52 protein-coding genes and 1 other annotated feature (2 of these 53 running past the window's edge) are annotated in these 57,671 nt (G+C 28.1%); of the genes, 45 read left to right on the forward strand and 7 right to left on the reverse strand.

Going from position 1 to position 57,671, the window contains the following annotated elements:
* From IC218_RS00830 to IC218_RS00850, 5 genes are all read left to right on the forward strand, one after another.
* On the forward strand, positions 1–499 hold the final stretch of the coding sequence (locus tag IC218_RS00830; RefSeq protein WP_227482210.1) for a pyrimidine-nucleoside phosphorylase. It extends 827 nt beyond the left edge of the window; the window shows 499 of its 1,326 coding nt (coding positions 828–1,326); the start codon falls outside the window, past its left edge; its stop codon occupies positions 497–499.
* A 226-nt stretch (positions 500–725) separates the two neighbouring features.
* Entirely contained in the window at positions 726–1,805 is a 1,080-nt protein-coding gene (gene mltG / locus IC218_RS00835; RefSeq protein WP_227482211.1) for an endolytic transglycosylase MltG, read from the forward strand.
* Between the two features lie 172 nt (positions 1,806–1,977).
* Complete coding sequence (locus tag IC218_RS00840; protein ID WP_227434147.1) at positions 1,978–2,652, forward strand: O-methyltransferase; 675 nt, start codon at positions 1,978–1,980, stop codon at positions 2,650–2,652.
* The gene (locus IC218_RS00845) at positions 2,639–3,886 is read left to right on the forward strand and encodes a peptidase U32 family protein (protein WP_227823635.1); all 1,248 of its coding nucleotides are present in this window, start codon (positions 2,639–2,641) and stop codon (positions 3,884–3,886) included. The genes IC218_RS00840 and IC218_RS00845 overlap by 14 nt, the downstream gene beginning before the upstream one ends.
* 71 nt (positions 3,887–3,957) lie before the next feature.
* Positions 3,958–5,622, forward strand: coding sequence for a peptidoglycan D,D-transpeptidase FtsI family protein (locus tag IC218_RS00850; protein WP_227823636.1), 1,665 nt, complete (start codon positions 3,958–3,960; stop codon positions 5,620–5,622).
* Between the two features lie 99 nt (positions 5,623–5,721).
* On the opposite strand, the gene sigK is transcribed toward IC218_RS00850, so the two are convergent.
* Complete coding sequence (sigK, locus tag IC218_RS00855) at positions 5,722–6,363, reverse strand: RNA polymerase sporulation sigma factor SigK (RefSeq protein WP_227434150.1); 642 nt, start codon at positions 6,361–6,363, stop codon at positions 5,722–5,724.
* A gap of 258 nt (positions 6,364–6,621) precedes the next feature.
* On the opposite strand from sigK, the gene aroE reads away from it, so the two are divergent.
* The 25 genes from aroE to IC218_RS00980 all read left to right on the forward strand — a co-directional run bounded on the left by aroE (position 6,622) and on the right by IC218_RS00980 (position 32,508).
* Positions 6,622–7,473, forward strand: coding sequence for a shikimate dehydrogenase (gene aroE / locus IC218_RS00860; RefSeq protein ID WP_227434151.1), 852 nt, complete (start codon positions 6,622–6,624; stop codon positions 7,471–7,473).
* 57 nt (positions 7,474–7,530) lie between these two features.
* Positions 7,531–7,890 (forward strand): hypothetical protein, encoded by a 360-nt coding sequence (locus IC218_RS00865; RefSeq protein WP_227823637.1) that lies wholly within the window; start codon positions 7,531–7,533, stop codon positions 7,888–7,890.
* On the forward strand, positions 7,877–8,569 hold the full coding sequence (locus IC218_RS00870) for a hypothetical protein (protein ID WP_227823638.1): 693 nt from the start codon (positions 7,877–7,879) through the stop codon (positions 8,567–8,569). The genes IC218_RS00865 and IC218_RS00870 overlap by 14 nt, the downstream gene beginning before the upstream one ends.
* Before the next feature lie 19 nt (positions 8,570–8,588).
* Positions 8,589–9,008, forward strand: coding sequence for a hypothetical protein (locus IC218_RS00875; RefSeq protein WP_227434154.1), 420 nt, complete (start codon positions 8,589–8,591; stop codon positions 9,006–9,008).
* Positions 8,998–9,528 carry a hypothetical protein gene (locus IC218_RS00880; protein ID WP_227823639.1) on the forward strand — a complete coding sequence of 177 codons (531 nt, stop codon included), beginning with the start codon at positions 8,998–9,000 and terminating at the stop codon, positions 9,526–9,528. The genes IC218_RS00875 and IC218_RS00880 overlap by 11 nt, the downstream gene beginning before the upstream one ends.
* Before the next feature lie 398 nt (positions 9,529–9,926).
* Positions 9,927–10,484, forward strand: a complete 558-nt coding sequence (gene efp, locus IC218_RS00885) for an elongation factor P (protein WP_227434156.1) — start codon at positions 9,927–9,929, stop codon at positions 10,482–10,484.
* Between the two features lie 91 nt (positions 10,485–10,575).
* Positions 10,576–11,037 carry a CD1247 N-terminal domain-containing protein gene (locus tag IC218_RS00890; RefSeq protein WP_227823640.1) on the forward strand — a complete coding sequence of 154 codons (462 nt, stop codon included), beginning with the start codon at positions 10,576–10,578 and terminating at the stop codon, positions 11,035–11,037.
* Between the two features lie 162 nt (positions 11,038–11,199).
* Positions 11,200–11,910 carry a ribonuclease III gene (gene rnc / locus IC218_RS00895; protein ID WP_227434158.1) on the forward strand — a complete coding sequence of 237 codons (711 nt, stop codon included), beginning with the start codon at positions 11,200–11,202 and terminating at the stop codon, positions 11,908–11,910.
* Positions 11,911–11,963: 53 nt separating this feature from the next.
* Complete coding sequence (locus IC218_RS00900; RefSeq protein ID WP_227434159.1) at positions 11,964–13,034, forward strand: elongator complex protein 3; 1,071 nt, start codon at positions 11,964–11,966, stop codon at positions 13,032–13,034.
* Positions 13,035–13,061: 27 nt separating this feature from the next.
* A complete protein-coding gene (gene smc, locus IC218_RS00905) occupies positions 13,062–16,616 on the forward strand; it encodes a chromosome segregation protein SMC (RefSeq protein WP_227823641.1) in 3,555 nt (1,184 codons plus the stop codon).
* 26 nt (positions 16,617–16,642) lie between these two features.
* Positions 16,643–17,935 carry a signal recognition particle-docking protein FtsY gene (ftsY, locus tag IC218_RS00910; protein WP_227823642.1) on the forward strand — a complete coding sequence of 431 codons (1,293 nt, stop codon included), beginning with the start codon at positions 16,643–16,645 and terminating at the stop codon, positions 17,933–17,935.
* Between the two features lie 102 nt (positions 17,936–18,037).
* A complete protein-coding gene (gene ylxM / locus IC218_RS00915) occupies positions 18,038–18,406 on the forward strand; it encodes a YlxM family DNA-binding protein (protein WP_227482226.1) in 369 nt (122 codons plus the stop codon).
* The gene (gene ffh, locus IC218_RS00920) at positions 18,403–19,755 is read left to right on the forward strand and encodes a signal recognition particle protein (RefSeq protein ID WP_227434163.1); all 1,353 of its coding nucleotides are present in this window, start codon (positions 18,403–18,405) and stop codon (positions 19,753–19,755) included. The genes ylxM and ffh overlap by 4 nt, the downstream gene beginning before the upstream one ends.
* Positions 19,756–19,794: 39 nt before the next feature.
* Positions 19,795–20,067, forward strand: a complete 273-nt coding sequence (gene rpsP / locus IC218_RS00925; RefSeq protein ID WP_003419338.1) for a 30S ribosomal protein S16 — start codon at positions 19,795–19,797, stop codon at positions 20,065–20,067.
* A gap of 64 nt (positions 20,068–20,131) precedes the next feature.
* Positions 20,132–20,359, forward strand: coding sequence for a KH domain-containing protein (locus tag IC218_RS00930; protein WP_227434164.1), 228 nt, complete (start codon positions 20,132–20,134; stop codon positions 20,357–20,359).
* A gap of 110 nt (positions 20,360–20,469) precedes the next feature.
* The gene (gene rimM / locus IC218_RS00935) at positions 20,470–20,985 is read left to right on the forward strand and encodes a ribosome maturation factor RimM (RefSeq protein ID WP_227434165.1); all 516 of its coding nucleotides are present in this window, start codon (positions 20,470–20,472) and stop codon (positions 20,983–20,985) included.
* 8 nt (positions 20,986–20,993) lie between these two features.
* A complete protein-coding gene (trmD, locus tag IC218_RS00940) occupies positions 20,994–21,689 on the forward strand; it encodes a tRNA (guanosine(37)-N1)-methyltransferase TrmD (RefSeq protein WP_227434166.1) in 696 nt (231 codons plus the stop codon).
* Between the two features lie 187 nt (positions 21,690–21,876).
* Complete coding sequence (gene rplS, locus IC218_RS00945; RefSeq protein WP_227434167.1) at positions 21,877–22,227, forward strand: 50S ribosomal protein L19; 351 nt, start codon at positions 21,877–21,879, stop codon at positions 22,225–22,227.
* A gap of 317 nt (positions 22,228–22,544) precedes the next feature.
* Positions 22,545–23,441, forward strand: coding sequence for a ribosome biogenesis GTPase YlqF (ylqF, locus tag IC218_RS00950; RefSeq protein ID WP_227434168.1), 897 nt, complete (start codon positions 22,545–22,547; stop codon positions 23,439–23,441).
* A 389-nt stretch (positions 23,442–23,830) separates the two neighbouring features.
* Positions 23,831–25,123, forward strand: coding sequence for a branched-chain amino acid transport system II carrier protein (gene brnQ, locus IC218_RS00955; protein WP_227823643.1), 1,293 nt, complete (start codon positions 23,831–23,833; stop codon positions 25,121–25,123).
* 1,133 nt (positions 25,124–26,256) lie between these two features.
* Complete coding sequence (brnQ, locus tag IC218_RS00960) at positions 26,257–27,552, forward strand: branched-chain amino acid transport system II carrier protein (RefSeq protein ID WP_227823644.1); 1,296 nt, start codon at positions 26,257–26,259, stop codon at positions 27,550–27,552.
* Between the two features lie 536 nt (positions 27,553–28,088).
* On the forward strand, positions 28,089–30,281 hold the full coding sequence (locus tag IC218_RS00965) for an adenosylcobalamin-dependent ribonucleoside-diphosphate reductase (RefSeq protein ID WP_227823645.1): 2,193 nt from the start codon (positions 28,089–28,091) through the stop codon (positions 30,279–30,281).
* Between the two features lie 71 nt (positions 30,282–30,352).
* Positions 30,353–31,120, forward strand: a complete 768-nt coding sequence (locus tag IC218_RS00970; protein ID WP_227823646.1) for a ribonuclease HII — start codon at positions 30,353–30,355, stop codon at positions 31,118–31,120.
* 57 nt (positions 31,121–31,177) lie between these two features.
* Positions 31,178–32,194 (forward strand): alpha-hydroxy-acid oxidizing protein, encoded by a 1,017-nt coding sequence (locus IC218_RS00975; RefSeq protein ID WP_227823647.1) that lies wholly within the window; start codon positions 31,178–31,180, stop codon positions 32,192–32,194.
* Positions 32,195–32,259: 65 nt separating this feature from the next.
* A complete protein-coding gene (locus IC218_RS00980) occupies positions 32,260–32,508 on the forward strand; it encodes a hypothetical protein (protein ID WP_227434174.1) in 249 nt (82 codons plus the stop codon).
* A 183-nt stretch (positions 32,509–32,691) separates the two neighbouring features.
* On the opposite strand, the gene IC218_RS00985 is transcribed toward IC218_RS00980, so the two are convergent.
* The 6 genes from IC218_RS00985 to IC218_RS01010 all read right to left on the reverse strand — a co-directional run bounded on the left by IC218_RS00985 (position 32,692) and on the right by IC218_RS01010 (position 38,546).
* A complete protein-coding gene (locus IC218_RS00985) occupies positions 32,692–33,189 on the reverse strand; it encodes a CarD family transcriptional regulator (RefSeq protein WP_227434175.1) in 498 nt (165 codons plus the stop codon).
* A gap of 255 nt (positions 33,190–33,444) precedes the next feature.
* The gene (locus IC218_RS00990; protein WP_227823648.1) at positions 33,445–34,509 is read right to left on the reverse strand and encodes an ABC transporter permease; all 1,065 of its coding nucleotides are present in this window, start codon (positions 34,507–34,509) and stop codon (positions 33,445–33,447) included.
* A gap of 2 nt (positions 34,510–34,511) precedes the next feature.
* Positions 34,512–35,609: an ABC transporter permease gene (locus tag IC218_RS00995; RefSeq protein ID WP_227482233.1), complete on the reverse strand. Its 1,098-nt coding sequence runs from the start codon at positions 35,607–35,609 to the stop codon at positions 34,512–34,514.
* Positions 35,610–35,622: 13 nt separating this feature from the next.
* Positions 35,623–36,558, reverse strand: coding sequence for an ABC transporter ATP-binding protein (locus tag IC218_RS01000; protein WP_227434178.1), 936 nt, complete (start codon positions 36,556–36,558; stop codon positions 35,623–35,625).
* 187 nt (positions 36,559–36,745) lie between these two features.
* The gene (locus IC218_RS01005) at positions 36,746–37,390 is read right to left on the reverse strand and encodes a response regulator transcription factor (protein WP_227434179.1); all 645 of its coding nucleotides are present in this window, start codon (positions 37,388–37,390) and stop codon (positions 36,746–36,748) included.
* Complete coding sequence (locus IC218_RS01010) at positions 37,383–38,546, reverse strand: sensor histidine kinase (protein WP_227823649.1); 1,164 nt, start codon at positions 38,544–38,546, stop codon at positions 37,383–37,385. The genes IC218_RS01005 and IC218_RS01010 overlap by 8 nt, the downstream gene beginning before the upstream one ends.
* Before the next feature lie 184 nt (positions 38,547–38,730).
* Here IC218_RS01010 and IC218_RS01015 point away from each other — a divergent pair, with 184 nt between their 5' ends.
* From IC218_RS01015 to IC218_RS01085, 15 genes are all read left to right on the forward strand, one after another.
* Positions 38,731–39,075: a YraN family protein gene (locus tag IC218_RS01015; protein WP_227434181.1), complete on the forward strand. Its 345-nt coding sequence runs from the start codon at positions 38,731–38,733 to the stop codon at positions 39,073–39,075.
* A 30-nt stretch (positions 39,076–39,105) separates the two neighbouring features.
* Positions 39,106–40,689, forward strand: a complete 1,584-nt coding sequence (locus IC218_RS01020) for a YifB family Mg chelatase-like AAA ATPase (RefSeq protein WP_227434182.1) — start codon at positions 39,106–39,108, stop codon at positions 40,687–40,689.
* Between the two features lie 18 nt (positions 40,690–40,707).
* The gene (gene dprA, locus IC218_RS01025; RefSeq protein ID WP_227434183.1) at positions 40,708–41,808 is read left to right on the forward strand and encodes a DNA-processing protein DprA; all 1,101 of its coding nucleotides are present in this window, start codon (positions 40,708–40,710) and stop codon (positions 41,806–41,808) included.
* Between the two features lie 32 nt (positions 41,809–41,840).
* A complete protein-coding gene (gene topA / locus IC218_RS01030; protein WP_227823650.1) occupies positions 41,841–43,928 on the forward strand; it encodes a type I DNA topoisomerase in 2,088 nt (695 codons plus the stop codon).
* 163 nt (positions 43,929–44,091) lie between these two features.
* Positions 44,092–44,877: a GTP-sensing pleiotropic transcriptional regulator CodY gene (codY, locus tag IC218_RS01035; protein ID WP_227823651.1), complete on the forward strand. Its 786-nt coding sequence runs from the start codon at positions 44,092–44,094 to the stop codon at positions 44,875–44,877.
* A gap of 114 nt (positions 44,878–44,991) precedes the next feature.
* Positions 44,992–46,257, forward strand: a complete 1,266-nt coding sequence (locus IC218_RS01040; RefSeq protein ID WP_227823652.1) for a replication-associated recombination protein A — start codon at positions 44,992–44,994, stop codon at positions 46,255–46,257.
* Between the two features lie 30 nt (positions 46,258–46,287).
* Complete coding sequence (locus IC218_RS01045) at positions 46,288–47,058, forward strand: GNAT family N-acetyltransferase (protein ID WP_227823653.1); 771 nt, start codon at positions 46,288–46,290, stop codon at positions 47,056–47,058.
* A gap of 109 nt (positions 47,059–47,167) precedes the next feature.
* On the forward strand, positions 47,168–47,617 hold the full coding sequence (locus IC218_RS01050; protein ID WP_227434188.1) for an RrF2 family transcriptional regulator: 450 nt from the start codon (positions 47,168–47,170) through the stop codon (positions 47,615–47,617).
* Between the two features lie 17 nt (positions 47,618–47,634).
* On the forward strand, positions 47,635–48,828 hold the full coding sequence (gene nifS / locus IC218_RS01055; RefSeq protein ID WP_227434189.1) for a cysteine desulfurase NifS: 1,194 nt from the start codon (positions 47,635–47,637) through the stop codon (positions 48,826–48,828).
* Positions 48,829–48,883: 55 nt separating this feature from the next.
* On the forward strand, positions 48,884–49,324 hold the full coding sequence (gene nifU / locus IC218_RS01060) for a Fe-S cluster assembly scaffold protein NifU (protein ID WP_227434190.1): 441 nt from the start codon (positions 48,884–48,886) through the stop codon (positions 49,322–49,324).
* Between the two features lie 326 nt (positions 49,325–49,650).
* Positions 49,651–52,494, forward strand: coding sequence for a cell wall-binding repeat-containing protein (locus IC218_RS01065; protein WP_227823654.1), 2,844 nt, complete (start codon positions 49,651–49,653; stop codon positions 52,492–52,494).
* A gap of 142 nt (positions 52,495–52,636) precedes the next feature.
* Positions 52,637–53,716: a tRNA 2-thiouridine(34) synthase MnmA gene (gene mnmA / locus IC218_RS01070; protein WP_227482242.1), complete on the forward strand. Its 1,080-nt coding sequence runs from the start codon at positions 52,637–52,639 to the stop codon at positions 53,714–53,716.
* A 141-nt stretch (positions 53,717–53,857) separates the two neighbouring features.
* Positions 53,858–54,102, forward strand: a binding site (T-box leader).
* 67 nt (positions 54,103–54,169) lie between these two features.
* Positions 54,170–56,809: an alanine--tRNA ligase gene (gene alaS, locus IC218_RS01075; protein ID WP_227823655.1), complete on the forward strand. Its 2,640-nt coding sequence runs from the start codon at positions 54,170–54,172 to the stop codon at positions 56,807–56,809.
* A 24-nt stretch (positions 56,810–56,833) separates the two neighbouring features.
* Positions 56,834–57,091: an IreB family regulatory phosphoprotein gene (locus tag IC218_RS01080; protein ID WP_003419418.1), complete on the forward strand. Its 258-nt coding sequence runs from the start codon at positions 56,834–56,836 to the stop codon at positions 57,089–57,091.
* A gap of 9 nt (positions 57,092–57,100) precedes the next feature.
* A protein-coding gene (locus tag IC218_RS01085; protein ID WP_227482243.1) for a hypothetical protein crosses the window boundary here: on the forward strand, positions 57,101–57,671 show its start. It continues 1,601 nt past the right edge of the window; 571 of the gene's 2,172 nt are visible here — the first part of the coding sequence; its start codon is at positions 57,101–57,103; its stop codon lies beyond the right edge, outside the window.

The raw sequence follows: 57,671 nt of genomic DNA on the forward strand, positions 1-57,671 counted from the left end.
AGCATATATGCTGGTTTTAGCAAAAGTTGCATGTAACTTTAATGATGGTATTGAAAAGATACAAGAATCAATAAAATCTGGTAGAGCTATAGATAAACTTAAAGAGTTCATAGAAAATCAAGGTGGAAATAAAGATATAGTTGATGATTATTCTCTATTTAAAGAATCAAAGTATAAGTATCCAATCAAATCAGATAAATCTGGGTATATAAGTAAGATTAAGGCAGAAGATATAGGCATATCAGCTATGATTCTTGGAGCTGGTAGAGAAACTAAAGATGATATTTTAGATTTATCAGCAGGAATAATTTTAGAAAAAAAAGTTGGAGATTATGTAAAAAAGGGTGAAGTTTTAGCATATATGCACTATGATGATGAGAAAAAACTTACATTAGCAAAGGATAGATTCGTCAATTCATATTCTATTGTAGATGAAGAAATAGAAAAAAATAAATTAGTATATGGTATTGTAACTAAAGATGAAATTAAAAAATTTTAGAAAATTTTAGAAAAAGTGATTATAAAAAGCCTAACATGTTAAAAATAGTGTTAGGTTTTTTATTTTTTTGAAAAGTTTGAGAAGTATTAAATATATAATAATAAAAATATATTTTAAAGTATTTTTTTATAATATAAATAAGTTTATTCGACAAGATGATTGAAAATTACAGTGCTTAGTTTTATAATAGAAAATGGACAAATATACATAAGGAGTAGATTATATTATGAATTTTAAAAAAAATAGATTGAAAATAGTAGCATTAATAGTTGTTATTTTAATTGTTGTGGTAGGTATATTTGTGTCTATGCAAATAGGTCCTTATGACAAAAATAACAAAGAAGATGTAATTATTGACATTCCAAGTGGAGCATCAGTTGGAAAAATATCTGACATACTATATGAAAATAAATTAATAAAAAATGAATTATTGTTTAAATTGATAGTAAAAGTAAGTAATAAGGCACCATCTATAAAATCAGGAACATATTTACTTAATCAATCGTATTCAAATAATGATATAATAAGCCTTTTAGCTTCAGGAAAAATATATCATGATGGTGTAAAAGTAACTATTCCAGAAGGGTCTACATCTAAAGAAATTATATCAATATTAGTAAATAAAAACTTAGGAGATAAAACTACCTTTGAAAATCTAATAAAAAAACCTCAAGAGTTTTATGACAAGTTTACATTCTTAAAAGAAGATGGAATAACTTCTTTAGAGGGATTTTTGTATCCAGAAACATATTATTTTAATTCAAAGAAACAATCAGAGGAAGATATTTTAAATGAAATGTTAAACGTATTTGATAGTAAATATACAGACAAATTTAAAAAGAAACAAAAAGAATCAAAGATGACTCTTCAAGAAGTAATGGAGATGGCTTCAATAATTGAAAAAGAAGCTGTACTTGATAAAGATAGACCAATAATTGCAAGTGTATTTTACAATAGACTTAAAGTAGGTATGCCTCTTCAATCAGATGCAACAATACAATATATATTTGAAGAAAGAAAGAAAATTGTAACTTATAATGATTTAAAAATTGATTCACCATATAATAGTTACAAAAATAAAGGATTACCTCCTACACCAATATCAAATCCTGGTATAAAATCTATTGAGGCAGCACTTTACCCAGATAAAACAGATTACTTGTATTTTGTAGCAAAGATTGATGGAGGAAATAACTATAGTACAAACTATCAAGACCATTTAAAATATGTTAAAGAGTACAAGGAAGCGAGAGATAAACAAGGTAAAGATACAAAAACAACAAATAATGAAAATACCACAAAATAAACAATGATTATAAAAAGTCTAACAGGGTAAGAATAATGTTGGGCTTTTTTATTGAAAATTGTTATTCTTAGATTTATAATAAAGAAAGTGTAAATATACAGAGCAATATGAATTTAAAAAATAATAAATTAAGACAAAATTTTGATGTTTATTATTTTAGGGAGTGTTTTTTATGAGTAATATAGTTAATGACTTGGTTGAAGATTATATAAGAGTAACATTAAAAGAAAAAGAAGGACTTTTAAAAGATTTGGAAATTTATGCTGAAGAAAATAGTGTTCCTATAATACACAAAGAAGTTTCAGACTTGTTAAAAGTTTTATTAAAGATTCAAAAGCCGAAAAGAGTTTTAGAAGTAGGATGTGCAATTGGTTATTCTTCTATTTTCTTTGCAACAATCATAGGAAAAGGTGCAGATATAATAACTGTTGAAAGAAGCGAAAAAATGATAGAAAAAGCAAAAGAAAATATAAAATTAGCTGGATTTGAAAATAACATAACTATACTAGAAGGAGATGCAGAAGAAAAATTGAGTCAAATCCAAGGTGAATTTGACCTTATATTTATAGATGCAGCAAAAGGTCAATACAAGCTATTTTTTGATTTAGTTATAGATAAGCTAAAAGATGGTGGACTATTAGTTTCTGATAATATTTTATATAAAGGAATGGTTGCACATGATGATTTTGTTGTAAGAAGAAAGAAAACCATAGTAAAAAGAATGAGAAATTATTTAGATTATATATGTAATTGTGATTATTTGAGTACATCATTGATACCAATCGGAGATGGTGTGGCATTAAGTTATAAAGAAAGTAAAAGAGGTGACGTAGATGGAATTAAATAAAGTTGAACTTTTAGCTCCAGCAGGTGATTTGGAGAGATTAAAAATAGCTATAACATATGGAGCAGACGCTGTCTATATAGGTGGAGAAATCTTTGGAATGAGGTCTGCTGCAAAAAACTTTAGTAAAGAAGATATGGCAGAAGGTGTAGCTTTTGCACATGAGAGAGGGAAGAAAGTCTTTGTAACAGTAAATATAATACCTCACAATGAAGATTTCCTACAATTAGAAGCTTATTTATTGGAGTTAGAAGAGATAGGAATAGATGCAGTTATAATAGCTGACCCAGGTGTTCTTAGTGTAATTAAAAAAGTAATTCCAAATATGGAAATACATTTAAGTACACAAGCAAATACAACTAATTATCTTAGTGCCAATTTTTGGTATGAACATGGAATAAAAAGAGTTGTAGTGGCAAGAGAATTATCATTTGATGAAATATCTGAAATAAGAGCTAAAACACCTTTAGATATGGATATAGAAGCTTTTATGCATGGAGCTATGTGTATCTCTTACTCAGGAAGATGTTTGATAAGTAATTATATGACTGGAAGAGATGCAAACAAAGGTTCTTGTGCTCAATCTTGCAGATGGCAATATCATTTAGTTGAAGAAAAAAGACCTGGTGAATATTTCCCTATATATGAGGATGAAAGAGGTACATTCTTTTTTAACTCAAAAGATTTGTGTATGATAGAATACATACCAGAATTAATTAAATCTGGTATAACAAGCTTAAAAATAGAAGGAAGAATGAAGACATCGTATTACGTAGCAACAGTTGTAAGAGCATATAGAATGGCAATAGATGAATTTTATAAGGACCCTGAGAACTGGAAATTTAATCCTATGTGGATGGACGAGTTGAAGAAAGGGAGCCATAGACATTTCACATCAGGTTTTTACTTGAATAAGCCAACAACAGAAGACCAAAATTATCAATCAGCATCATATGTTAGAAACTATGATTTTATAGGTATAGTTAGAGAGGCGGAGGATGAAAATGGGCTTATTGTAGTTGAACAGAGAAATAAAATGTGTGTTGGTGATGAAATAGAAGTTATGGGACCTTATAAAGAAACTATGTTTACTAAAATAGAAGAAATGTACAACGAAGAAGGAGAGCCTATAGAATCAGCTCCTCACCCTAGACAGATAGTTAAGTTAAAACTATCTGTAAAAGTTGAGAAAGATTATATGCTTAGAAAAGTTATAGAAGAAAAAGTTGAAGAGTAATAAAAATTTAATAAAAATAGTATTAGCCCCTTAGAAATTGTCAATAATGAAATTATCTAAGGGGTGATTTCATGTCAAAAAAAAAGACTCCATTTTTTAAAAAAGTGGGAAAGAGAAGCTGGTATATATTTACTATAATTTTAATAATTTATAGTGGTTTAATATATAGGCTAGTTGATATACAGGTATTAAAAGGTGATAAGTACAAAAAAAATGTTGAATCGCAGAGTGTTGAGAAAGTAGAGTTAAATAGTGGACGAGGCATAATTTATGATAGAAATAATAAGAAACTTACAGATACAAGTAAAGTTCAGATTTTAGTTGTTGAGAAAGAAAAATTAAATAACAACTATAAAATACTGGAACTTGTTAAGAAGGCTACGAAGATGGATGATTTGGAAATATATAAAATTATACAAGAACAATTGGCACATCCTATAATACAAATTCAGACCGAAAATATTGATAATAGCATGAAAAAACAACTTGAGAAGAATGGTATAATGTTAGAAGAAAAGACTATGCGATATTCACAGGATGGTTTATTATCACATACAATAGGTTATATAAAAGATGATGATAAATCAGGTCAATTGGGGATAGAAAAAAGTATGGATAGTGTGCTTAGAAACTCAAATGAAAAATATATAAGTGCCTTTAAAGCAGGAGATGCGGGAAACGAAAAATCTCTAAATATTTTAAAGGGAAGTGTAAAAACAATTGATGAAAAAGATAAAGATAAACATTTAAAAACTACTATTGATTATGATATTCAAAAAAATTTAGAGCAAATACTAAATAAAGAAGAAAATCCAACAGCAGCAATGATTTCAGACGTATCTACAGGTGAAATTCTTGCTATGTGTTCTAGACCTAATTTTGACCAAAATAACATAGCAAAGAGTTTAAAGAGTAAAAATGGAGAATTTGAGAATAGAGTCATAAAATCGACATATCCGCCAGGTTCTGTGTTTAAGATGGTAGTACTATTTTCTGCGCTTGAAAATGGAGTTGTAGATGAGAATTATACCTACAATTGCAAAGGTAAAACTAAAGTTGGAAATAGTAATGAAATATTGCGATGCAATAAACTAGATGGACATGGTCTTCAATCCTTACAGCAAACTTTTTCTAATTCATGTAATCCAGCATTTTTAGATATAGCAATGAAAGTTGGTAAAGAGAAGATATTAAAATCTGCTGAAAAATTACATTTATTTGAAAAGGTTGATATTGGTCTTGATGAAGAACGAATTAGAGAAGCTCCAAAAAATATATCAATACGTAATTTAGCTATAGGTCAAGAAAATATAGAATTTACACCACTCCAAATAAATCAAATGACCCAGATAATAGCTAATAATGGAACATTTGAACCATTATATTTATATAAAAGTCTTGTAAATAATGATATGGAGACAGTAAAAACCTATAAGTCTTCAAAAAAAGAAGAAATTATTTCTCCTTATGTATGCACACAAGTAAAAGAAATTATGAAATCTGTTTCTAAAGTTGGAACAGCTAAAGTCCTAAAGGATTTAGAAGGAGGATGTGGGGTAAAAACTGGTACAGCTCAAAGTAGTCTGAATAAAAAGCCAATAGATCATGGTTGGATAACTGGATTTTATCCAGAGAAAAGACCTAAGTATGTAATAACTGTGCTAGTAGAAGGAACTCAAAAGGAAAGTAAATCAGCAATACCTATATTTAAAGAAATATGTGAAAGTATAAAATAAAGTCATGTATTATAAAATTTAAGGATATATCGTAATTTTAATTTTTAGGCAAGTTGTTTTGTCTAATGTTATACGATATATCCTTCTAAAAATATAATATTAATTTTCTTGAACAAGCTCTTTTTCTAGTTTTTTAAGAGCTTTTTTTTCGATTCTGGACACATATGATCTAGAGATATCAAGTCTTTGTGCTATTTCTCTTTGAGTTTTATACCCATAAGGAGTTAACCCGTATCTTAACTGGACAATTTCTCTTTCTCTAGGAGTAAGGATTTTGTTAAGTTGTTCATATAGTTTTCCAACTTGAACTTTTAACTCAACTTCGTCAAGAACATAGTTGACATCTGTACCAAGTATATCCAAAAGACTTATTTCATTACCTTCTTTATCTGTTCCGATAGGGTCTTGTAGAGATACTTGTGATTTGTTTTTTTTGTTAGATCTGATATTCATTAAAATTTCATTTTCAATACATCTAGAAGCGTATGTTGCCAATCGAGTTCCTTTATCTATATTATAAGTTTCTATAGCTTTTATTAATCCTATTGTACCTATAGATATTAAATCATCTTGATCTTCTGTCGAATTGTTATATTTTTTTGCGATATAAGCTACTAATCTCATGTTTCTTTCAATCAATATATCTTTTGCACTTTTATCATTTTCTATTTTAAATTTAGTTAAATACTCAATCTCTTCTTCAGGGGTTAAGGGTTTTTCAAAAGATTTAAGCGCTGCCAATAAGTCACCCCCCTTTTTAACGGTCACTTTAAATTATATGAAGGAGACTTATCCAAGTTGACTGTTATTCAATAAAATAATATGTATACTGTTAGAATTTAAAACATATATTTACAAACTTTTGGCTGTAATATAACATTAAAAAGAAGAATTTAAGTTTGATTTTTTGTTGAATATATAAAAAATAAGACGGATAAATTATTAGTTTATTTGGTATAAATTGAATTTTAGATGTCAATAAATAAAAGGGAGAAAGATATGATTATAAATAGCGAAACAAAGCTTATATGTCTTTTAGGACATCCAGTGAAACAAAGTTTTTCACCAATCATGCATAATTACTTATTTGAAAAATACAAACAAAATAATGTTTATGTATGCTTTGATGTAGAGTCAAAAGACTTATGGAAAACAGTAGAGTCCATAAAAAGTATGGGTGTAGAGGGTTGTAATGTGACAATACCTCATAAGGTAAATATAATTAAATACTTGGATTATATTGATTACAAAGCAAAATTAGTTGGAGCAGTTAATACGATTAAGAATGAAGGAGGTAGATTAAAAGGATATAATACTGATGGAGTTGGATTTGTAAAAGCTGTAATTGAAAATGGGTTTGACCTAAAAGACAAAAAGGTCATGATATTAGGTTGTGGAGGTTCGTGTAGAAGTATTGCTATTGAACTTGCATTTAACAATGTAAAATCTATAGAAATAAGAAATAGAAGTATAGATAAAGCAAGGGAAATATCAAATATAATAAAATCCAGTTTTAAATTAGATGTAGTCTATAGCACTAAAGAAGTTGATAAAAATGATTTAAGCAAAATTGATATACTTATAAATACTACACCAATAGGTATGGGGAATAACTTATGTCCAATAGATGAATCATTGATTCCAAGCAAAAAAATACTAGTATGTGATATAGTATACAAGCCTCATGAAACAAGCCTTATAAAATGGGCGAGAAAATACAATTTAGATGTTATATTTGGAATTGATATGTTAATAAATCAAGGTCTAAGTGCATTTTGTATATGGACTGGAATAAAGTTAGATAGTAATGAAAATAGTTGTATAAAAGAGCTTTATGAAAAGAATTTATAACTAAATCCTTAAGATTTAATCTATAGAATAAAAATATTAATGAGAGGTTTTTTATTATTGAAAACGAAAAAGAGTGGTTTTATATCAATTGAATGTATAATGAGTATCGCCATATTATATGTAGCTGTGTATTTGGTATCTACATCTTTATATAACTGCTATAGTTTTATTAGTAAAAATGTATCTAATAGAGAGATGTTAAATATTGCAAAGAAATACTTGGAAGATGAGAAATATAAAATAAAAAATAATGAATATCAACTGACTGAGGATGAAATAAATAAAAATTACATAAAAGGTTATGAGATAAATAGCACAGTGAAACAAATTTTAAACTATTATCAATGTTATGAAATAAATATGGAAATTAAGAGTGATTTAAAACAATTAAGATTTAAGAGTTATGTTACGAAATAATAAAGGTTCTATATTAATAATAACATTGATAATATTTTCTATTATAAGCACTGTATGTATTATGTGTATAGGTTTAATTTATAGTAATGAGAACTTATTTGAATTAGAATATAAAGATGCTAAGTTAAGGGAAGTTTCTTTAAGTGGTATAGAAATATCAATAAGTAATGTCCTTTGCTGTGTGGAAGAAGCTATTAATATATCTAATAATGAAGAAGAATTTAGAGACTATTTCTTAGGAAATAATATGATTGATTGTATAAAAAAAATAAAAGATATATCTTATAGTAATTTAGAAGAAGTTCATTTAAAAATAGAAAACAATACTATATATGACAAAGGAGATTTTTTTGAGTTTGATATAACAAGTACAGCTAGAGAGAAAGACTTTTTAAAAGTAATAAAAGTGAGCGTGAAAATTAAAAATCCATGGGTAGGAGTTGATATTAAAGATTATACAGAGGCTGATTATAGTGATAAAGATTCTATTGAAACATCTGATGAGTCTAAATCGTTTGACCAAATAGAACTTTCAACTATATTTGAGACTGACAGTAAAGATTTTGATAATCAAAACACTAATGGAGAAGAAGAAATCTACCAAGAGATAATAGAAAATATAAAAAAGAACTTTGATGAAAAAAACTTAGTATATATATATAAGTATAGGGGTGTATAACTTTGAAAAAAGAAGGAATGTGACTGTAATAGAATTAGTAGTATCCATAAGTATAATACTATTGATAACTACAATATGTTTTCCAAAAGATAATCTTGAAAATCATAAAATAAATTTATTTGCACGTCAACTTTGTTCAGATATAAGGTATGTTAGACGAATTAATATGTTTAGCAACTACAATACATATATATACTATATAAAGCAAAAGGAACAAGAAGGATATGTATTGAGAAAAGATGGCAAAGATGTTAAATCCATAGTATTGCCTAGAAATGTAAGAATCGCAAGAAGTATTGAAACTATAAAATTTAAATCTGATGGCTCACCTCAAAGAGCAACTACAATAGAGATATATAATGGTAGATTAAATAAAACTATAACAATAACACCTGTAAGTGGAAGAGTACTTTTGAAAGAGGGAAAATATGAAACGTAAATGTGGATATTTACTTTTAGAAAGTGCAGTATCTTTAACTGTAATTGTAGTACTGGTGATAACTTTATATTCTATATTTATACTTACAATGAATTTAAAAGTTAAAATAGAAGATAAAATAGAGTTACAACAACAAAGTATTGAAATTACAAAATCTATAGAAGGAATCATTGGTAATTCTAAGGGGATAATAAACTTATCTTCTAATGATGAAGGTTTAAAAAAAATGACATCCATAAAATGTAGATATATAGATGAAAATACAACTTATAATGAAGAATATACAAGCAACAAAGAAATTATATTAAATGAGAGACGAAATAAGTTGTTTGTAAATTCTTTAAATGGTGAAAGTAGTCAAGCTGGTGGATATGAAATTGGTGATTATGTAGATGAAATGTATGTCTCAATGTCTAATAATGGAGAATATATTAATATAATCTTGAAATTATCAAAACGTAATCAAAGATATGAAACTGAGTTTAAAGTAAAAATATGGAATTTTATTAAAAATGTATAATTTTAAGTAACAGTATAATTTTTAAGTAACAGTATTATTAATGAAGAAAAATGTTTTAAATTTTCATAAAAGTTATTCTGTAAAAATCTAAAAAATTATGTTTATCCATTGTTTTTAAATAAAAAGTAATGAGTAATAGTGGAAAGTATAGTTGTAGAGATAAATAATATCAACATATAAAATGTATAAAGTGTGATTATAGATGTAAATAATAAAAATATAGGATAAGTAATCTGCCAAATACTTGTTTATATTGTATAACTTATGATATTATGATATTAGTAAAAATTTGTAATCCTGACTTGACAGAATTCAAGTAAGAGATATAATTTTAAAGGCATAGTAATGTAAAATTTACTAAAAAATAAGAAATTTATTTTAATATGGAGGAACAAAAAATGGTATCAGCAGGTGATTTTAGAAAAGGTGTTACATTTGAAAAAGATGGACAACCATGTTTAGTAGTTGATTTTCAACACGTTAAGCCAGGTAAAGGAGCTGCTTTCGTTAGGACTAAATACAGAAATTTAAAAACAGGAGCTATAAGAGAAGAAAGTTTTAATCCAAGTGAAAAATTCCCTAAAGCTGTAATAGATACAAGACAAATGCAATATCTATACAATGATGGTGAGTTATATTATTTTATGGACCAAGAAAATTTTGAACAAATACCATTAAACTATGATCAAGTTGAAGATGCAATTAAATTCTTAAAAGAAAATGAAGTTGCTACAATAAGATTTTATCAAGGACAACCATTCCAAGTGGAAGCTCCAAACTTTGCAGAACTAGAAGTTGTAGATACAGAGCCAGGAATAAAGGGTGATACAGCAAGTAATGTAACTAAAGCAGCTACAGTTGAAACTGGAGCAGTTGTTCAAGTTCCATTATTTATAAATACTGGAGATAAAGTAAAGATAGATACTAGAACAGGTGAATATTTATCAAGAGTATAAAAATTTATGTATATAAAAGCTTATATGTCTTAATAATATAAGATATATGAGCTTTTAGTTTATATATTAAAAAGAAAGCGAGGGGTGTTACATGAAACATTTATATGAAGAAGTTGCATACTTAAAAGGTTTAGCAGAAGGTTTAGAAATAAGCACTGAAAGTAAAGAAGGGAAAATGATACATAAAATAGTTGATGCATTAGAAGTATTTGCAGAAGCTATTGTAACATTGGATGAAGAACAGGAAGAACTTCAAGATTTTGTTGAATCTATAGACGAAGATTTAGCAGATTTAGAAGAAGATATTGCTGACATGGAAGATGACTTTTACGAAGAAGATGAAGAAAATGATGACGATGAGGACTTCAGCTATATAGAAATGGAATGCCCAAATTGTGGAGAATTAGTAGAAATAGACGAAGATTTGTTATATGATGATGACGTAGATGTTGTTTGTCCTGATTGTAAGGCTGTAATATTATCATCAGAAGATGATTATGATGATGATGATTGTACATGTGGTGGTTGTTCGAATTGTGATGATAGAGAATAAAAATTCATAAGAAATAAAACTGCCTATGATGCCTATGAGATATTTTGTTTCATAGGTAGTTTTATTTTTATGAGGACAAGTATTTTAGATTTTGGTTTTGCAATAGTTGCACAAAAATAGTACACTAGAATTTATAGAATAGGATTTTGGAGGGATGTAATAATGAAGATAAGTAAAAAATTACTAGATAATATACAAAGATTTGAAGATGTTATAAATTATAAATTTAAAAATAAAGAATATATACTAGAAGCTCTTACACATAGTTCATATTCTAATGAAAATAAGAGATATAATTTTAATGAAAGATTAGAATTTTTAGGAGATTCAGTTTTAGGCATAGTGATAAGTGATTATTTATTTAATGAAGAATCTAATCTGCCCGAAGGGGAATTGACTAAGCTTAGAGCAAATATAGTTTGTGAGGATTCATTAAGTGAAGTTGCAAATGATATAAATTTAGGGGTTCATATGTTACTGGGTAGAGGTGAAGAAGCTACTGGAGGTAGACATAGAACTTCAATATTAGCAGATGCATTTGAGGCTGTAATAGCAGCAATATATCTTGATGGAGGATTTGAAAGTGCAAGACAATTTATATTACACCATATGGAAAATATAATTTACGATTCAAGAAAGGGAAATATATTTAGAGACTATAAAACACATCTTCAAGAAGTATTACAAGGAAATGGAGAAAATAATATTTGGTATAGGCTTATAGAAGAAAAAGGACCAGACCATAATAAAAGGTTTGTTATGGAAGTGGGAATTAATGAAGGTGTTTTGGGGATAGGAGAAGGTAAAAGTAAAAAAGAAGCAGAACAATTGGCTGCTAAAGTAGCTTTAAAGAAAAAATTATGGGAAAAATAAATATAATATGTAAAAATATAAAAAGAAATATTTAGATTAGAAGGATGTTGTAGATGAAAAAGAGAATTATACCTATATTTGTTCCTCACAAAGGTTGTCCTCATGATTGTATATTTTGTAATCAAAAAAAAATAACAGGTGTGAGTACTGATGTTACTAGTGAAGATGCAAGAAATATAATTGAAGAATGTCTAAAGACTATAGATAAGGATGCTGATGTAGAAATAGCATTTTTTGGTGGAAGTTTTACTGCCATAGATGTAGATATACAAAAAAGTTTATTAGCTGTTGCCAAAGAATATGTAGAAAAAGGTTTTATAAAAGATATTAGAATGTCCACAAGGCCAGATTGTATTAGTGAAGAAATATTGGAAATGTTAAAAGAATATAAGACAAGTATAATAGAGCTTGGAGTACAATCCTTAGATGAAAAAGTATTGTTAGATAGTATTAGAGGTCATCAGTCAGAAATTGTATATAAGAGTTCAAAGTTGATAAAAAATAGTGGAATTAAACTTGGTTTACAAATGATGGTTGGGCTTCCAGCTGATACAGAAGAAAAATGCATATTTACAGCCAAAAAATTTGTAGAGCTTAGACCAGATTGTGTAAGAATTTATCCAACTTTAGTGGTAAAAGAGACTGGTCTGGAAAAATTGATGGAGCAAAACGAATATAAGCCATTTACACTTGACGAGAGTATAAGAATAGTAAAAAAAGTACTTGTATTATTTTATGTTAATGATATAAATGTAATAAGAGTCGGGCTTCAAGCTACTGATGATATACAAATGGGAAAAGCTGTCTTAGCGGGTCCATATCACCCTGCTTTTAGAGAATTAGTAGAAGCTGAGATGATAAAAGATTATTTAGAATTTCTTATTTTACAAAATAAAAATATAAATAACGTGTTGGTGAAGTCTAATAAAAAGAATATTTCTAAAATAATAGGAAATAAAAAAACAAATATTAAATATATGAAAGAAAATTTTGGGGTGATTTTAAAAACACAAGAATCAGATTTAGATATAAATCAATTAGAAATTGTGTTAGATGGGAAAAGTTTAATTATTGCTAATATGAGAGACATCCATAGAAAATTGTATGACATTTATAACCTTTAGTTTTAACAATGAAGGGAGAGAAACGATTTGTATTTAAAGAGACTAGAGTTAAAGGGATTTAAATCCTTTCCAGTAAAGACAGATATTATTTTTAAAGAAGGAATAACAGCGATAGTAGGACCAAATGGAAGTGGAAAAAGTAACATATCTGATGCCGTAAGATGGGTATTAGGAGAACAAAGTATCAAAAGTCTTAGAGGAGACAAACTTGAAGATGTAATATTTGCAGGTACAGATACAAAAAAACCCATGAATTACTGTGAAGTAGCTCTTACTATTGACAATTCTGAGAATCAATTAGAATTAGACTTTACAGAAGTGACTATAAGAAGAAGAGCCTATAGAAATGGAGAAAGTGAATTTTTTCTAAATAATAAGAGTTGCAGATTAAAGGATATAAAAGAAGTCTTTTTAGATACTGGTATTGGAAAAGATGGTTATTCAATCATAGAGCAAGGAAAAGTAGATGAAATATTGAGTAATAATCCTTTAAGTAGAAGAAAAGTTTTTGATGAAGCTTGTGGTATATCAAAATATAGATATAAAAAACAGGAAGCAGAAAGAAATTTAAGTAATACAAAAGAAAATTTAGAAAGAATAGATGATATATATATAGAAATTGAAAATCAATTAAAACCTCTTTTTAATCAACAAACAAAAGCAAAAAAGTATTTAGAAATAAGTGAAAAATTAAAAATATTAGAAGTCAATAATTTTATAAGAGAAATTGAAGGAATAGAAAAAGAACTGAGTGAAGTTGATGAGCATAGTAAAGTTCTTGAAAAAGAACTTAAAGAAAAAGAAGAACAAAAAAATGTTGTAGAGAAAAAACAAGAAGATGTTGATAAGGAGATAGAGGTACTACAAGATGTAATTGAAAAATCTGTAGATTATATAAATTCAATTAAAGGTGTTATATCAAAAAAAGAGTCACAGATAAATTTAATTAAAGAAAGAATAAAAAACTTTACAAATGAAATTCATAGAAAAAATTCTGAAATAAACAATATAAAAGAAAAGCTAAATGAAAATAAGGTATACATAAAAGAATTAGAAAGTAATAAGTCTTCAAATAGCGAAGAGTTATCGATATTACAAGAGAATATAAAAAAGTTAGAATCTAGTAAAGAAAATCAAAGGATGAAGTTGGAATCTTTAAATAATGATATAGAATTATTTAAAGAAAATATAATAGATATATTAAATAAGAAGCAAGAATTTAGTAATAAGTTATCTGCTTTAAATGCAAATAAAGAAAATATGAATATCAGAGATGAAAACATAAACTCAGAAATAGCAGAGTTAAACCAAAATGTCCAAACAAAATCTTCTGAATTAGATAGTATAAATAAAGACTTTAATATGAAAAAAGAAACTTTAAACAATGTGAATAACAGAAATAAAAAATTAACTGCTGATTTACAATATTCTATTAATGAACTCAATAAGATAGAAGATGAAATACAGAAAAGTAAATACAATCTAAATGGATATAACTCAAAGTTAAATGTTTATATAGATATGGAAAACCATTATGAGGGATTTAATAGAGGTGTAAAAGAAGTATTAAAAAATAAGGATTTAAGAGGTATTCATGGAGCGCTAGGACAGATTATAAATGTTCCTGAAAAATATGAGAAATCTGTAGAAGCAGCACTTGGTGCTTATATGCAAAATATAATAACTGATGATGAGTTTAGTGCTAAATCTGCAATAAACTATTTAAAGAAGAATAATTTAGGAAGAGTAACATTTCTGCCATTAAATATAATTAAATCAAATAAAATAAGTTTGGGAAATTTAAAAGCAAATACTAAATTTATAGGAATAGCAAGTGATTTAATTACGTTTGATGAAAAATATAGAAATATAATTGAAAATATACTTGGAAGAACGATATTTATAAATAATATAGATGAAGGGATAAAATTTGCAAAAGAAACTGGTCATAGATTTAAAATAGTAACTTTAGATGGTGAAATCTTAAATCCAGGAGGTTCTTTAACAGGAGGTAGTTTAAAAACTAACGGAAATATATTATCAAGAAAAAGATTTATTAACGAATATACAGAAAAAATAAATGATGTTAAGGTTGAGATTTCAGGTCTAGAAATTACAAAAGAATCTCTAAATAAAAATATAAAAAATATAAAAAGTGAAATTGACTTAGTTGAAAATGAAGTAAAAGATTTAGAAAAAAGCATTATAATAAAGAGTACAAGTATAGAAAATATCGAATCTGAGATTGAATCTTTAAAATCTAGTATTACTAGATTAGATAATGAGAAAAGTGATTTGGGTTCTAACTTGAATTATACTCTCGAAAAAAGTGATATTGTTAAAAAAGAGATGGAAGAATTAGAAAATACATACAATCAAAATAAAGAAAAAATTGATATATTAAGTGATGAAATAAAAAAATATAATGATTTGTATGATAAAGAAAAATCTGAATTTGATGAATTAAACCTAACTTTAGTAAAGAAAACAGAAGCTTATAATAGTATAGTTAGAGATATAAAAAGAATATCTGGTGAAAATTACGAGTTAGAAGAAAAAACCAAACAATTAGATGAATCATTAAATTATGAAGAACAAGAAATAGTTAAGTTACAAGACTCTATATCTATTGAAGAAAAAGAAAAAGAAAACTTAATTAAGCAATTAGGGGACAGCAATAGAAATCTTGAAACTAGAAAAATAGCTAAAGATGACTTGAAAAATAACTTTGATGAAATTGGTAAAGAGTTAAAAATTATAGATAGACAACATATAGAACTTAAAGAAAGTTTATTTAAGGTTGGTGGAAGATTAGAAAGATTAAAAACTAGTCAAGACACATATATAAATAAGTTATTTGAACAATATGAAATGACTTTAGTACAAGCATTGGAAATCAAAGATGAAAATCTAGAGATAGATAGAAAATTCTTAGAAAATTTAAAGAGAGAAATAAGAAGTCTTGGGAATATAAATATAGATTCTATCAAAGAATATGAAGAAATAAAAGAAAGATATGATTTTTATAGTGAACAAAAACAAGATTTAGAAGAATCTATGGAGGAAATAGAAAAACTTATACATACATTAGAAGAAAATATGAAATCTGAATTTGAGGTTAAATTTGAAGAAATAAGTAAAAACTTTAAGTATGTGTACAAAAGACTATTTGGTGGTGGATGTGGAGAATTAACTATTTTAGATAAAGAAAATTTATTAGAAAGTGATATACTAATAACAGCTCAACCACCTGGTAAAAAAATGAAAAATTTAAATCTACTGTCTGGTGGAGAAAAAGCTCTAACTGCAATAAGCATATTATTTGCAATATTAATTACAAAACCAACACCATTTTGCATATTAGATGAAATTGAGGCTCCACTTGATGATGCAAATATATTCAGATTTGGAGAATTTTTAAAAGATTTATCTAAAGAGACACAATTTATATCAGTAACTCATAGGAGAGGAACTATGGAAGCTGCTGATTATATATATGGGGTTACAATGCAAGAAAAAGCTATTTCAAAAGTTATTAGTTTAAAACTAAAAGAAGCTCAAGAGATAACTGATATTATATAACTTAGATTGACATAGGAGGAAGAATAGTGTTAAAAAAATTATTTGGTTTTGGCAAAGACAAGGATAAGGAATTAGAAAAAAAAGATGTTGGCTCAGAAGAAGAAATAGAAACTGGTGCTGACAACTTAGAAAATGTAGAAGAAACAATTTTTTCAGGGTTTGAGGAGGAAGTTGTAGATAAAGTAGAAGATATTCCAGAAAAAACTGAAGAAGAAGTTGTTGATGAAAGTGCTGAAGAAGATAGAGAGATAGAAGATAAGATAGATACTAATGAACAAGATGTAGAAGAGATAATAAATAATGATTCTCTAGATAGTGAAATAGAAGCATTAAACAATGATAATAATGATGAAGAAACTGAACATGAAGATTATGAAAATAAAGAAGAGAAATATGAAGAAAAGAAAGTTAATTTGTTTGAAAGATTAAAACAAGGATTAACAAAGGCAAAACAAGGAATAACTGATAGAATAGATGAGGTTTTAAAATCATATACAAAAATAGATGAAGAATTGCTTGAGGATTTAGAGGAAATTTTAATAACAGCAGATGTTGGTGTAAATACAACTATGGACATAATTGAGAAACTAAGAGATAAGATAAAGCAAAAGGGAATTACTGAACCAATAAAGGTAAGAGAAGAACTTAAATCTATAGTTGAAGATATCCTTACAAATGAAAACTCTACATTAGACATAGAACCAGCTCCATGTATAATTCTAATGGTGGGTGTAAATGGAGTGGGTAAAACTACTACGATAGGAAAATTGGCAAATAGATATAAAAAAGATGGGAAAAAAGTTTTATTAGCAGCAGCAGATACATTTAGAGCAGCAGCAACAGAGCAATTAGAAATCTGGGCAAATAGAACTAATGTAGACATAATAAAGCATCAAGAAGGAGCAGATCCAGGAGCAGTAGTGTTTGATGCCATAAAGGCAGCAAAAGCTAGAAAGACAGATTTATTGATATGTGATACAGCTGGAAGGTTACACAACAAAGCTAATCTTATGAATGAACTTGGAAAAGTATTTAAAATAGTAGATAGAGAATTTCCAGAAGCAAAGCGTGAGGTACTTCTTGTAGTAGATGCCACAACAGGTCAAAATGCAGTTGTTCAAGCTAAAACATTTAAAGAAGTTGCAGATATAACAGGTATAGTACTTACAAAACTTGATGGAACAGCAAAAGGTGGAGTAGTGCTTGCAGTAAAGTCAGAAGTAGATGTACCTGTAAAACTTATTGGAGTTGGAGAAAGAGTAGAAGACTTACAGGATTTTGATGCAAAATCATTTTCAGATGCATTATTTGGTAACTAGTATTCTTTTAAAAATAATGGTTGACAAGAGTGTTTATATGATATAAAATACAATAGTGTAAAGTAAATAACCTTTACAGTATACTGCTAGGAAGTGTAAGATATGAATATAGAAAAAATGGTCGAAATTGGATTGTTATTTGAACAGTATAAAGAATTACTAACTGATAAGCAAAAAGAGATAGTAGCTCTATACTATGAAGAGGATTACTCTTTAGGTGAAATCAGTGAGAATTTAAGTGTATCAAGACAAGGTGTATATGATACATTGAAACGTTCAGAAAAGATACTAAGAGATTATGAAGAAAAGCTACATTTAGTATCTAAGCTTCAAGAACAGGAAAAAAATATTAAATTTATAAGAAATAAAATTATTGACATTAAAGAAGATTTATTGCACAATAGAGATTGTGCTAATTTAATCCCTAAGCTAGAAAATATAGAAGATGTATGTAGGGAGATGATAAAATGATATTTGAAGGATTGTCGGATAAACTACAAGGGGCATTCAGTAAGTTAAAGTCAAAAGGAAAACTTACAGAAGCAGATGTAAAAAATGCTATGAGAGAAGTTAAACTTGCTCTTCTTGAAGCAGATGTTAACTTTAAAGTAGTTAAAGATTTTATAAAAAAAGTTCAAGAGAGATGTGTTGGACAAGAGGTTATGCAAAGTTTGACACCAGCTCAACATGTAATAAAAATTGTAAATGAAGAACTTACAAGTTTAATGGGAGATGTACAAAGTAAAGTAATGATTTCCTCAAAACCTCCTACAATCTTAATGATGGTTGGATTGCAAGGTGCAGGTAAAACTACGACAGCAGGAAAACTTGGAGGATATTTTAAAAAGCAAGGCAAGAAGCCTCTATTGGTGGCTTGTGATATTTATAGACCAGCAGCTATAAAGCAACTTCAAGTTGTTGGTGAAAAATTGGATATACCTGTATTCAATATGGGAGATAAAGAAAGTCCAGTAAATATTGCCAAGGCAGGTTTAAGTCATGCAATTAAAAATGCTAACGATTTGGTTATTATAGATACTGCTGGTAGACTTCATATAGATGAAGTGCTTATGGATGAGTTAAAGTCAATTAAGTCAGAAGTTAAGCCACATGAAATACTTTTAGTTGTAGACTCTATGACAGGACAAGATGCAGTAAATGTTGCAGAAAGCTTCAATGAAGCACTTGGTGTTGATGGAGTAGTATTAACTAAATTAGATGGAGATACTAGAGGTGGAGCTGCACTTTCAATAAGAGCAGTAACACAAAAACCTATAAAGTTTATGGGTATGGGAGAGAAACTAGATGATATAGAACCTTTCCACCCAGACAGAATGGCATCAAGGATATTAGGTATGGGAGATGTATTAAGCCTAATAGAAAAAGCACAAGAAAGTATGGACTTAGAAAAAGCTAAGGAATTAGAACAAAAAATCAAAAAACAAGAACTAGATTTTGAAGATTTTTTACAACAAATGGAACAAATACAAAATATGGGACCTCTAGACAAGATACTTGGTATGATGCCTGGTATGGGAAATATAAAAGACCAACTTGGAGATGTAGACTTGAATGGTAAAGAAATGAATAGAACTAAAGCCATAATTCAGTCAATGACTACATATGAGAGACGTAACCCAGGAATATTAAATGCTTCTAGGAAAAAAAGAATAGCTAGAGGTAGTGGAACTACTGTTCAAGATGTAAATAGACTTATAAAACAACTTAATGAAATGAAAAAAATGATGAAGATGTTTGCTGGTTCACAAAAAAGTATGAAGAAAAGGGGCGGCTTAGGCGGTTTACCTTTTTTTAAATAAAATATAAAAAATAGTAAAAATTATTCGGAGGTGACTGTAATGGCAGTTAAAATAAGATTAAAAAGAATGGGAGCTAATAAAAAACCTTTCTACAGAATAGTAGTAGCTGATTCAAGAGCTCCAAGAGATGGAAAATTCATAGAAGAAATAGGATACTATAATCCAATTTCTGAACCTAAACAAGTAAGAATAAATGATGAAAAAGCTATAAAATGGTTAGCTACTGGTGCTCAACCAACAGAAGTAGTTAAAAAATTACTTGTAAAAAATGGAGTAATAGAAAAATTCGAAGCTTCTAAACAAGCAAAATAATTTTCTCTTAGCAATTAGTATAAGTAAATACTTATTGTTGAGGTTACTTTAGGAGATGAAATATATGAAAGAGCTAGTTGTAGATATAGCTAAGGCTCTAGTTGATAATCCTGACTCAGTTGTTGTTGAGGAATTTAAAGACAATGACGGTATCGTCTTAAAGCTTACAGTTGCTCAAGATGACATGGGTAAGGTTATTGGGAAGCAGGGAAGAATAGCTAAAGCTATAAGAACTGTCGTAAGATCTGTTGCAAATAGAGAAAACATAAAAGTTTCTCTTGAGATAGTGTAAAGAGGAGGATTAGGTATAGTGCCTAGTCCTTTTTGTATAACTGTGTACAGTTTTGAGAATTTATGATGATATGGTAACATAAGATTAAATTTTTTTGAGAAGGTGATAACATGAATGAAAAATTAACTCATTTTAAGGTAGGGCAAATAGTAAACACACAAGGTCTAAAAGGTGAGGTAAGAGTTTATCCACTTACTGATGATATAGATAGATTTGATGAATTGAAAGATTTTTATTTAGGAAAAGATTTAAACAACAAGTGGACTGTAGAAAATGTAAGATATAAAGGTTCTATGGTTATAATGAAGATAAAAGATATAGACACTATAGAAAAAGCAGAAAAGCTAAAAAATAAATTTATGTATGTGTCTAGAGAAGAGAGTAGAGACCTTGAAGAAGGCGAGTTTTTTATAGCAGACATGATTGGTTTGGAAGTTTTAACTATAGAAGGAAAGTATGTAGGAGTCTTGGAGGATGTACTTCAATATTCTGCAAATGATGTCTATGTAATAAAAGGTGAAGAAGATAAAGAATTTATGATACCAGCTATAAAAAAATTTGTACCTACTATAGATATGGATGAAAGAAAAATGATTATAGACCCTATTAAGGGTATGATAGATTAGGTGGTAATATGAGATTTCACATAATGACGCTTTTTCCAGAAATATTTAATTCATACATGAATGAAAGTATAATGAAAAGAGCAGTTGAAAAAGGCATAATTGATGTGCATATATATAATATAAGAGATTTTTCTAATAATAAACATAAAAAAGTAGATGATTATCCATTTGGAGGAGGAGCTGGTATGGTGATGACTCCTCAACCTATATATGACACATATAAGCATATAATAAAAACTCATAATATAAACAATCCAAGAGTAATTTATTTAACTCCCAAAGGTAAAGTATACAATCAATCTATAGTCAAAGAGATGTCTATCCAAGAGGATATAATACTTTTATGTGGTCACTATGAAGGAATAGATGAGAGAATTATTGATTTAATAGTAACTGATGAAATTTCAATTGGAGATTATGTACTAACTGGAGGAGAACTGCCTGCACTTATAATGATAGATTCTATATCAAGGTTAATTCCAGGAGTATTAAATCAGGACGAGTCATTTGAAGAGGAGTCATTTAAAGATAATCTATTGGAGTATCCTCATTACACAAGACCTAGAGAGTTTGAAGAGTTAAAAGTACCAGAAGTGCTTTTATCAGGAAATCATAAAAAGATAGATGAGTGGAGACGAGAAGAATCTATAAGAATAACTAAGGAAAGACGATTAGACTTATATAAAAAATCTCAAGAAAAATAAAAACATATACAATAAAATTTAATATACATGTATACAATAAAGTGGCTATAAATGGAATTAAAAATATAAAAATGCTTGTAATAACTATAGAAGTATAGTATAATATAAAATGTTGAAAATACGGGCGTTCCTCTGTTTACACTGGTCGGGTAGTTAAGAACGTCTATGATATTTAGGAGGAAGAAAGATGAATGAAATGCTAAGAGCAATTGAGCAAGAACAATTAAAAAATGAAGTTCCTAATTTTGGACCTGGGGACACAGTTAAAGTACACGTTAGAATTATAGAAGGTAAAAGAGAAAGAATACAAATATTCGAAGGTGTAGTATTAAAGAGACAAGGTGGAGGAGCAAGAGAGACTTTTACAGTTAGAAAAATGTCTTTCAATGTTGGTGTAGAAAGAACTTTCCCAGTTCACTCTCCAAAAATAGAAAAAATAGAAGTAACTAGAAAAGGTAAAGTAAGAAGAGCTAAACTAAACTACTTAAGAGGTAGAGTAGGTAAAGCTGCTAAGATAAAAGAAGCTAGAAATAGATAATTAAAAACTTTACTTATAAATGGGGGGCTGATTTATCAGTCCTCTTTCTATTTTAACTGAAATCATAACAAATAATTAAATTGTAAGCAGATATGATTATTTGTTGAAAATATACTATTTATTGATAGATTTAGGAATTTTAAAATTGAAAATAAAATCAATAAATATTGGATTATATTTTGAAATAATACTAAAAATAAGAAGATAATATTATGTAAAGTATGATGTTAAAAGGGTGACAATGTAAGGTTTTAAGTAGATATATTTTTTAGTAAAATTAGGTAATAATAACATACTATTTTAAAGGAGTGATATACATGTCAAATGAATATGAAGAGTATCTTATGGATAATAATCTACATATAAACTGGTATCCAGGCCATATGAAGAAAACCAAAGAATTAGTAAAAAATAACTTAAAACTAATTGATGTAGTGGTTGAACTTTTAGATGCTAGAATACCATTTAGTAGCAAAAATCCAGATATAGATATGCTTGTAGGAGATAAGCCTAGGGTAGTTGTATTAAATAAAAGTGATATGGCAGATAGAGATAAGTTAAATCAATGGATTGAGTACTACAAAAAGAATAACATAAAAGCTATACCAGTAGATACATTAAAAGGTGTAGGTGTAAATAAGATAGTAGAAGAATGTAAGAATGTAACTAGAGAAAAAATGAGTTCTTTAAAAGATAAAGGAAGAAAAGAAAGAGCTATAAGAATAATGATAGTTGGTGTACCAAATGTAGGAAAATCATCTCTTATAAACAAATTAACAGGTAGAAAAAGCACTCAAACAGGAGATAAACCAGGAGTAACTAAAGGTAAGCAATGGGTTAGATTAAAGGGAAATCTTGAACTTTTAGATACACCTGGAATACTTTGGCCAAAGTTTGAAGACCAAGAAGTTGCTTTAAACTTAGCATTTAGTAGAGCTATAAAAGATGAGATTTTAGACGTTGAGACCTTAGCTTTAAGACTTATAGAAAAACTTATGATAATAGAGCCAGAAAAGTTGAAAGCTAGATATAAATTAGATTCTTTAGGAGAAACTCCAATTGAAACAATGGATATGATTGGTCATAAAAGAGGATTCATAACAGGTGGGAAAGAACTTGATTATACACGCATAGCTGTAACTGTCTTAAATGAGTTTAGAGATGGAAAGATAGGCAATATAACACTAGAAGTACCAGAGAGTGTTAAAAGATAGATTTTAAAGCTGGGTTAAAAAATTAATATTATAAGTAAAAAAAAACCTTTTTTTAAAAGGTTTTTTTTCTTTTCTGAAATATAGACAAAAATTGTCACATGAAAGTATAAATTAGATTAGAAAACTTTCAAAAATATTAATTTAAGACAAATATACCTAATTTTTTGAAAATTAAAATCAGTATGATAATTTGCAATTTTGGCATATTGACTTGCTTGTTTCATATAATATATAATAAGCACAAATAAATACAATATATTAAAAATTTAATTTATTTAATTTTATTAATTTAATAATAGATTCTTATTGTTTTAGTTAATTTATTTATGCAAACGTGAACAATTGAGAAATTTTGTTAATTTAATAAGGTTAAAAAGGGGGATTTTATAATGGGTAAGACCAAAGATGTAATAGTATTTGGATTTGCATTATTCGCAATGTTCTTTGGAGCAGGTAACTTAATATTTCCACCATACTTGGGAATAATTACAGGTCCAGAATGGTTAATTGCCTTCTTAGGATTTACATTTGCCGATGCTGGTTTGGCACTTCTAGCAGTAATGGCTACAGCTAAATTCGATGGAAACGTAGTAGAAATGTTTAAAAGATGTGGTATGAAATTGGGAATTCTTATAGGTTGTGTAGATATTTTATGTATAGGACCATTCTTAGCTATACCAAGAACAGGTGCAACAACTTATGAGATGGGTATGATGCCTTTATTTGGAAGTTCAATTCCAGTGTTATTATTCTGTATAGTTTATTTTGCGATATCATATGTATTAACAGTAAGACCATCTAAGGTCGTAGATATAGTTGGACAGTTTTTAACTCCAGCTCTTCTAATAGCTTTAGCATTTATAATTATAAAAGGTGTTATATCTCCTCTTGGAGAGGTAATAGATAAACCTATGATACCTAATGTATTTGCAGAAGGTATTGGTCAAGGTTACCAGACAATGGATGCATTTGCAGCAATAGCACTTGCATCAGTACTGATAGTATCCCTAAATGAAAAAGGATATACTAGTATTAGTGAAAAGTTAAAGATGATTGGTAAAGCAGGTGTTCTTGCTTGTGGAGGATTGGCACTAGTTTATGGTGGATTGTGTTTCCTTGGAGCAACTGTATCAACAATGTATGGAACAGATGCAGTACAATCACAAGTAATAGTAAATATAACACAAGGATTACTTGGAAATGTTGGAAAAGTTATTTTAGCAATAGTTGTATCTCTAGCATGTTTAACTACATCTATAGGTCTTACATCTGCAACAGGGCAATATTTTTCTAGACTTACAAAAGGTAAGTTAAGTTATGAAAAAATAGTATTAGCCGTATCTGTATTCAGTGCAGTAGTAGCATCTTTTGGTGTTGGAACTATAATAAAGATAGCATCTCCTATACTAAGTATAGTTTATCCACCATCAATTGTTTTAATAATATTGGCTTTCTTTAATGAAAAAATTAAGAATGATAATGTATACAAAGGAGCAGTATATATGTCATTGCTTGTAAGTATATTAACAGTTATATCTAGTTATGGAGTAAGCGTTCCAGTAGTAAATTCTTTACCTCTTCATACATTAGGATTTAACTGGGTAGTTCCAGTTATAATAGCTGGAATAATTGGTAATTTTATACCATCAAAGAGTCAATCTAATACACTTGGTACAAATTAAAACTTATTTAATTGAAATATAAGCATCTGAAAATAAAAGATTTATCTATAATAAATGAAACTATTTATATAGATAACTCTTTTTATTTTTGAGTATATACTAATTATTTGCATTTAATATAGTAAAAATTAGCTAGAAGTATTAAAAAAATAATAATGTTTATTTTTTAACAATGATGAGTATTTATAAAAGCTATTTAAAGGAATATTAGAAGTTCAGATATGTGTATTAGTTGACTTTTACAAAAATATTATATAAATAAAATTGTGACAATAATAAAATAATAAAATAAAATTTAAGGCATTTGAACATATAAATAACTTATGTAAATTACTAAATTGTTTTTTAATTGGATTATATTAAGATTATTTAGTAAATTCTAAAAAATAAGTAAACTAAGATGAATACTAGCAACTGCAAAGTTTTAACAAGTTGGAACTTACAATATAGTTTCTATGAAGAAAAATAAATCAACAAATCATAATAAAAAATTTTCAGAAAAAATGATTTGGAAGCACTCTAGCAAGTAAAAAGTCTATAAGCGTAGAATTGGAATTACGTAAAATTAATAGTGAATTTAGCAAAATAAATACAAAATACTACAAGAATTAACGTAAATAGAAGTTATGACAAAAGGAAAACGATTTTCTAAGTATCATAATTTTGAAAATTAAAAAAATTAAAAATCATATTGACTGCTTTTTTTTCAGATTATATAATAAACACAAAATATTTAAAATTTAAATTGAAATTAAAAGATTATACAAAACAAAAAGGAGAGTGATGTATACATTAATATTGTCTATAAAGCAATATAAATTGGGAATAATGCAAATAATTTAAAAAGTCGCACAATTAAGATGATTTAAAAGTTTTAATTTTGTCAAGAAAAATTAAATAAAAATAAAAAAAGCATATATGTTTAAAGTATACATGTTAATTTTATTTAATTAAGAAAGTTGTACTAAATATTGCGAAGATTTTATAAATTATGAAACATAATTGACAAGTTTAAGTCAAAAATGTATAATTAAATAAAATCTCGTCAAAAGGTTTTCATTTAAGAAGAGATTGGACTTATTTTTTGGTAAAATGTAATAAAAAGTAGTAAAATTCAAATGGGGGTGCTTTAAATGGGTGAGAAACAAATCAAGTTTAAAGATGTAATTGTAATTGGATTTGCACTGTTTGCAATGTTTTTTGGTGCTGGGAACTTAATATTCCCTCCATATCTAGGAGTTTTATCCGGAGGTAGTTGGCTAGTAGCTTTCATAGGATTCCTTTTCGCAGATGGTGGTTTGGCATTATTAGCAGTTATAGCAGCAACTAAGTTCAATGGAGACACATCAAAAATGTTTTCAAGAGCTGGTAAAGGATTAAGTGTTGTATTAGGATGTGCAATGGTAATCTGTATAGGACCACTTTTGGCAATACCTAGAACAGCAGCAACAACTTATGAAATGGGTATATTACCTACAATAGGTTCAGGAATAAGCCCAGTAATATTCTCTATAGTATTCTTTGCTATAGTATTGATTTTAACAATAAGACCATCAAAAGTTGTAGATATAGTTGGATCAATTTTAACTCCAGCTTTACTTATAGCTTTAGCAGTATTAATAGTTAAAGGTATTGTATCTCCACTAGGAGAAATAAGAGATGCTTCTTTAATACAAAATGTATTTGCAGAAGGTATAACTCAAGGATATCAAACAATGGATGCATTGGCAGCTAGTGTATTTGCATCAATTATAATCATGTCAGTAATAGCTAAAGGTTATACAGGTGAAAAAGAAAAGATGAAAGCTACAGTAAGTGCAGGTGTTATAGCGGTAATAGGTATGGCACTAGTTTATGGTGGATTATGTTACCTTGGAGCAACTGTATCTGAAATATATGGACAAGATGTTCAACAAACAGCTTTAATAGTTTCAATAACAGCAGCATTACTTGGAAATGCAGGTAAGATTCTATTGGCTATTATAGTTGCATTAGCATGTTTAACAACAGCTATAGGTCTTTCTTCAGCAGCAGGTCAATATTTCTCAACACTTACAGATGGGAAATTAAAATATGAGCATATAGTTATAGTAGTTTGTGTATTTAGTGCAATCATATCAAACTTTGGAGTAAGTACAATAATAAAATTCTCTTCTCCTATATTAAGTATGGTATATCCAGCAACTATAACTCTAGTTATACTAGCATTATTTAGTAATAAAATTAAAAATGATAACGTATTTAAATGCGCTGCATATATGGCATTGTTAGTAAGTGTATTAACAGTTGCAACAAGCTTTGGTATAAATATACCTCTAGTTAATAGCTTACCACTAGCTTCATTAGGATTTAACTGGGTAGTTCCAGTTGTAATAGCTGGAATAATAGGGAACTTTATTCCATCTCAAAGCAGCAAAGCTGTACAATAATAAAGAATAATTAATACATATAGGAATTGTCTTAAAGTGATTAAAATCATTTAGGAGGCAATTCCTTTTTGATATGTAAAACTTTATATGTATTTATATGTAAATGGATATTAAATTAAGTAGATTAAAGATAGATTATTGTTAGGTTGAATTTTGTTATATATATTTACAAATAATATTTATGGGATGTAGCATATTTATATGGAAAATATAAAGAATTTATTAATAATTTCAATGGGAAATAATGGAATAATAAGGATAAAATTTATAAAAAAATAAAGTATATAAGAGTATAATTACACTTTTATATACTTTTTTATGTTATTTTTAAGTTTTTAATAGAAGATATTTAGAATATAAAAAGTTCATTTACTTAATTGAGAAAACTATAAAGCGTGTTATATTGAATATAAAATAGTATAATATATATTGTGTAAGATAATTAATATGAAAACATGCAAATATAGAAAAAAGTTTGTTTAGAATTACAACTAATAGGTGTATTAATGTAATACTAATTTATTGGAGGTCTAAAAATGAAGTACATAATAAAAAGAGATGGGACAAAAGAACTTTTTAGTAAAAGTAAGATTGAAGATGCTGTCTATAAAGCTAGTATAAATAGTGAAGGTGGAGTAGATAGAGATTTAGCATATGATATATCAAGAAAAATTGCTAATGATTATAATTCTATGGAAAAATGTTTATCTGTAGAAGAAATCCAAGATATAGTTGAAGTATTACTTATGGAATCAAATAGAAAAGATATAGCAAAACACTACATATTATATAGAGAAAGACGTTCAGAAATAAGACATAAGGCTTGGGAGTTTGATGAATTACAAAAATCAATATGGAAAAATAAGTATAGACACGATGGAGAAATTTTTGATGAATGGATAAAGAGAATTTCAAATAATAGTCCAAGAATATCAAAGTTAATAAGACAAAAGAGATTTTTATTTGCAGGTAGAATTTTAGCAAATAGAGGTTTACATAAAGAAGGTAAAAAAGTAACTTATTCTAATTGTTATGTAATAGAGCCACCAAAAGACAGTATAGAAGATATTTTTGACACTGCAAAAAAACTTGCTAGAACTTTTAGTTATGGTGGAGGGGTTGGAATTGATATTTCAAAATTAAGACCCAAAGGTGCAAAAGTAAATAATGCTGCAAAATATACAACTGGAGCAGTGTCTTTTATGGAACTTTATAGCATGACGACAGGTTTGATTGGTCAAAGAGGTAGAAGAGGAGCTCTTATGATTTCTATGGATGTAAATCATCCAGAAATAGAGGAATTTATAGATATAAAAACTGATTTGGAGAAGGTTACTAAAGCAAATATTTCTGTAAGAGTAACAGATGAGTTTATGCAAGCTGTAAAGGAAAAAAAGCTGTATAATTGTACTTTTGAAGTTGAAACTACTGGAGAAAAAATAGTCAAAATAGTAAATGCATATGATTTGTTTAATAAGTTTGTTAAAAATAACTGGGATTATGCAGAACCAGGAATATTATTTTGGGACAAAATAAAAACATATAACCTTATGAGTGAAGATAAGTCTTTTTGTTTTTCAGGTGTAAATCCTTGTGCAGAAGAGCCACTTCCAAGTGGAGGAAGCTGTTTGCTTGGCTCAATAAACTTATCAGAGTTTGTAATACAACCATTTGGGGAACATGCTACCTTTGATATTAATAAGTTAAAATCTTGTGTTAGAGAAGCTGTGGTAGCTTTAAATGATGTATTAGATGAGGGATTAAATTTACATCCATTACAAGAACAAAGGGATAGTGTCTATAAATATAGACAAATAGGATTAGGTGTAATGGGTATTGCTGACATGCTTATAAAGATGGGGATAAGATATGGTTCTGATAAATCTTTAGAATTGTGTGATTTAATTGGTAAGACTATGCTTAACGAAGCTGTAAAACAATCAGCTTTGATTGCTAAAGAATATGGCACATTTAGTGAGTATAAATATGAAAATATTTCTAAATCTAGATTCTTTATAGAAAACCTAAATGATGATATTAAAGAGATGGTTGAAAAGTATGGGCTTAGAAACTCACAACTTTTAACTATACCTCCTACAGGTTCTATATCTACAATGATAGGTATTAGTGGAGGAATAGAACCTATATTTAATCTTTCATATATAAGAAAAACTGAAAGTTTGCATGATGAAGATGTGTATTATAAAGTATATACTCCAATAGTTAAAGAATATATGGATAAAAAAGGCATTACAGATGAAGAATGTTTACCAAATTTTTTTGTTACTGCTATGAATATAGGATATGAAGAAAGAATAAATATGCAAAAAGTATGGCAAAAGTATATTGATGCTTCTATATCATCTACAATAAATATACCTTTTGAAACTACAATTGAAGATGTTTTCAACATATATGTTAAGGCATGGGAAGCTGGTCTTAAGGGAGTGACAATATTTAGAGATGGATGCAAAAGGAGTGGAATCTTAATAAATGAAAAAAAAGAAGATAATAAAAAAGAAAATAACAAAAAAGAAGATAATAAAAAAGAATCTCATAAAAATAATAAAGAAGAAAAAGATAATAAAGAAGAAAAAGCCAAAGAATTAAAAAGTAAAAATTTTGAAGAAGATGAAAAGTTTGTATGCCCTGAGTGTGGTAGTGAAGGAATAGCACATACAGGTGGATGTAGTATATGTTTAAAATGTGGATATAGTGGATGCAATTAAATTCTAAGTTAGTGAGTTTTTAATATATTTAAGAGAAGAATATTTTTACAGGTGAAAGATGAGGGGATAGCATGCAGAACAAGAGTGTGAGGGAGATTAAAGAAATAATTGAGGCTTTAGAAGTTGAAAAGTATATGGAATATATAGAAATATTAAGAGTGGACGAAAGAAAATCTGTTCAAAGTTTGGCTATAAAACTTGCTAAGAAACTAGATAATATTAGAAAAGAAGCAGAAAGATTAGAAACCATAAATACGTTTGAAAATGAAGGATATAGTAAAGGATATTTATATATTGGAGGAATTGATGAAGCTGGAAGAGGACCACTTGCAGGTCCTGTTGTAGCTTCTGTTGTAGTGTTTAAGAAAAATACAAAAATAGAAGGCGTAAATGATTCTAAGAAACTAAGTGAAGCAAAAAGAGAGGAGCTTTTTGAAGTAATAAAAAAAGAAGCATTAGATTATGGAATAGGGATAGTAAATAACGAAGAAATAGATGAATTTAACATATTAAATGCCACGTATATGGCAATGAAAAAAGCAATAAATTGTTTAAAACAAACACCAGATTACTTACTTGTTGATGCAGCGACAATACCAGGAATTGATATAGTTCAAAATCCAATTATAAAAGGAGATTCAAAATCTATATCAATAGCAGCAGCAAGTATATTAGCGAAAGTTACTAGGGATAGTATAATGTATCAATATGATAGAGTATATCCAGAATATGGATTTAAATCTCATAAGGGATATGGAACAAAAGAACACTATGAAGCTATTGAAAAACATGGGATAACTCCTATACATAGAAAAAGCTTCTTGAAAAATATACTATAAACATAATATGATATAATATATATTATATAAATTACTATAATTAATGGGGGATTAGAGATGGATTATAATGAACTATTAAAAAATGCTAGAGAAAATTTAAATGGAAGTTGTAAAGTTTGTAAAGTTTGCAATGGAGTTGTCTGTGCAGGTGAAGTACCTGGTATGGGAGGTAAAGGAAGTGGTTCTTCTTTTATAGAAAATAGCAAGAGTTTAGAAAAAGTAAAAGTAAATATGAGAGTAATACATGATGTTTCAAATCCTGATACATCTATAGAAATGTTCGGAAAAAAAATGAGTGCTCCTATATTTGCAGCTCCAGTAACAGGAACTACTTTAAATATGGGTGGAAAAATAAATGAAAGAGATTACATAGAACCAGTAGTTGCAGGATGTGTCAATAGTGGTATCTATGCAATGGTTGGAGATACAGCAGTAGATGCATTTTTAATGGAAAATTTAGATGTAGTTAAAAAGTATAATGGTGCTGGAATTGTATTTATTAAACCTTGGGACAATGAAAATATTATAAAAAAAATAAGATTGGCTGAAGAAGCTGGAGCATTTGCAGTTGGAGTTGATATAGATGCTTGTGGTTTAGTAACTTTATCACTACATGGAAAACCAGTACTTCCTAAGAATGTTGACCAAATAAAAGAATTAGTTAAATCTACTAAATTACCATTTATATTAAAGGGAATAATGACTGTAGAAGATGCGTTAATGGCAGTTGAAGCAGGTGTAGATGCAATTGTTGTATCAAATCATGGAGGAAGAGTACTTGACTGTACTCCAGGAGCATGTGAAGTTTTACCAAAGATTGCTGAGGCTGTTAAAGGTAAAGTTACAATACTTGCAGATGGTGGAGTTAGAACAGGGTTGGACGTATTAAAAATGATAGGTCTAGGGGCAGATGCAGTATTAATAGGAAGACCTTTTGTAACAGCTTCATTTGGTGGAGCAACTGATGGTGTAGAAACTTATGTAAATAAACTTCAATCAGAATTAAGTGGTTCTATGATATTAACTGGATGTCAAACTATAAAAGATATTGATGGAAAAGTTATATACAAATAAATTTTTATACAAAAAAGAGGAAAAATCATTTTAATGTAGAACAATTATACAAAGGGGGAATTTATATGAGTAAAAAAGCTTATGAAGAAGCCTTAGTAGAATTGGAAAAATTTATTGATGAGAGAAAGCAAATAGTTAAAAGTGCGGAGGAATGTATCGATAAGTACATAGTTGACAGAACGCTACCTTTTGATTACAAAGATAAATGTGTGGAATGGCAACAAGAGTTACTTGACATTGCAGAAGCACAGATTTTAGAAGCAAATGAATTGAATGTATTATTGGAAGAAAAAAAGGAACTTGAGGAAGATTAGATTTTGTTGACCAAGTGTAAATCATATTACTGACTTACACTTGGTTTTTTGTTGTATAAAATATATTCTAGTTAAGATGGCTTTATAAACACTAGATTATGAACACTAGATTATGAAATCTAAAGTAAAATATGGTAATAAATATGATTAATCTAAAAAATAAAACCAGTCTTTAAGACTGGTTTAATTATTATTTTTCGGATTTAGAATATGTTTTTTCATTTCTTCTAATACGATTGTATAGGATTTACATTGAGCAGCAGCTAATTCCGACAAAGCAAATCTCTGAGCTTTATTTAAAAAGTCCTTATCTGTACTACATAATTGCTTTGAACAATCTTGTATCATAAGCATCTTAATTAATTTTACAATCTCAAAGATATCTCCTGAATGAAATTTATCATGGTATAATTTAAGCCGCTTCTTTCTATCAAAAATCCATATAGCATCTGTTTTGTTAATAGATTGGATAAAATTATCAATTTCATTTTCGTTCATAATTGGACGGACACCAATCTTGTCAGCATTCAGAACAGGAATAGAAATTTTAAGAGTACTATTGAAAATGACAGTTAATTCGTAGTATTTCTGCATATGTTTATTTATTTCCTTGGTTACAATATCACTTACATAACAGGCTCCCTCTTTTGGATACATCACACTTTCACCGATATTATACATATGTTAGTTATACCTCCAAACTGAATTTTAGATATTGCAATTTGGGTACAATGCTTTAATTATCTAATAATTAATATTATATCATAAAACTATTGACAAGTCAAAAATATTAATATATAATACTAAGTTTAGCATCAAAAGTGGTTAAAACCAACTATAAAACTAACTATAAAAATATAATATAAAATAATTTAACATCTTGAAATATTATGTTAGTATTGTATAAAATTATATACTAACTATATTTAGTAATCATTAGTTTTTTGCAAAATCTCTTAATTTAAAACTTCCAGCTGTTACAAATACTATTCCAATAAGTATTAGAACGATTACATTTATTAAAATGCTATCATTGCTTTTAATAGCGTTTATAGTCCAGTAAAAAGGTGTAAGCTTTGATAGATTAGCCATAAACGATAATTCACTCATTGATGGTATCAGACTAGATATAGATATAGCTAAACCTATTAAAGAATAAAATGTAGTTACAAGGCTTATAGAGTTTTCATTTTTGAATACTCTAGCTATACAAAATACAAATCCAGTGGAAACAAAACTATTTGCTAGTACAATCATTAATACATTTAGAGTTAATTTAAAATCTCCAATAAATGTAAGGCATCCAAGTATTAAAGTGTATACAATTGCTTGAATAAAAAATAAACCTAAGAGTATGCTAAAAATTATTTTTATATCTTTATGTTTTGTAGAAATAAGCCTTCTTAAAACATTTGATTTTTTTAATGAAAATAAGTCAGAAGCAAGATGCGCTGCGTTAATATACATAAAATAACATATTAAGAAAACTGGTAAAAATAAATTTGTGTTTTTATCAGGTTTGCTATCAACTATAGTTGTTTTAGTTAATTTTTCATCCAGATTTCTATCTATTTTTGATTTTAAAGAATTATTGATAAAAGATTCTATTTCTGATTCTGCCCAAAGACTACCACCACCATTTTCAGTTTTAAAACATTTAACAGCAGGTCTTTTTAAGTTATCTATATCAGTTGAAAAATTTTTGTCTAAAACAAATACTGCAGAAACTTTATTATTTTTTAATAAGTTCATAGCTTTATCTTCTTCATTTAATCTAAATGTGTTTTCCTTTAACTTTGAATTATTTATCAATTTATGTTCATATTTTCCTGAAGAGTTAGATACAACTGCTACTGGAGAAAAGTACATAGATTGATTGTCTGATTTACTAGAAAAAAGGTTAAGAGAAACAACTAATATAATAGGAATCATAACCATACTAGCTAAAAGAGAAGGATTTTTTATGTATCTTTTTATATTTGCAAGAATTAATCTAATCATTATTAAATCTCCCTCCATTTATATTTTTCTTTTACAATAGAGAATATAATCAATATTGTAGAGGCAACTAAGCATGTTACAATTAAATTACTTATTGAACTTAAAGTATTGAAGCTTTCATAGTCACTATATAGAGCTCCTATCAAATAAGTTGGAGATAAACTAGTAAACTTAGTAAAAGTTTCACTTATCATGTTAAAAATACCTCCAAAAATTGTCTGTAAGAAAAGTAACATATAAACTATGAATGTACCATATTTTTTACTAAAAAAACTAGTTACAAAAGTAGATATCGAAGTCATAAAATATGATGACAAAGCACATAGTAAGGTCAATATGGCAAGATTACCTTTAAATGTTATTCCTAGTATTCTAAAAAATAAAACATATAATAATAGAAATATAAATGAGTAAATCCATAAACCTACAAAGTCGTAAATTAAATACTGCACTCTAGTTATAGGCATAGAATAAAGTCTTTTTGAAAGCCCTTTTGATTCACTTATATAATTTGACAAAATATTATTCATTATGAAAATTATTACAAGGAATCCCAATGAAACTAAAGCAAAGTATTCATATGAGTTTTGTTCGATATCGCTTTTTATTATAGAAGTAGCAATGGAACTTTTATTAAACAACTTAGAAAAATCTTCTGAACTTAGTTTTTGAGAATTATTTAAATATAATTTTTCATGATAAGTATCTAATATGTTTTGAAGTAGTATTGCTAAGTCATCATTAGTTCCAAGTTTTTCTATATTTAAAGTATTTGATTTTTCATTTAGAATATTGTTTTCGTATCCCTTAGGTATTGTAAGTTTTAAATCTGCATCAGAATCATCTTTGTTTATTTTTAGTACAGAAGATAAATCATCTTTTAAAAAGTTTGTCAAATTACTTGATAACTTGGAACTATCTTTGTCATATACAACGATTGATATAGGTTCTGTTTTTATAGGATTTTGAAACATATCTCCTGTTACCATTCCAAGGAACCAAGCTAAAAGTAAAGGAAGAGCCAAGAAATATAGCAAACTAATCATGAAGGAACTTTTCAGACCTTTTAACATAGTTTTTACACTTATATATAATTTCATAAAATCACCCCCATTAGTCTCTTAAATTTTTACCTGTTAGATTTAAGAATACATCTTCTAAACTAGGTTCTTCATAAGATATACGTACTACTTTTGAATTGTTTTTATCAACAGCAGAAAGTGCATCTGTTAGCAGAAAGTTTTTATCTACATCTAATGCTATTACTGAAGTATTTTCTAAAACAGATATAACTCCTTTAGTATTTTTTAAATCAAATATAAGTTGAGCATTTATATTTTTTATTTCCATAATTAATTTTGTACTTGTAGATACTATTGATTTTAGATAATTATTATCCCCAAAAGCAACTTCTTTACCTTCATCCATAATAAAGATTTTAGAACAAAGATGTTCAACTTCTTCCATATAATGAGATGTATATATAATAGTAGTTTTTTGTTTTTCAGATATATCTTTTATAAAATTAAAAATGTGATTTCTTGATTGAGGGTCAACACCTACAGTTGGTTCATCTAATATTAATATTTTAGGGTGGTTTAAAAGTGCTATCCCAATATTTAATCTTCTTTGCATACCACCAGATAATTTTTTTACTTTTTTCTTTTTAACTTCAGCTAGACCTGTAACTTCCAAGGCTTCATTGATTCTATCTTGAAGTAACTTGCCCTTCAATCCATAGAAAGCTCCAAAGTATTCTAAGTTATCAAAAGGAGTTAGTGTTTCCATAATTGCTAATTCCTGTGGAACTAATCCTATTATAGATTTTGCACTCATAGGATCTGCTGACAAATCTATACCATTTATTTGAATATTACCACTATTTGGTAAAGTAAGATTGGTAATTATACTTATAAGTGTAGATTTACCAGCACCATTTGGACCAATAAGTCCAAATATTTCCCCTTCTTTAACAGAAAAGCTAATGTTATCAAGTGCTAACTTATCATTAAATCTTTTTGTTATATTATTTACTTTAACTATATCCATAAAAATCCCTCCCAAAATATTTTTGTGTAATTTAAAAATCTATAATATTATAATAAAGAATTAATAGGTGTATTTCTATTACTATAAGTCACTAAAAAAAGTGACTTAAGTCACTTTATAGTTTTATATTTATTATAAGTTAAGTTTTTTAAAATTCTGTTTATAGTTTAGCTTTTTTATTGACATATTATATTACAATTTTATTTTTGAAAGCAAATATAGCCAATTGAGTCCTATCTCTAAGTTCCAATTTACCTAAAATATTAGTTATATTATTTTTTATGGTACCCTCAGATAAAAATAATTCTTGACTTATTTCTTTATTACTAAGCCCATCTGCAATTAACTTAATTATGGATATTTCTTTTTCAGTTAAATTATATATATTAGAAATATGTTCGTGTTCGACAGTTTTTTCAACTGACATAATTTTTTCAATTACATTTTTGTCAAGTACAACATTGCCAAAAAATGAAGAGCGTATTCCCTCATGTAACACTTCATCAGAGCTGTCTTTTAAAAGGTAACCTGAAGCTCCAAATTTCATTGCATCCTTTATATATTCATCATCATTAAATGTAGTTAAAATTAATAGTGCTATTGACTCATCATATTCTTTTATAAGTCTTGTACCTAAAACACCATCACAAATATTCATTCTAATATCCATAAGAACAACATCTACCTCATTTGACTTACAAAATTCTAAAGCCTCATATCCATTAGAGGCATCTCCAATTATCTCCAAATCATCATAAGATGACAATATAATCTTAAGACCTTTCCTAATTAGTTTTTCATCATCAACTATAAGAACTTTGATTTTACTCAAAAAAATCACCCCCTAAAAATTTGGGAAAAGAAGCTCTAATTGTAAATCCATCATTGTGATTATCAAATTCAACTTTTCCATTTAGTTCATATATTCTTTCGCTAATACTGTTAATTCCATTTCCTTTTTTTATATTTTCACATCCTATACCATTATCACTAATCGTAACTATAAGATTTGAAGGATTAAATGTTATAAAAATTTTGATTTTACTTGCTTTTCCATGTCTTGATGCATTGGAAAGCGATTCTTGAATAAGTCTATATAAAGCTATAGACTGAGCTCTAGATAGGTTCCAAGTGTTTTTTGATATAGTTAGTCTTACATTAATATTTGTAAGCTTAATAAAGCTTTTAATTAGTTCTTTAATTTTAAATAAATTTTGATAATTTTCATATTCAATAGGTTTTAACTCAGATATAGCTCTTCTAACATCTTGAAAACTTTCATTTACGAATTCTCTGAGTTCATGTACTAAATCAGATACTTCTGGCTTATCAGTTAAGAGCTTTTCTATAGCACTTAGCTGTATTATTGTTGTAGAAAGAGAATGTCCAACACTATCATGTATTTCTCTAGATATTCGGTTTCTCTCTTTTAAAATGGCTAGTTCTTCTATAGAACTTGCATAAATTTCTAAATCAGAATTAGATTTTTTTAATTTATCTTTAGAAATTCTAAGTTTATCATAAAGGTTTTGATTGTATAATTTAGATATATTTTCACTTTCTATATATATAGAAAGTATAGATATAATCAATAATATTGAACTTGATTCCAACGCTAGATACAAGTTTTTGTCTAAACTAATAATAAAAGAAGATACTATAATGAAAAACAATAATATGTATTTGTATTTTTTATTTATAAAAAATGATATGTCCAAAATTAAAGGAACAAAGTAAACTGAATTAAAAGTCTTTGTACAATTATATAATATGAAAATTAAAGCAAATTCTAAAAAATAAGAAATAAGTACAAGTCTACTATTATTTGATAAAGAAAAAAATCTGACTTGATTATTTATTATAATTAGAAATAATATTATTATGGTTATAACTGGATACAATATATTTTCAGTAGTGTTTAAAGAACTTACAAGTACTATAAATAGGGACAAATATCGTATAAAAGTAACTAATTTTTTTCTATTCATTAAAAGAACTCCTCCATAAAAATAAACTTTCCTTATGAAAACTAGGATAATATCATAAAAGAATAAAGTCAATAGAAGTATCTATTAATATTAATAGAAATAAAATCAATCTAAAAAATTTGAATAGTTAAATCGTATACTGACCATAATCAAAAAGTAAAAATTTAATGTATTGGAGTAAAAAATGAATAACAAAGAAAAAGGTGATTTTGGAGAAGAAGTAGCAATTAATTATTTATTGTCAAAAGGCGCAAAACTATTAGAAAAAAACTACAGATTAAAGATTGGAGAGGTCGATATAATAGTAAGGATAGATGATGAGATTGTATTTGTAGAAGTAAAATCAAGGTCTAGTTTAAGGTATGGTTATCCTTGTGAATCTGTAAATTTCAAGAAGAGAAAAAAGATAGTTGAGATTGCTAAATACTATATCACAAAAAATAATTTACATAATATTCCCATAAGATTTGATATTGTAGAAGTTTATTTATCAGAAAAAAGAGTAAATCACATAATGAATGCTTTTTAAGAAAGATAAAGGTTTGGAAAGGATTATTATATGTTAAGTATTATTAACTCAAGTAATTTAATAGGAATTGAAAGTTTTCTAGTAAAGGTTGAGGTGGATACAAGTAATGGTATACCTAGTTTCAATATTGTGGGTCTTCCGAGTAAGGAAATTAAAGAGGCGAGAGAGAGAGTTAAATCAGCTATTATCAATAGTGGATATAAATTTCCAAATACAAGAATTGTTGTAAATTTATCACCAGCAGATATAAAAAAAGAAGGTGCTTTTTTAGATTTATCAATAAGTATAGGTCTTTTAAGAGGGTTAATAGAAAAAGATGAAAATTATATAAGAGAAAGTATGTTTATAGGAGAATTATCACTAGATGGAAAAATAAGAAAAGTAAGAGGGATATTACCAATAATTATAGGTGCAAAAACCCAAAATATAAAGCGTATTTTTATACCAGTTGACAATATAAGAGAAAGTTTATTTATAGAAGAAATTGATATAATACCTATTAAAAGTTTAAAAGAATGTATAGGTTTTTTAAATGGAGAAATAAAAGTCGATAAAGAAAAAATAATGTCTTTTTTAAATGAAGAAATAGAAACAAATGGGAATTATACATATTGTAAATATCCTGAGTTTTATGATACAAAAGAAAGCAAACATGATGAAGATTTTAAGGATGTTAGAGGAAATTATTTTATAAAGAGAAGCGCAGAGATAGCCGCTGCTGGAAATCATAATATGCTTATGATTGGGCCTCCAGGTTCAGGTAAAACAATGATTGCAAAACGAGTAATAACAATTTTGCCAGATATAAGTATAGAAGAGATGGTAGAAGTAAGTAAGGTTTATAGTGTATTGGGTATGATAGATGAAAATAAAGGCATAATCGATAAGAGACCTTTTAGAGCGCCTCATCATACAACTACAAAGCAGTCTTTAATTGGTGGAGGAACAGATGCAAGACCTGGAGAAGTAGCACTAGCACATAGGGGGATTTTGTTTTTAGATGAAATCGCTGAATTTGATAGGAAAATACTTGAGACTTTGAGACAACCTATAGAAGATGGGTATGTAAATATATCTAGAGTAAAGTATAGTACAAAATATCCCTGTAGAGTATTACTAATTGCAGCTATGAATCCATGTCCATGTGGTTATTATATGTCAAATACAGAGTGTAGATGTAGGAGCAATGAAATTAATAAATACATAAATAAAATATCAGGACCATTATTAGATAGGTTTGATATTTTTGTAGAAGTAAATACTGTAAAATATGATGATTTAAATTCATCAAAACAAGAAGAAAGTTCTCAAAAAATAAAGACGAGAGTAGAAAATGCTAGAAAAATACAAATAAATAGATTTAAAGAAGATAATATAAAAAATAATAGTGAAATTAAGGCTTCTAATTTATTAAAATATTGTAAATTAGAAAAAGAAGCTTCAAAAATGGCTAAAGTAATATTTAATAAATATAACTTAAGTAGTAGAAGTTATACAAAACTTTTAAAGATGGCAAGAACAATAGCTGATTTAGAAGGAATAGAGTTGATAAATTCACAGTGTATTATAGAAGCTTTTTCATTTAGAAGAGCTTATTATAGCTATTTTAAATAAGTTTTTGAGGTGTATTTTATGGAGAAAAAAGATATCTATTTATGGTTAAAATCAATTAGTGGAATAACAACAAAAACAATTGAAATAATAGAAAATAATATAGTAAATATTGAAGATATATTTGATTTTTCTGAAAAAGAAATATATAATTTAAAAAATATAAGCTTGAATATTAGAAAAAATATAGTAAAATATAGAGGTCACGCTTATTTAGAAAATATAAAAGAACTACTTTACAAAAAAACAATTAAATATATTTGCCAATATGATGAAGAATATCCTGAAAATTTGAAGAATATATACAATGCTCCAAAGTTATTATTTTACAAAGGTGACATAAGTTTAGTTAATAATAATTTCAATATAGCTATAGTAGGTTCAAGAAAGCCTACAGCTTATGGAATTAATTGTGCAAAAACAATGAGTTGTCAATTGTCTCAATATGGAGTTAATATAGTAAGTGGATTAGCCATAGGAATAGATGCATATTCACATATAGGTTGTATGAATGGAAAATCTAAGACTATAGCAGTTCTTGGTTCAGGAGTAGACAACCCTCTTCCAAAACAAAATTTACATTTATCAAATAAAATATTAGAAAATGGGGGACTATTATTATCAGAGTATAATATTAACTCAACAGTAGCTCCATATCATTTTTCTAATAGAAATAGAATTATTAGTGGATTAAGTGATGGAGTAGTGGTTGTAGAAGCAGCAATACGAAGTGGTGCATTAATAACAGTAGAGTTTGCTCTTGAACATGGAAAAAATGTTTTTGCAGTACCTGGTAATATAAATTCTCAAATGAGTAGAGGATGTCATAAAATTATAAAAGAAGGTGCGAAATTAATTGAAAATATAGATGATATTTTGAATGAGTATAACATATTTAATATTATCAATAAAAAAATAAATCAAAAATATGATAATATAAGTTTAAATGCCAAGTCTAAGCAAATAATTGAAGCTATAAAAAGAGAAGGAAGCTTGCATATAGATAGTATTTGTGATTATACTGGTATAGAAATAAAGTATGTAAATTCAATAATCAATGAATTAGTACTAAATGAGTTAGTAATAGAGATGAATAATAAAACGTACAGTTTAAATGTATAAATTAAGATTAGGTAGTGGGGGTGTGTGGTTTTATGGCCAAAACATTAGTCATCGTAGAATCGCCTGCAAAAGCTAAGACCATAGAAAAATTTTTAGGTAAAAGTCATTATACAGTAAAAGCATCAGTTGGTCATGTTAGAGATTTACCTAAAAGTAAATTAGGTGTAGATATAGAAAACAATTTTGAACCTCAATATATAAATATACGAGGAAAAGGCGATGTAATAAAGGAATTAAAAAAAGAAGCTAAAAAATCTAAACAAGTGTATCTAGCAACTGACCCTGATAGAGAAGGTGAAGCTATATCATGGCATTTAGCTCATATACTAAATTTAGATGAATCTGATGATTGTAGAATTGAGTTTAATGAAATAACTAAAGATGCAATTAAAAAAGCAATTAAGCATCCTAGAAATATTGATATAAACTTAGTAGATGCACAACAAGCTAGAAGAGTATTGGATAGACTTTTAGGATATCAAATAAGCCCTATATTATGGCAAAAGGTTAGAAAAGGGCTTAGTGCAGGTAGAGTACAATCAGTAACAACAAAATTAATTTGCGATAGAGAAAAAGAGATAAAAGCGTTTATTCCAAAAGAATATTGGACAATAGATGTTGAAGCAAAGACAGCAAAAGATAAAGATATAACTTTAAAATTTTATGGAAAGAACGATGAAAAAATTGAATTAGAAAATGAAGATGCTGTTAATGTAATACTAAAAGAAATGGAAGGAAAGGATTTAAAAGTTGAAAAGATAGAATCTAAATCAAGACGTAAATCAGCTCCAAAACCATTTACAACAAGTATGCTTCAACAAGAAGGTGCAAATAAGTTGTTTTTTACTACTAAAAAAACAATGATGATAGCCCAAGAACTATATGAAGGTATAGATATAGAGGGTGAAGGCACTGTTGGTCTTATATCATATATAAGAACTGATTCTAAGAGAATATCTGATGAAGCAAAAGAAAAAGCTAAGAATTATATAATAAGTGACTTAGGTGAAAATTATTATAAAAACCCTGTAGAAAAAAAAGAAAAACCAGACACTAAAAAGGTTCAAGATGCACATGAGGCAATAAGACCAACTTCCGTTGATAGAACTCCTGATAGCATAAAAGCTTCATTGAGTAAAGACCAATATAAGCTGTATAATTTAATTTGGAGAAGATTTATAGCAAGTCAAATGGAGGATTCAGTATTCGATATACTAAATGTAGAATGTAAGGCTGGAGATATTGTATTTAAAGCCACTGGTTCAAAAATGAAATTTGATGGATATACTAAGGTATACAATTTTTCAGAAAGAGAAGATAAGATTCTACCAAGTATAGAAAAAGGAGATATATTAAGTATAGAAAATATATTGCCAGACCAACATTTTACACAACCACCAGCAAGATATACAGAAGCCAGTTTGGTAAAAACATTGGAAGAACTGGGAATTGGTAGACCAAGTACGTATGCTCCAACAATAGCTACTATATTAAATAGAGAATATGTTGAAAAGCAAGGCACAAGTCTATGTCCAACAGAACTTGGAATAATAGTTACTGATATTTTAGAAAATAATTTTCATAAATTTATAGATGTAGATTTTACTGCTGATATGGAAAGTAAGCTTGATGTCATAGAAGAGGGAAATACAGATTGGAAAGAAATTGTATCTGAAGCATATGCACCACTTAAAGAAGCCATTGAAGAAGCACTTGAGAATATAGAAAAAATAAATATGGATGAAGAAACTGATGAAATCTGTGAAAACTGTGGCTCTAATATGGTTATAAAATATGGTAGGTTTGGAAAGTTTATGGCTTGTAAAAACTATCCTGATTGCAAAACGACTAGACCAATTATGAATAAAATTGGTGTTAAATGTCCAAAATGTGAAGAAGGAGAAATTATCCTTAGAAAATCCAAAAGAGGGAAAGCTTTTTATGGATGTTCTAATTATCCAAACTGTGACTTTGTAGCTTGGAATAAGCCAACAGGAGAGTTTTGTGAAAAGTGTGGTTCATATATGGTTGAAAAAGTGACTAAATCTGAAACGAAAACAGTATGCTCCAATAAAGAATGTAACAAAGAGTCAAAAGAGCATAATGACGGAAAAGAGTGAAAATTGAAAAAAATCACATAATTATCTTGAAAAAGGTTCCAAACTATGATAATCTTTCAAGTGTGAACAACTAATATAAAAATAAATTTTCATTAAAAGTGAGAATAATATTAGAAAATATAAAGGTTATTAAAAGGCCTAAATTTCATGAGGAGATGATTAAATGGCAAGTGAAGTATTACAAAAAACAAGAAAAATAAATAAAACATTACAAACAAGTGGTGGAAGCAGTGTCTCTTTTGATTTACTGGCCGGAGCATTAGGAGATGTATTAAATTCTAATGTTTATGTAGTAAGTGCAAAAGGTAAAGTTCTAGGGCTTCATTTAAATGATATTGAAGATAGCTCAGTTATAGAAGACGAATATACTAAGCAAAAAAAATTCTCAGAAGAATATACTCAAAACTTATTAAAAATTGATGAGACACTAGAAAACTTAAATGGTGAGAAGATATTAGATATTTTCCCTGAAGAACAAGGAAGATTACAAAAATATACTACTGTAGTACCAATATTAGGAAGTGGACAAAGACTTGGAACATTAGTACTTTCAAGATATTCAATGTCATTTAATGATGATGATTTAGTGATAGCTGAATACAGTGCAACTGTTGTTGGTCTTGAGATATTAAGAGCAATAGGTGAAGAATTAGAAGAAGAAATGAGAAAAAAAGCTGTAGTTCAAATGGCAATAGGCACTCTGTCCTACTCCGAGCTTGAAGCAGTTGAACATATTTTTGCTGAATTAGACGGTAAAGAAGGCTTACTTGTAGCAAGTAAAATAGCTGATAGAGTTGGTATAACTAGGTCAGTTATAGTAAATGCACTTAGAAAATTTGAAAGTGCAGGTGTGATAGAATCAAGATCATTAGGTATGAAAGGAACTCATATAAGAATACTTAATGATAAACTTACAGATGAATTAAAAAAATTAAAAAACAATCAATAATCTAAATTTTATAGATTGTGATTAGAAAAGGTATCTATTTCAAATAGATACCTTTTTTAGACGGATTATTGGGATAATAATCATGAAATATTTTTTTTGAATAGGAGTGGGAATATGCCTTTAGCAGATAAAATAAGGCCAAAAACAATGAATGATGTAATAGGTCAAAGTCATATAATTGGTAATGGAAAAATACTGTCTAAGATATTACAGACTAATTTTTTGCCAAATATGATATTTTTTGGTCCACCAGGTGTTGGAAAAACTACTGTAGCAGAAATTGTCGCAGAAAAAAGCAATAAAAATTTTTATAAAATAAATGCCACTAATTCATCACTAGAAGATATAAAAAAAGTAATAGCAGAACTTGGAAGTATAAGTAATATAAATGGGGTTTTACTATATATAGATGAGATACAAAGTTTTAATAAAAAACAACAGCAGTCGATATTAGAATTTATGGAAAATGGTAGTATAACTTTGATTGCTAGTACTACAGAGAATCCATATCATTATGTATATAAAGCTCTTCTAAGTAGAGCGACTATATTTGAATTTAAGCCTTTAGAAAAATTAGATATAGAAAAAGGCTTAAGAAGGGCAATTGAAGTTTTAAATGAAGATAGTTATATGGATATTGAATGTAATAATGATGCTATTGAGGATATAGCTATTATCTCTGATGGAGATATGAGAAGGGCTTTAAATGCTTTAGAATTAGTAGTTTATTCAACTAAACCAAATATAGATAACATAATCTATATAGATTCAGATGTAGTAAAAAAATCTACATTTAATAAAATTATAAACTATGATAAAAATGGTGATAGTCATTATGATATTTTAAGTGCATTTCAAAAATCTATAAGGGGAAGTGACCCGCAGGCATCCATACACTATTTAGCAAGACTTATAAAAGGTGGAGATTTAATAAGTATCTGTAGGAGACTTTTAGTAATAGCTAGTGAAGATATAGGTTTAGCTTATCCAAATGCAGTTGTTATTGTAAAAGCCTGTGTAGATTCAGCTATGCAACTTGGATTTCCTGAAGCAAAAATACCATTAGCAGAAGCTACTGTTCTTTTAGCTACATCGCCAAAATCTAATTCTGCATGTATGGCAATAATGAAAGCATTAGATGAATTAGATAGAGAATTTGTTAAAGACATACCAAACAGTATAAAAGATGCTCATTATTCTGGTTCTAAAGATATAGGTAGAGGATGTGGATATAAATATCCTCATAACTTTAAAAATCATTATGTAAAACAACAGTATTTACCAGATAGCATAAAAGATAGTATTTACTACATACCACAAGAAAACAAAACTGAGAAAAATATAAAGAAATATCTAGAATATTTGGATAGCGATTTTTAAGTTGAATTTTATGTATCGGGGGTAGATATTATGATTATAAAGCTTAACTCAAGTTATCATAGTAGAGTTATGAAATATTTAAAAAAAGAACCTGAGTACAATTTATTTATAATAGGGGATATTGAAAGATATGGATATGGAAATAACTTTTTAAATTTATGGGCAGATATAGGTTTAAATGGTGAAATCAGAGCAGTACTACTTAAATATTTTGAATTTATGATGTTTTATTCAGATGGAGAGTATGATGTTGAAGGCTTTTATGAATTGCTTTGTGACACTGATTACGAAGAAATTTCTGGAAAAATAAGTGCTGTAGATGCTTTAGCAAAGCGATTAGGACTTAATAATCTAAAAATAGTTGATTTTTGTAAGCTTCGAACTAAAAAATTTTTAATTGACAATCATTGTAATGAAAAGGTCAAGAGAATTAGACTTGGAAATCTAAAGAAAACAGTTAGGCTTTATGATTTGATAGATGAATTCCACAGTACAACTTTAGATAGTTTAAAAAATGGTTTAAGAACAGGTAGAGGATATTGTATAGAGATTAACAAAGAAGTAGTATCAATGGCAAAGAGTACATCAGAAAACAGGACTCATGCAATGATAATTGGAGTAGGTACACATCCTAAATATAGAGCTAGAGGGCTTGCTACAAAATGTTTAATTAAACTATGTTCAGAACTTTTAAGAGAGAATAAAATGCCTTGTTTGTTTTATGATAATGAAGAAGCTGGAAAGATATATAAAAAATTAGGATTTGAAAACATTGGAAAATGGGGGATTTATTCAAAATAAAAAAATTAAAATTAATCTTGACAAAATTAGTAGGGTATAATAAAATTATGTTGAAAGTAATTCCTACTAAAACAGTATGAATTAGATTTCTATATAGAGGTGATAATGTATGAAGTTGTCTACTAAAGGTAGATATGGACTAAAGGCAATGTTTGAATTAGCACTAAATCAAGATAATGGACCAGTGTCATTAAAATTTATTGCTAAAAAGCAAAAAATATCGGACCAGTACTTAGAACAAATATTTTCATCTTTAAAAAAATCGGGTCTAGTAAAAAGTGTAAGAGGTGCTCAAGGAGGATATTTGCTTTCAAAGAATGCTGAAGACATAACAGTAGGAGATATACTTGTAGTATTGGAAGGTCCAGTTGCATTATCTGACTGTGTACTAGATGAAGATGTCTGTGAAAACTCAAACATGTGTGTAACAAAAATAGTTTGGGAAAAGATGAAAAAGGGTATAGAAGATGTTATAGATTCAATTACTCTTAAAGATATGATAAATGACTATAACAAAAATAAATTAGAAAATGATATAACAAATATAACTAAAAAATAGATTTGGAGATGAATGTAATGGAAAAAAGAAGATTGTATATGGATTATTCTGCAACAACACCTGTTAAAAAAGAAGTATTAGATGCAATGATGCCATACCTAACAGATTATTTTGGCAATGCATCTAGTTTTCACACATTCGGAAGAGAAGCAAAAGATGCTTTAGATAAAGCGAGAGAACAAGTAGCAGCCCTTATAAATGCTGAACCTAGTGAAATATATTTTACAGCAGGTGGTTCAGAAAGTGATAACTGGACATTAGAGGGTGTAGCTTATGCTAATAAAAATAAAGGTAATCATATAATAACTTCAAAAATAGAACACCATGCAATACTTCATACATGTGAATACTTAGAAAAACATCATGGATTTGAAATAACTTATTTAGATGTTGATAGCGAAGGAAAAATTGATTTAAAACAATTAGAAGATTCAATAAAAGATACTACTATACTAATAAGTATAATGTTTGCAAATAATGAAATAGGAACTATACAACCTATTAAAGAAATATCTGAAATAGCTAAAAAACACAGTATATTATTCCATACTGATGCAGTACAAGCTTCAGGTAATATTCCAGTAGATGTTAAAGAATTAGAAATAGATTTAATGAGTATGTCTTCACATAAAATATATGGACCAAAAGGTGTTGGAGCTTTATACATAAGAAAAGGTGTAAGACTTCATAACTTTGTCCATGGTGGAGCACAAGAAAAAAGCAAAAGAGCAGGTACAGAAAATATACCTGCAATAGTTGGATATGGAAAAGCAGCAGAATTAGCTAAAGCAAATATGCAAAACCATGTTGAGACTTTAACTCGTCTTAGAAATAAGTTAATAGATGGTGTTTTAGAAAGAATACCTTATACGAGAATAAATGGTAGTTTAGAAAATAGATTACCAGGAAATGCAAACTTTGCATTCCAATTTATAGAAGGTGAAGGAATACTTTTACTATTAGATATGTTAGGAATTGCTGGTTCAAGTGGTTCTGCATGTACTTCTGGTTCATTAGACCCTTCACATGTATTACTTGCAATAGGTTTACCACATGAAATAGCACATGGTTCATTGAGACTTACAGTTGGAGATTTTACAACGGATGATGATATAGATTATATATTAGAAAATTTACCAAAAGTTATAGAAAGACTTAGAAGTATGTCACCACTTTACGATGATGCAAAGAAACAAGGTTTAGTAAAATAGACAAAATAGATAAGACATAAAAAATAGGCATAAATTAATGTAGGAGGAAAAAATAATGCAATATAGTGATAAAGTTATGGAACATTTTATGAACCCAAGAAATATGGGAGAAATTGAAGGTGCAAGTGGTGTAGGTGAAGTTGGAAATCCTACATGTGGAGATATAATGAAGATATTTTTAGACATAGAAGGAGACATAATAAAAGATGTTAAGTTTAAAACATTTGGCTGTGGTTCAGCTATAGCAAGTTCTTCTATGGCAACTGAAATGATAAAAGGAAAGACTATAAAAGATGCATTAGACCTTACAAATAAAGCTGTTGCTGAAGCTTTGGATGGTTTACCACCAGTAAAAATGCACTGTTCAGTTTTAGCAGAACAAGCTGTAAAAGCAGCACTTATAGACTATGCTAAAAAGAATAATATCCATATACCAGAATTAGATGGATATGTTATAGATGATGCTCATGACCATGATATTGAGGAAGAAGAATAAAATAAGGAATAATTTTCCAAAAAAAGTTTAAAATCATTTTAAAAAAGTGTATAATGGTATGGTAAGATGAAAAATAGCCGTTTTAAAGAAAACGGCTATTTTTTATTGTTAAAACTACCATTCTAGCCCGTTTTGGAAATTAATCAAATAATAAAAAAATATACACATCCATAATATTTAAACATTAAAAAATATAAAAAATCTCAGCAAATCAATCGTTTACGAGGATTTCATATAAAAATATATTTTCAGAAATTTTTACTTAAAAATGCTATTTTCTTTAAAAAGGCACATTTCAACTAAATACAATATTAGGGGGAACAGTTATGAAAATACCAAAGAGGATAGCAGCAATACTTACTATATCATTAGTAATTAGCAGTGCAACAGCAGGCATATCAAGTGCTCAAACAAACAGTGATACACTTAAAGGTTCAGGTAGATGGGAAACTACCATACAAATAAGTAAAAAAGGATGGGATACATCTAAAAATGTAATATTAGTTAATGATAATACTATAGTAGACGCATTGACTGCAACTCCTTTTGCTGGTTCTAAGAATGCACCAATTCTTTTGACACAAAACAATAAACTAGATGATAGAACTAAAGCAGAAATAATAAGGTTAAAAGCAGAAAAAGTATATTTAATAGGTGGGACAAAAACTTTAGGTTTAGAGGTAGAGACACAATTAAAATCATTAAAAATTGATACAGAAAGAATCTCAGGAAATGATAGGTATCAAACTTCTTTAGAAATAGCTAAAAAATTAGATGAGTCTCTTGGAAGAAAAACAAGTAGTAATATTTCAGAGATAGTTGTAGTTAATGGAGAAAAAGGTCTTGCTGACGCAGTAAGTGTAGGAGCTGCGGCTGCTCAAAATAAAATGCCAATAATTCTTTCTAGTCCAGAAGATGGAATAAAACAATCAAATCAATTTATAAAAGATAAAGGTATAAAAACATCTTATGTAATAGGAGGAGTGCAGTCGATTTCAGAAGCTACAAAAAGCACTTTACCTAGTCCTAAAAGATTATCAGGAAAAGATAGAAATGAAACTAATGCGGCTGTTATAAGTGGATTATATGGTTCAAAAGAGTTGAAAAATGCATATATAACAAAAGATGGTATGAATAAACAAGGAGATCTTATAGATTCATTAGCAGTAGGTTCATTGGCAGCAAAAAATAATTCACCAGTAGTTTTAGTTGGAAATAAATTAAATAAAGAACAAGAAAAAGTATTAAATACTAAAAGCTTAAAAACAGTTACACAGGTTGGTGGTTCAGGCAATGAGAATGCTTTCTTTGAGATAAAAAAATCACAATCTACAACAACATATGAAGTTAAAAATATAGAAGAGTTAAAAATAGCTTTAGATAAAGCTGATGCAAATGATGTTATAAATATTAAGCCATCAGGAACTATGTCAAATGATTTATCATTGAGTACTAATAATTCAATTTCTGTAAATTTAAATGGTACATATACAGGTACGATAGTAGTAACTGCTCCAAATGCAGATATAGTAAATAAAGGTACAATAAATAAAGTTTTGGTTAAGGATAGTAAAGGTGGAACAATAATAAATGAAAGTGGAGCAAAAATAGAAAAAGTAGAAATACAAAATAATTCTAGCAATGTTGTAGTTAAAAACAACGGAAAAATAACAAACATAAAAAATGATGCTACAGGAACAAATATAAAAAATGAAGGAACAATAACTGACAAAGTAGAAGGTTCTCAGACTCCAAGTGTAGATGGCACTAAACCAGGTGGAAGTTCATCTGGAGGCTCTTCATCAAGTGGAGGAAGTTCAAGTGGTGGTTCATCTGTAAAAGATAAATTGATAACATCAATAACAGCACTTGATAATTCAATAAAAGTACAAAATGTAGAAAATGGAACGGAATTAAGTAAGTTAAACTTACCAAAAGAGTTATCAGCAACTGTGTCTGGAGTGGCCAATACAAAAGTAGGTGTAACTTGGAAAAGTACACCAGAATATGCTAGCCAAGTAGCAGGAAAGTATATATTTAGTGCAAGTCTATCAAGTGGATATAAGCTATCAGAAGGAGTATCACTTCCAACTATTACAGTAACGGTAGCTGAACCTGCTAAAGTGGAGACAATAAAGATTACTGATACTGATACATTAGAAGAAGCACTTGCTTTACAAGAAGATGGTCAAGTGTGGGAAATAAGTGGAAAAATAGATGTTAAAAAGCCAGTTGTTATAGATAAAAAAATAGTTATAAATGGTAGTAATAATGCTGAATTGAAAAAAGCTGTAGAATTTACTGATACTAAACCAGGGTACGAAAATATAGTAACAATAGACAGAAAAGATGGTGTAAAAATAAACAATCTAGAAGTAACAGGTTTAGATTCAGACAAATTAAATAAATCAGGAATGCATGTTTATTTATCACAAAATGTTGAATTAAACAATGTAACTTTAAATAATAATAAAGGGGCAGGTTTAATAGTAAATGGTTCATCAGTAATAGCTTCAAATCTTGTAACAAGTGGAAACGGATGGTATGGAGTTAATGTAGAATATGTAAAAGATGATGGAATTGTAAATGAAACTAATGCAAGTCTAGATTTAATAGGTGATTGTAAGATAAGTGAATATACTCCAATAAAAACTGACAACTATGATAAAGATAAAGTGATTATTAATGGATATGGAGATTGTACATTATCACAAGATTCAAAAACTGCTACTTGGGGTAAAGCTTCTATAACTATAAATGAAAATAATGATATAGCTAATATAACGGAAGAAAATAAAATAGATGAGGATGAAAATGGCAGTATACCTAAGTTTGAAAGTGTAGATGATAGAACGCCTGTAAAGATTACACTAAATAAAGGCAAAAATGATTATAATAATGTAAGAGTTCAAATAAGTCCAGAAGAAGGTTCAGCAGACTTAGATGGAATACAACTAATTGCTAAGGATAGCAATGGGAACTGGTTTAACATAGTAAAAACAGGATGGGGACCAATGGAAGGTTTTCCATTGCAAGGTGCAACAACAAAAGTTTATCTAGTTGGAAATAAAGAAGGTACTTATAAGGTGAAAATAGAACTAGTTGATGTTAGTAATTCTAATAATATAATAACAGAAACAACAGCGTCAGTAGTGGTAGTTAATAAATAAAAAATTACCCTTAAATCTTTTAAAATTACCTAATAATATTATTTTTTTTAGAAAATAGAGCAAGCTATATTTTAAATAAATACAATGCTTGCTCTATATGGTATAATAATAAGTAATGCAAAAGATGAGGTGAAATTTGTTTATGAATAAAAAAGTAATGATAGGTATGAGTGGAGGAGTAGATAGTTCTGTAGCTGCATATCTTTTAAAACAGCAAGGATACGACGTCATTGGTGTTACTATGAAATTATGGCAAGACGATGACGAAGTTGAAAATGAAGGTGGTTGTTGCTCTTTATCAGCAGTTGAAGATGCTAGAAGAGTAGCAAATAAAATAGGAATACCATTTTATGTTCTTAATTTTAGAGAAGTATTTAAAGAAAAAGTAATAGATTATTTTATAGATGAATATTTAGAAGGAAAAACTCCTAATCCTTGTATAGCTTGTAATAAACATATAAAATTTGACGATTTTTATAAAAGAGCTAGACAAATAGGATGTGATTATGTGGCTACAGGTCACTATGCAAAAATAGAAAAAGATGAAGATACAGGAAGATATTTATTAAAAAAATCTGTTACAGATAAAAAAGACCAGACTTATGCACTTTATAATCTTACACAAGAACAATTAAAACATACACTACTACCAATAGGTGATTATGAAAAGGATAGAGTAAGAGAAATTGCTAAAGAAATGGGAATGGCAGTCCATAATAAACCCGATAGTCAAGAAATTTGTTTTGTTAAAGATAATGACTATGCAAATTATGTAAAAAAACATTCTGAAAAGCGTATTGAAGAAGGTTTTTTTGTAGATACTAAAGGAAATGTACTTGGAAAACATAAAGGGATACTATACTATACAATAGGACAAAGAAAAGGTCTTGGAATTACTTTTGGCAAACCAATGTTTGTAGTAGATATAAATCCAATAAATAATACTATTGTCCTTGGAGACAACGAAGAATTATTTAAAAAAGAACTTATTGCAAAAGATGTTAACTTTATATCAATAGACAAACTAGAAGAGCCATTAAGAGTTCAAGCAAAAATAAGATACTCTGCAAAACCATCACCAGCTACTATTTATAATGTTGGAGAAAATACTATTAAAATAGTATTTGATGAAGCTCAAAGAGCTATTACAAAAGGTCAATCTGTTGTAATGTACGATGGAGATATTGTAGTAGGCGGAGGAATAATAGAGAAAAGTTTATAAAAATATCTAAGAAACTTATAAAATAAGTAATATAGTCTATAAATCTAAAACAAAGTTTATAAAATAAATTTATTGTATATGAAAATATAGTATTGATTAATTTTGTAAAATTTAGTAATATAATTATTATATTAATTAAAAACAAATACAGTGATAAGGAATAGTAAAGTATTTGATGTCTTACAGAGAGAGGGAACATGCTGAAAGCCCTTAGAATAAAATATTTGAAGCAGCCTTTTAGTAGCAATTTTGAACAATGTACTTTGAATTAACAAGGTAGATTTAAGTAGAGATTGACGGTAGTTACGTTATAGCTAAGGTTTTCCGAAGATATCATAATTTTTTATGATAATTAGGGTGGTACCGCGATTGTCCTCGCCCCTATAAATTTATTTATAGGGACGAGGTTTTTTATTTAAACGAAAAAATATAATTTATTAGGAGGAACATAATATGGAAAAGATGGGACTAAACGAGATAAGAAGTAAGTTTTTAGAATTTTTTGAGTCAAAAGGTCACTATGTAGCAGATAGCTATTCTTTAGTACCAAACAATGACAAGAGTTTATTGCTTATAAACTCAGGTATGGCACCTTTAAAAAATTATTTTTCAGGTGTAGAAGTACCTCCAAGTTTAAGAATGTGTACATCTCAAAAATGTATAAGAACTGGAGATATAGAAAATGTAGGTATAACTGCAAGACATGCCACTTTTTTTGAAATGATGGGTAACTTCTCATTTGGAGATTACTTTAAAAGAGAATCAATTAAATGGGGATGGGAATTTGTCACAGAATGGCTAAGTATCCCAGAAGATAAAATATGGGTAACTGTATATGAAGAAGATGACGATTCTTATGATATATGGGCAAAAGAAATGAATTTTCCAGAAGAAAGAATGGTTAGACTTGGTAAAGATGATAACTTCTGGGAGATAGGTACAGGTCCTTGTGGTCCTTGTTCAGAAATATATTTTGATAGAGGAGAAGAATATGGATGTGATAATCCAGACTGTAAACCAGGCTGTGATTGTGACAGATACCTAGAATTCTGGAACCATGTATTTACTCAGTTTGATAGAGATGAAGAAGGAAACTACAGTTTATTAGAAAGTAAAAATATAGATACAGGTATGGGCCTTGAAAGAATGGGATGTATCATGCAAGGTGTGGACACTATCTTTGAAGTAGATACTATTAAGTCTATATTGGAAGCTGTTGAAAAGTTAACAGGAGTAAAATATGGAGTAAATCCAAAAAATGATATATCAATAAGAATAATAACTGACCATATAAGAGCTGTGACATTCTTAGTTAGTGATGGAGTACTTCCATCAAATGAGGGAAGAGGCTATGTTCTTAGAAGACTTCTTAGACGTGCTGCTCGTCATGGTAAACTATTAGGTGTAAAAGAATTATTCTTACAAAAACTGATAGATGAAGTTATAAAGGTAAATGATAAAGCATATCCAGTTTTAGTTGAAAAAGAAAGTTATATTAAAAAAGTTGTTGGAATAGAAGAAGAAAAATTCAATGAAACTATAGACCAAGGAACAGAAATATTGAACTCATATATAGAAGCATTAAAGAATGAAGGAAAAACTGTTTTAAGTGGTCAAGAAGCCTTTAAACTGTATGATACTTATGGATTCCCTATAGACTTAACTAAAGAAATTTTGGAAGAAGAACATTTATCTGTAGATGAAGAGTCTTTCAATGAAGAAATGGAAAAACAAAAAGAAAGAGCTAGAAATGCTAGAGGAAATATGGATGGAGAAAGTTGGAAGGAAGACCCTCTATCAAAATTAGAGTCTACTATAGATAGTATGTTTAATGGATATAGTGAATTATATGGTGAAGGAATTATTGAAGCTATAGTTAAAGAGGATGAATTAGTTCAAAATGCAAAAGAAGGTGATAAAGTATCTATAGTACTAAACAATACTACTTTCTATCCTGAAGGTGGAGGACAAGTTGGTGATTGTGGATTAATAACCAACGAAAATTTAGTAGTGGAAGTATTAAATACTAAAAAAGGTGCTAATAATAGTATAAAACATATAGGTATAATAAAATCAGGAAAAATAAGTAATGGAGATAAAGTAAAGACATTAGTAGATAGAGATGTTAGAATGTCTGCTGCAAGAAACCATAGTGCTACACATTTACTTCATAAAGCACTAAAAGAAGTATTAGGAGAGCATGTTAATCAAGCTGGTTCTTTAGTTACTCCAGATAGATTAAGATTTGATATTACTCACTTTGAAGCTATATCAAATGAAGAATTAAAAGTTATAGAAGAAAAAGTAAATAATGTTATTTTATCATCTTTAGACATAAAATGTGATATTATGAATATAAAAGAGGCAAAAGAAAAAGGAGCTACAGCACTATTTGGTGAAAAATATGGTGATGAAGTAAGAGTAGTTTCTATGGGAGATTATTCTACAGAACTTTGTGGAGGAACTCACTTGACAAATACTTCTCAGATAGGAATGTTTAAAATATTGTCTGAAGGTGGAGTAGCAGCAGGAGTAAGAAGAATAGAAGCAATAACAGGAAAAGCTGTTTATGAATACTTAAAAGAAAAAGAAGGAATTATATCTGAAGTTTGTGTAAATTTAAAATCTAAAGAAGATAATTTAATTCAAAGAATAAGTTCTTTATTAGAAGAAAATAAAAATTTATCTAAAGAATTACATGATATAAAGACTAAAATGAGTTTACAATCAGCTGATTCTATTTTTGATTCTAAGCTTGAAGTAAATGGAGTTAACTTAATAACTAATAAATTTGAAGGTATGGATATGGATACACTAAGAGAAACAGCAGATAATTTAAGAGATAAGCTTGGCTCTGGTGTAGTAGTATTGGCAAATGTAGTAGATGATAAAGTTAACTTTGTAGTTACTGCTACTAAAGATGTGTTAGATAAAGGAATACATTCAGGGAATATAGTTAGAGAAGTTGCAAAAATAGCTGGAGGAAAAGGTGGAGGAAGACCTAATATGGCACAAGCAGGAGCTAGTGACATATCTAAGGTTGACCAAGCTCTAAGCTATGCAAGTGAGGTTATTAAGACACAAGTTAAATAACATTCACTTAAGGAGGTTTTTAGTTTGGAAAAAGATTTAGACTACACTATGAAATTTGAAGGAATACCAGAAGATAGAATGAGTGTGGGAGATACGATAGATTTTGTATATAAAGCACTAGTTGAAAAAGGATATAACCCTATAAATCAAATTATAGGGTATCTCCTTTCTGGCGATTCTAGTTATATAACTAGTCATAAAAATGCAAGAGCTATAATTAAAAAATTTGAAAGAGATGAGATACTTGAAGAAGTAATCACGCACTATCTGAATAGAAAGTAGGTCAAATAAATGAGAAAAAAGATTATGTCATTGTTGGCAGTAGTTATTATGATTTTTGTATCAACTGCTAGCTACAGTTCTGCTGAAGAAAAGGGCAAAGTCATATTTATTGATATGAATAGGACCAATCTTGGAAGTATGTTGAAGGTTCCAATCTTAAAGAGTGAGCTAGAAAAGAGAGGTCATATAGCTCTTATGAATATAAGAGGGGATCAAGGTACTGATGATAGAAGGTCTTATGCTAGTATGGGTGCAGGAGTAAGAGCTGATGTAACTACTGAAGACTATATCAATTTTCAAAAAGTAGACCAAGATACTGCTAAAACTTTTGAAGTTGCAACAGGTCAAAAAGCTAAAGAGATAAATAATTTAAGTATTAATAGGTCAATAAATGAAAATCTAGAGTATGGAGAATATGGAGCAACCTTAGGTTCATTGGGAAAAACTTTATCAGAAAATGGACTAAAAACATCCGTAATTGGAAATGCTGATATAATTGAAAATAACCAATTGGTTAAAAATAGAAATTTATGTTTAGTTGCTATGGATCAATATGGAAGAATTGATTCTGGGAATATTG

Origin of the sequence: Clostridioides sp. ES-S-0005-03 (assembly GCF_020658455.1) — a bacterium.
In the GTDB taxonomy this organism is placed as follows: Bacteria; Bacillota; Clostridia; order Peptostreptococcales; family Peptostreptococcaceae; genus Clostridioides.

Coding starts and splice junctions, on each gene's coding strand:
- mltG (WP_227482211.1), top strand. CDS start 726: ATGAATTTTAAAAAAAATAGATTGAAAATAGTAGCATTAATAGTTGTT.
- IC218_RS00840 (WP_227434147.1), top strand. CDS start 1,978: ATGAGTAATATAGTTAATGACTTGGTTGAAGATTATATAAGAGTAACA.
- IC218_RS00845 (WP_227823635.1), top strand. CDS start 2,639: ATGGAATTAAATAAAGTTGAACTTTTAGCTCCAGCAGGTGATTTGGAG.
- IC218_RS00850 (WP_227823636.1), top strand. CDS start 3,958: ATGTCAAAAAAAAAGACTCCATTTTTTAAAAAAGTGGGAAAGAGAAGC.
- aroE (WP_227434151.1), top strand. CDS start 6,622: ATGATTATAAATAGCGAAACAAAGCTTATATGTCTTTTAGGACATCCA.
- IC218_RS00870 (WP_227823638.1), top strand. CDS start 7,877: ATGTTACGAAATAATAAAGGTTCTATATTAATAATAACATTGATAATA.
- IC218_RS00880 (WP_227823639.1), top strand. CDS start 8,998: ATGAAACGTAAATGTGGATATTTACTTTTAGAAAGTGCAGTATCTTTA.
- efp (WP_227434156.1), top strand. CDS start 9,927: ATGGTATCAGCAGGTGATTTTAGAAAAGGTGTTACATTTGAAAAAGAT.
- IC218_RS00890 (WP_227823640.1), top strand. CDS start 10,576: ATGAAACATTTATATGAAGAAGTTGCATACTTAAAAGGTTTAGCAGAA.
- rnc (WP_227434158.1), top strand. CDS start 11,200: ATGAAGATAAGTAAAAAATTACTAGATAATATACAAAGATTTGAAGAT.
- IC218_RS00900 (WP_227434159.1), top strand. CDS start 11,964: ATGAAAAAGAGAATTATACCTATATTTGTTCCTCACAAAGGTTGTCCT.
- ylxM (WP_227482226.1), top strand. CDS start 18,038: ATGAATATAGAAAAAATGGTCGAAATTGGATTGTTATTTGAACAGTAT.
- ffh (WP_227434163.1), top strand. CDS start 18,403: ATGATATTTGAAGGATTGTCGGATAAACTACAAGGGGCATTCAGTAAG.
- rpsP (WP_003419338.1), top strand. CDS start 19,795: ATGGCAGTTAAAATAAGATTAAAAAGAATGGGAGCTAATAAAAAACCT.
- IC218_RS00930 (WP_227434164.1), top strand. CDS start 20,132: ATGAAAGAGCTAGTTGTAGATATAGCTAAGGCTCTAGTTGATAATCCT.
- rimM (WP_227434165.1), top strand. CDS start 20,470: ATGAATGAAAAATTAACTCATTTTAAGGTAGGGCAAATAGTAAACACA.
- trmD (WP_227434166.1), top strand. CDS start 20,994: ATGAGATTTCACATAATGACGCTTTTTCCAGAAATATTTAATTCATAC.
- rplS (WP_227434167.1), top strand. CDS start 21,877: ATGAATGAAATGCTAAGAGCAATTGAGCAAGAACAATTAAAAAATGAA.
- ylqF (WP_227434168.1), top strand. CDS start 22,545: ATGTCAAATGAATATGAAGAGTATCTTATGGATAATAATCTACATATA.
- brnQ (WP_227823643.1), top strand. CDS start 23,831: ATGGGTAAGACCAAAGATGTAATAGTATTTGGATTTGCATTATTCGCA.
- brnQ (WP_227823644.1), top strand. CDS start 26,257: ATGGGTGAGAAACAAATCAAGTTTAAAGATGTAATTGTAATTGGATTT.
- IC218_RS00965 (WP_227823645.1), top strand. CDS start 28,089: ATGAAGTACATAATAAAAAGAGATGGGACAAAAGAACTTTTTAGTAAA.
- IC218_RS00970 (WP_227823646.1), top strand. CDS start 30,353: ATGCAGAACAAGAGTGTGAGGGAGATTAAAGAAATAATTGAGGCTTTA.
- IC218_RS00975 (WP_227823647.1), top strand. CDS start 31,178: ATGGATTATAATGAACTATTAAAAAATGCTAGAGAAAATTTAAATGGA.
- IC218_RS00980 (WP_227434174.1), top strand. CDS start 32,260: ATGAGTAAAAAAGCTTATGAAGAAGCCTTAGTAGAATTGGAAAAATTT.
- IC218_RS00985 (WP_227434175.1), bottom strand. CDS start 33,189: ATGTATAATATCGGTGAAAGTGTGATGTATCCAAAAGAGGGAGCCTGT.
- IC218_RS00990 (WP_227823648.1), bottom strand. CDS start 34,509: ATGATTAGATTAATTCTTGCAAATATAAAAAGATACATAAAAAATCCT.
- IC218_RS00995 (WP_227482233.1), bottom strand. CDS start 35,609: ATGAAATTATATATAAGTGTAAAAACTATGTTAAAAGGTCTGAAAAGT.
- IC218_RS01000 (WP_227434178.1), bottom strand. CDS start 36,558: ATGGATATAGTTAAAGTAAATAATATAACAAAAAGATTTAATGATAAG.
- IC218_RS01010 (WP_227823649.1), bottom strand. CDS start 38,546: ATGAATAGAAAAAAATTAGTTACTTTTATACGATATTTGTCCCTATTT.
- IC218_RS01015 (WP_227434181.1), top strand. CDS start 38,731: ATGAATAACAAAGAAAAAGGTGATTTTGGAGAAGAAGTAGCAATTAAT.
- IC218_RS01020 (WP_227434182.1), top strand. CDS start 39,106: ATGTTAAGTATTATTAACTCAAGTAATTTAATAGGAATTGAAAGTTTT.
- dprA (WP_227434183.1), top strand. CDS start 40,708: ATGGAGAAAAAAGATATCTATTTATGGTTAAAATCAATTAGTGGAATA.
- topA (WP_227823650.1), top strand. CDS start 41,841: ATGGCCAAAACATTAGTCATCGTAGAATCGCCTGCAAAAGCTAAGACC.
- codY (WP_227823651.1), top strand. CDS start 44,092: ATGGCAAGTGAAGTATTACAAAAAACAAGAAAAATAAATAAAACATTA.
- IC218_RS01040 (WP_227823652.1), top strand. CDS start 44,992: ATGCCTTTAGCAGATAAAATAAGGCCAAAAACAATGAATGATGTAATA.
- IC218_RS01045 (WP_227823653.1), top strand. CDS start 46,288: ATGATTATAAAGCTTAACTCAAGTTATCATAGTAGAGTTATGAAATAT.
- IC218_RS01050 (WP_227434188.1), top strand. CDS start 47,168: ATGAAGTTGTCTACTAAAGGTAGATATGGACTAAAGGCAATGTTTGAA.
- nifS (WP_227434189.1), top strand. CDS start 47,635: ATGGAAAAAAGAAGATTGTATATGGATTATTCTGCAACAACACCTGTT.
- nifU (WP_227434190.1), top strand. CDS start 48,884: ATGCAATATAGTGATAAAGTTATGGAACATTTTATGAACCCAAGAAAT.
- IC218_RS01065 (WP_227823654.1), top strand. CDS start 49,651: ATGAAAATACCAAAGAGGATAGCAGCAATACTTACTATATCATTAGTA.
- mnmA (WP_227482242.1), top strand. CDS start 52,637: ATGAATAAAAAAGTAATGATAGGTATGAGTGGAGGAGTAGATAGTTCT.
- alaS (WP_227823655.1), top strand. CDS start 54,170: ATGGAAAAGATGGGACTAAACGAGATAAGAAGTAAGTTTTTAGAATTT.